This is a genomic window from Marinomonas rhizomae, from assembly GCF_003315485.1.
Classification (GTDB): Bacteria; Pseudomonadota; Gammaproteobacteria; order Pseudomonadales; family Marinomonadaceae; genus Marinomonas; species Marinomonas rhizomae.
Genome location: NZ_QNSE01000005.1, coordinates 230,402 through 288,072, shown reverse-complemented (window position 1 = coordinate 288,072; position 57,671 = coordinate 230,402). Strand labels below are relative to the sequence as shown.

The 57,671-nt window shown below is 41.3% G+C and carries 53 protein-coding genes and 1 pseudogene (2 of these 54 running past the window's edge); 21 read left to right on the top strand and 33 right to left on the bottom strand.

Annotated features, from left to right (window positions below; genetic code table 11):
* The 7 genes from DFP80_RS08120 to DFP80_RS08090 all read right to left on the bottom strand — a co-directional run.
* Positions 1–21 carry the start of a hypothetical protein gene (locus DFP80_RS08120; protein WP_113916298.1) on the bottom strand. 1,134 nt of this gene lie to the left of the window's left edge, so the window shows 21 of its 1,155 coding nt (coding positions 1–21); it begins with the start codon at positions 19–21; the stop codon falls past the left edge of the window.
* 1 nt (position 22) lies between these two features.
* Positions 23–1,336 (bottom strand): hypothetical protein, encoded by a 1,314-nt coding sequence (locus DFP80_RS08115; RefSeq protein ID WP_113916297.1) that lies wholly within the window; start codon positions 1,334–1,336, stop codon positions 23–25.
* A 7-nt stretch (positions 1,337–1,343) separates the two neighbouring features.
* A complete protein-coding gene (locus tag DFP80_RS08110) occupies positions 1,344–2,423 on the bottom strand; it encodes an OmpA family protein (protein WP_113916296.1) in 1,080 nt (359 codons plus the stop codon).
* Between the two features lie 89 nt (positions 2,424–2,512).
* Entirely contained in the window at positions 2,513–3,136 is a 624-nt protein-coding gene (locus DFP80_RS08105) for a hypothetical protein (protein ID WP_147243843.1), read from the bottom strand.
* 136 nt (positions 3,137–3,272) lie between these two features.
* Positions 3,273–3,860: a hypothetical protein gene (locus DFP80_RS08100; protein WP_113916294.1), complete on the bottom strand. Its 588-nt coding sequence runs from the start codon at positions 3,858–3,860 to the stop codon at positions 3,273–3,275.
* A 9-nt stretch (positions 3,861–3,869) separates the two neighbouring features.
* The gene (locus tag DFP80_RS08095; RefSeq protein ID WP_113916293.1) at positions 3,870–4,217 is read right to left on the bottom strand and encodes a zinc ribbon domain-containing protein; all 348 of its coding nucleotides are present in this window, start codon (positions 4,215–4,217) and stop codon (positions 3,870–3,872) included.
* 73 nt (positions 4,218–4,290) lie between these two features.
* Positions 4,291–5,064, bottom strand: coding sequence for a complement resistance protein TraT (locus DFP80_RS08090; protein WP_158601355.1), 774 nt, complete (start codon positions 5,062–5,064; stop codon positions 4,291–4,293).
* Positions 5,065–5,440: 376 nt separating this feature from the next.
* On the opposite strand from DFP80_RS08090, the gene DFP80_RS08085 reads away from it, so the two are divergent.
* Positions 5,441–6,184 carry an autoinducer binding domain-containing protein gene (locus DFP80_RS08085; RefSeq protein ID WP_113916291.1) on the top strand — a complete coding sequence of 248 codons (744 nt, stop codon included), beginning with the start codon at positions 5,441–5,443 and terminating at the stop codon, positions 6,182–6,184.
* Here DFP80_RS08085 and DFP80_RS08080 read toward each other — a convergent pair.
* Together DFP80_RS08080 and DFP80_RS08075 are read right to left on the bottom strand one after the other, a co-directional pair.
* Complete coding sequence (locus tag DFP80_RS08080; protein ID WP_113916290.1) at positions 6,179–7,450, bottom strand: class I SAM-dependent methyltransferase; 1,272 nt, start codon at positions 7,448–7,450, stop codon at positions 6,179–6,181. The two genes, DFP80_RS08085 and DFP80_RS08080, sit on opposite strands and share 6 nt — an antisense overlap.
* Before the next feature lie 516 nt (positions 7,451–7,966).
* Entirely contained in the window at positions 7,967–9,295 is a 1,329-nt protein-coding gene (locus tag DFP80_RS08075; protein WP_113916289.1) for a hypothetical protein, read from the bottom strand.
* 351 nt (positions 9,296–9,646) lie between these two features.
* On the opposite strand from DFP80_RS08075, the pseudogene DFP80_RS21110 reads away from it, so the two are divergent.
* From DFP80_RS21110 to DFP80_RS08050, 6 genes and pseudogenes are all read left to right on the top strand, one after another.
* Positions 9,647–10,545: pseudogene (locus tag DFP80_RS21110) on the top strand (EamA family transporter).
* Position 10,546: 1 nt separating this feature from the next.
* The gene (locus DFP80_RS20880) at positions 10,547–10,684 is read left to right on the top strand and encodes a hypothetical protein (protein WP_241560233.1); all 138 of its coding nucleotides are present in this window, start codon (positions 10,547–10,549) and stop codon (positions 10,682–10,684) included.
* A gap of 6 nt (positions 10,685–10,690) precedes the next feature.
* Positions 10,691–11,398, top strand: coding sequence for a GlxA family transcriptional regulator (locus tag DFP80_RS08065; RefSeq protein ID WP_241560234.1), 708 nt, complete (start codon positions 10,691–10,693; stop codon positions 11,396–11,398).
* Positions 11,399–11,676: 278 nt separating this feature from the next.
* Entirely contained in the window at positions 11,677–12,885 is a 1,209-nt protein-coding gene (locus tag DFP80_RS08060) for an MFS transporter (RefSeq protein WP_113916288.1), read from the top strand.
* Between the two features lie 190 nt (positions 12,886–13,075).
* Entirely contained in the window at positions 13,076–15,226 is a 2,151-nt protein-coding gene (locus DFP80_RS08055) for a dihydrolipoyl dehydrogenase family protein (protein WP_113916287.1), read from the top strand.
* Between the two features lie 4 nt (positions 15,227–15,230).
* Positions 15,231–16,049, top strand: a complete 819-nt coding sequence (locus DFP80_RS08050) for a DUF547 domain-containing protein (RefSeq protein ID WP_113916286.1) — start codon at positions 15,231–15,233, stop codon at positions 16,047–16,049.
* Here the strand turns inward: DFP80_RS08050 and DFP80_RS08045 are convergent.
* Positions 16,044–16,952 carry a LysR family transcriptional regulator gene (locus tag DFP80_RS08045; RefSeq protein ID WP_113916285.1) on the bottom strand — a complete coding sequence of 303 codons (909 nt, stop codon included), beginning with the start codon at positions 16,950–16,952 and terminating at the stop codon, positions 16,044–16,046. The genes DFP80_RS08050 and DFP80_RS08045 overlap by 6 nt on opposite strands.
* Before the next feature lie 129 nt (positions 16,953–17,081).
* On the opposite strand from DFP80_RS08045, the gene DFP80_RS08040 reads away from it, so the two are divergent.
* Positions 17,082–17,807, top strand: a complete 726-nt coding sequence (locus DFP80_RS08040; RefSeq protein WP_113916284.1) for a sulfite exporter TauE/SafE family protein — start codon at positions 17,082–17,084, stop codon at positions 17,805–17,807.
* A 17-nt stretch (positions 17,808–17,824) separates the two neighbouring features.
* Here DFP80_RS08040 and DFP80_RS08035 read toward each other — a convergent pair whose 3' ends face one another.
* The 4 genes from DFP80_RS08035 to DFP80_RS08020 form a co-directional block, all read right to left on the bottom strand.
* Positions 17,825–18,676 (bottom strand): ABC transporter permease, encoded by an 852-nt coding sequence (locus tag DFP80_RS08035; protein ID WP_113916283.1) that lies wholly within the window; start codon positions 18,674–18,676, stop codon positions 17,825–17,827.
* Complete coding sequence (locus DFP80_RS08030; protein WP_113916282.1) at positions 18,676–19,524, bottom strand: ABC transporter permease; 849 nt, start codon at positions 19,522–19,524, stop codon at positions 18,676–18,678. The genes DFP80_RS08035 and DFP80_RS08030 overlap by 1 nt, the downstream gene beginning before the upstream one ends.
* Positions 19,525–19,642: 118 nt before the next feature.
* Positions 19,643–20,791: an ABC transporter substrate-binding protein gene (locus DFP80_RS08025; RefSeq protein ID WP_113916281.1), complete on the bottom strand. Its 1,149-nt coding sequence runs from the start codon at positions 20,789–20,791 to the stop codon at positions 19,643–19,645.
* A gap of 16 nt (positions 20,792–20,807) precedes the next feature.
* Positions 20,808–21,878, bottom strand: a complete 1,071-nt coding sequence (locus DFP80_RS08020; protein WP_113916280.1) for an ABC transporter ATP-binding protein — start codon at positions 21,876–21,878, stop codon at positions 20,808–20,810.
* A 185-nt stretch (positions 21,879–22,063) separates the two neighbouring features.
* On the opposite strand from DFP80_RS08020, the gene DFP80_RS08015 reads away from it, so the two are divergent.
* The 5 genes from DFP80_RS08015 (at position 22,064) to DFP80_RS07995 (ending at position 26,841) form a co-directional block, all read left to right on the top strand.
* On the top strand, positions 22,064–22,861 hold the full coding sequence (locus tag DFP80_RS08015; RefSeq protein ID WP_113916279.1) for an MBL fold metallo-hydrolase: 798 nt from the start codon (positions 22,064–22,066) through the stop codon (positions 22,859–22,861).
* The gene (locus DFP80_RS08010) at positions 22,858–23,883 is read left to right on the top strand and encodes a LacI family DNA-binding transcriptional regulator (RefSeq protein ID WP_113916278.1); all 1,026 of its coding nucleotides are present in this window, start codon (positions 22,858–22,860) and stop codon (positions 23,881–23,883) included. The genes DFP80_RS08015 and DFP80_RS08010 overlap by 4 nt, the downstream gene beginning before the upstream one ends.
* Before the next feature lie 25 nt (positions 23,884–23,908).
* Positions 23,909–24,712: an inositol monophosphatase family protein gene (locus tag DFP80_RS08005; RefSeq protein WP_113916277.1), complete on the top strand. Its 804-nt coding sequence runs from the start codon at positions 23,909–23,911 to the stop codon at positions 24,710–24,712.
* 129 nt (positions 24,713–24,841) lie between these two features.
* On the top strand, positions 24,842–26,251 hold the full coding sequence (locus DFP80_RS08000) for a bifunctional diguanylate cyclase/phosphodiesterase (protein WP_113916276.1): 1,410 nt from the start codon (positions 24,842–24,844) through the stop codon (positions 26,249–26,251).
* Positions 26,252–26,316: 65 nt separating this feature from the next.
* Positions 26,317–26,841 (top strand): YgjP-like metallopeptidase domain-containing protein, encoded by a 525-nt coding sequence (locus tag DFP80_RS07995; RefSeq protein WP_206610585.1) that lies wholly within the window; start codon positions 26,317–26,319, stop codon positions 26,839–26,841.
* 83 nt (positions 26,842–26,924) lie between these two features.
* Here DFP80_RS07995 and DFP80_RS07990 read toward each other — a convergent pair whose 3' ends face one another.
* Positions 26,925–27,590 (bottom strand): 7-cyano-7-deazaguanine/7-aminomethyl-7-deazaguanine transporter, encoded by a 666-nt coding sequence (locus tag DFP80_RS07990; RefSeq protein WP_113916275.1) that lies wholly within the window; start codon positions 27,588–27,590, stop codon positions 26,925–26,927.
* Positions 27,591–27,788: 198 nt separating this feature from the next.
* A complete protein-coding gene (locus tag DFP80_RS07985) occupies positions 27,789–28,286 on the bottom strand; it encodes an HPP family protein (protein WP_113916274.1) in 498 nt (165 codons plus the stop codon).
* A gap of 121 nt (positions 28,287–28,407) precedes the next feature.
* Between DFP80_RS07985 and DFP80_RS07980 the strand changes: the two genes are divergently transcribed.
* The gene (locus tag DFP80_RS07980; protein WP_113916273.1) at positions 28,408–28,962 is read left to right on the top strand and encodes a TetR/AcrR family transcriptional regulator; all 555 of its coding nucleotides are present in this window, start codon (positions 28,408–28,410) and stop codon (positions 28,960–28,962) included.
* 29 nt (positions 28,963–28,991) lie between these two features.
* On the opposite strand, the gene DFP80_RS07975 is transcribed toward DFP80_RS07980, so the two are convergent.
* From DFP80_RS07975 to DFP80_RS07960, 4 genes are all read right to left on the bottom strand, one after another.
* Positions 28,992–29,849: a PA4780 family RIO1-like protein kinase gene (locus DFP80_RS07975; RefSeq protein WP_113916272.1), complete on the bottom strand. Its 858-nt coding sequence runs from the start codon at positions 29,847–29,849 to the stop codon at positions 28,992–28,994.
* 105 nt (positions 29,850–29,954) lie between these two features.
* Positions 29,955–30,857: a hypothetical protein gene (locus DFP80_RS07970; protein ID WP_113916271.1), complete on the bottom strand. Its 903-nt coding sequence runs from the start codon at positions 30,855–30,857 to the stop codon at positions 29,955–29,957.
* A 410-nt stretch (positions 30,858–31,267) separates the two neighbouring features.
* Positions 31,268–32,338, bottom strand: a complete 1,071-nt coding sequence (locus DFP80_RS07965; RefSeq protein WP_113916270.1) for a GGDEF domain-containing protein — start codon at positions 32,336–32,338, stop codon at positions 31,268–31,270.
* A 112-nt stretch (positions 32,339–32,450) separates the two neighbouring features.
* Positions 32,451–33,707, bottom strand: coding sequence for a DEAD/DEAH box helicase (locus tag DFP80_RS07960; RefSeq protein ID WP_113916269.1), 1,257 nt, complete (start codon positions 33,705–33,707; stop codon positions 32,451–32,453).
* A gap of 293 nt (positions 33,708–34,000) precedes the next feature.
* Between DFP80_RS07960 and DFP80_RS07955 the strand changes: the two genes are divergently transcribed.
* The 4 genes from DFP80_RS07955 to DFP80_RS07940 all read left to right on the top strand — a co-directional run bounded on the left by DFP80_RS07955 (position 34,001) and on the right by DFP80_RS07940 (position 41,245).
* Positions 34,001–35,659 carry a GGDEF domain-containing protein gene (locus DFP80_RS07955; protein ID WP_113916268.1) on the top strand — a complete coding sequence of 553 codons (1,659 nt, stop codon included), beginning with the start codon at positions 34,001–34,003 and terminating at the stop codon, positions 35,657–35,659.
* A 486-nt stretch (positions 35,660–36,145) separates the two neighbouring features.
* The gene (locus DFP80_RS07950; protein ID WP_113916267.1) at positions 36,146–37,222 is read left to right on the top strand and encodes an alkene reductase; all 1,077 of its coding nucleotides are present in this window, start codon (positions 36,146–36,148) and stop codon (positions 37,220–37,222) included.
* 175 nt (positions 37,223–37,397) lie between these two features.
* Positions 37,398–38,555, top strand: a complete 1,158-nt coding sequence (locus DFP80_RS07945) for a methionine aminotransferase (RefSeq protein WP_113916266.1) — start codon at positions 37,398–37,400, stop codon at positions 38,553–38,555.
* Positions 38,556–38,884: 329 nt separating this feature from the next.
* A complete protein-coding gene (locus tag DFP80_RS07940) occupies positions 38,885–41,245 on the top strand; it encodes an EAL domain-containing protein (RefSeq protein ID WP_113916265.1) in 2,361 nt (786 codons plus the stop codon).
* A 198-nt stretch (positions 41,246–41,443) separates the two neighbouring features.
* Here the strand turns inward: DFP80_RS07940 and DFP80_RS07935 are convergent, their stop codons facing one another.
* The 5 genes from DFP80_RS07935 to DFP80_RS20645 all read right to left on the bottom strand — a co-directional run bounded on the left by DFP80_RS07935 (position 41,444) and on the right by DFP80_RS20645 (position 44,513).
* Entirely contained in the window at positions 41,444–42,763 is a 1,320-nt protein-coding gene (locus tag DFP80_RS07935; protein WP_113916264.1) for a GGDEF domain-containing protein, read from the bottom strand.
* 1 nt (position 42,764) lies between these two features.
* A complete protein-coding gene (locus tag DFP80_RS07930; protein ID WP_113916263.1) occupies positions 42,765–43,400 on the bottom strand; it encodes a hypothetical protein in 636 nt (211 codons plus the stop codon).
* Entirely contained in the window at positions 43,400–43,753 is a 354-nt protein-coding gene (locus DFP80_RS07925; protein WP_113916262.1) for a response regulator, read from the bottom strand. The genes DFP80_RS07930 and DFP80_RS07925 overlap by 1 nt, the downstream gene beginning before the upstream one ends.
* 212 nt (positions 43,754–43,965) lie before the next feature.
* Positions 43,966–44,376 (bottom strand): GFA family protein, encoded by a 411-nt coding sequence (locus DFP80_RS07920; protein ID WP_113916261.1) that lies wholly within the window; start codon positions 44,374–44,376, stop codon positions 43,966–43,968.
* Positions 44,373–44,513, bottom strand: a complete 141-nt coding sequence (locus DFP80_RS20645; RefSeq protein ID WP_158601356.1) for a hypothetical protein — start codon at positions 44,511–44,513, stop codon at positions 44,373–44,375. Before DFP80_RS20645 ends, DFP80_RS07920 begins: the two co-directional genes overlap by 4 nt.
* A 299-nt stretch (positions 44,514–44,812) precedes the next feature.
* Between DFP80_RS20645 and DFP80_RS07915 the strand changes: the two genes are divergently transcribed.
* Both DFP80_RS07915 and DFP80_RS07910 read left to right on the top strand, forming a co-directional pair.
* A complete protein-coding gene (locus DFP80_RS07915; RefSeq protein ID WP_113916260.1) occupies positions 44,813–46,093 on the top strand; it encodes a sensor domain-containing phosphodiesterase in 1,281 nt (426 codons plus the stop codon).
* 218 nt (positions 46,094–46,311) lie between these two features.
* Positions 46,312–47,601, top strand: coding sequence for a dicarboxylate/amino acid:cation symporter (locus DFP80_RS07910; protein ID WP_113916259.1), 1,290 nt, complete (start codon positions 46,312–46,314; stop codon positions 47,599–47,601).
* A gap of 81 nt (positions 47,602–47,682) precedes the next feature.
* Here the strand turns inward: DFP80_RS07910 and DFP80_RS07905 are convergent, their stop codons facing one another.
* From DFP80_RS07905 to DFP80_RS07880, 6 genes are all read right to left on the bottom strand, one after another.
* Positions 47,683–48,456, bottom strand: coding sequence for a 3-hydroxybutyrate dehydrogenase (locus DFP80_RS07905; protein ID WP_113916258.1), 774 nt, complete (start codon positions 48,454–48,456; stop codon positions 47,683–47,685).
* A 30-nt stretch (positions 48,457–48,486) separates the two neighbouring features.
* On the bottom strand, positions 48,487–49,848 hold the full coding sequence (locus DFP80_RS07900; RefSeq protein ID WP_113916257.1) for a TRAP transporter large permease: 1,362 nt from the start codon (positions 49,846–49,848) through the stop codon (positions 48,487–48,489).
* A gap of 16 nt (positions 49,849–49,864) precedes the next feature.
* The gene (locus DFP80_RS07895) at positions 49,865–50,464 is read right to left on the bottom strand and encodes a TRAP transporter small permease subunit (protein WP_113916256.1); all 600 of its coding nucleotides are present in this window, start codon (positions 50,462–50,464) and stop codon (positions 49,865–49,867) included.
* Between the two features lie 91 nt (positions 50,465–50,555).
* Positions 50,556–51,614, bottom strand: coding sequence for a TRAP transporter substrate-binding protein (locus tag DFP80_RS07890; RefSeq protein WP_113916255.1), 1,059 nt, complete (start codon positions 51,612–51,614; stop codon positions 50,556–50,558).
* A 317-nt stretch (positions 51,615–51,931) separates the two neighbouring features.
* Positions 51,932–53,353 (bottom strand): sigma-54 interaction domain-containing protein, encoded by a 1,422-nt coding sequence (locus DFP80_RS07885; RefSeq protein ID WP_113916254.1) that lies wholly within the window; start codon positions 53,351–53,353, stop codon positions 51,932–51,934.
* A gap of 179 nt (positions 53,354–53,532) precedes the next feature.
* Positions 53,533–54,573, bottom strand: a complete 1,041-nt coding sequence (locus DFP80_RS07880; RefSeq protein ID WP_113916253.1) for a zinc-dependent alcohol dehydrogenase family protein — start codon at positions 54,571–54,573, stop codon at positions 53,533–53,535.
* Positions 54,574–54,713: 140 nt separating this feature from the next.
* Between DFP80_RS07880 and DFP80_RS07875 the strand changes: the two genes are divergently transcribed.
* On the top strand, positions 54,714–55,175 hold the full coding sequence (locus tag DFP80_RS07875; RefSeq protein ID WP_113916252.1) for an Lrp/AsnC family transcriptional regulator: 462 nt from the start codon (positions 54,714–54,716) through the stop codon (positions 55,173–55,175).
* 90 nt (positions 55,176–55,265) lie between these two features.
* Here the strand turns inward: DFP80_RS07875 and adhP are convergent, their stop codons facing one another.
* A complete protein-coding gene (adhP, locus tag DFP80_RS07870; protein ID WP_113916251.1) occupies positions 55,266–56,276 on the bottom strand; it encodes an alcohol dehydrogenase AdhP in 1,011 nt (336 codons plus the stop codon).
* A gap of 204 nt (positions 56,277–56,480) precedes the next feature.
* Positions 56,481–57,671 carry the 3' portion of an oleate hydratase gene (locus DFP80_RS07865; protein WP_113916250.1) on the bottom strand. 807 nt of this gene lie beyond the right edge of the window, so only the last 1,191 of its 1,998 coding nucleotides appear in the window; its start codon lies beyond the right edge, outside the window; it ends in the stop codon at positions 56,481–56,483.

Sequence of the window (57,671 nt, the reverse complement as noted above, 5' to 3'; positions counted from 1 at the left end):
AATTAATAATTTTTTGAACATATTAAATCACCTCCAAAGAGAGTGTATGACGAACAAAATTGCTATCTACAGAAATCGATTTAGTCTTAAATTCGTCAACGGATAATGCATCAGGACCGATTTTCACATCAAACATTGACTTAGTATTAAATTCAGTAATTAACATTGAGTGATGCTTTTCTAACATATTATTTATCGACGTTGAGGCTTGCTTTATAAGGCTTGCCTCTTTTGCTACTAATCGGTCAAGTAGGTTGGATATATCTTTTATATCTGTTTGATGACTAGCAAGAGAGTTTGTTATTTTTTTAAGCTGTTCTTCAAAACTTTCTCCTATCCTCTCAATTTCTTCTTGTAACCCTTTGTCTGCTTTATAAAATTTCACTTTTGCGTGTTCATAATGCTTAAAGGCCTCTTGATAGTCTGGTCGAGGATCATGAATAAAATATGAAATAGCAACACCAACAATCCATACTAGTATATTTAATAAAACAAACTGTATTAAAACACCTATAATTGATTCTGTTTTTTCATCTATTCCTGCTAAGCTGATGCCACCCGACTCAATAACGTTGGCAGCCAATATGTCATATCTATTATAGGTTACTACTATAAGAGAAATAATTAATAGCAAAGAAAAAAAAGATTGCTTTATTATGATTTGTCGTTTTTCTTCTTTCTTTCTATGTTTAGCAAAAAGAGATAATCTCTGTTTTAATAACCCACCATGAAAATGAGATGCTAAAGCAATTGAAAGTGCAATTAATACTGTGGCACCAAAAGCTATGCCTGGAGGATACTTTGTGCTGAAAGTAGAGTAGTTTACGAACCACTCAATAAAGCCAATAAGAGCTATTCCTATTATGTATAGCCAGATTCGGCTTGTAATAGGAGGCTTCCCACCTAGCTCTGCGCGCATATCCTCATAGCGTCTTTTAGTACCATCAAAATTTGCTTTTAAATCAGCGTAGTTATTGTTGCGCATATACGAGTCTTTCGCTTTTGACTTCGTATCTTCCATTTCTTCAGTTAGTTTACGCTTTTTTATATCTAGTTCTGAGTTCGACTGTTTAGCAATGATACCTTTAGCCTTAAGTACTATATCATTACGCTGATTTGCCCAGCGCCCGAGTTTATCTTTAATACTTCCAATGGCAGCCTCTTCAATCCTATGTGTACGATAATATTTATCTGTATGTAGCACTTTTGATGAATTGACTTCGCTTATGTCTTCATCTACAAGGTGTGAGATATGAGACTTGTCATGATGTCTCGTTGCTTCATCAACAGGAGACTCATTAATAAGTTTCTCTATTGATCGCTTTAATTCTTCCATAAAAACCTCAGTCTTTGATTATATATTTTTTAGGGATGTGAAAGCCCGCTCGTTTTTGTATTGCTAACCTAAGAACAGGTCTTATATCAATTTCAATTAGAAGGTTTTGTCGTAATTCACCCATCTCGATTAGATTTCGTTCATCATTTAAACTTAATGGTTTAGTATTTAAAAAATCAGGATTCTCTCTAAGTGATTCATCAAGTTGAATTAAGTTATTTAGTTCAGGAGAATGGATTGCAAGCGAATACGGGTTCTTGATGTTCATTTCTGTATTGGCACCCACTTTTCGGACATCAAAGATATTGAGTATTTTTCTTTGGCAGCGTTCATTAGGAGGACATTTTAGCTGTCGAAGGTAAGATTGAATGAGTGCTCGACTATCTGCAGAGATCACTTCCACTCTGCGATTCTGTTGCTTTCCTTCATTGGTACTATTCGATACTTTAGGTAAATATTCACCAGCCGGAACAATGCTTAATTTTGATCCATCAACGTCATTATCAATTAGAATAGAGGCGACAGAACGTGCGCGCCTTGCACTCAATCCATAGTTATACGATGCACTTCCATCACTATCTGTGTGGCCAATAATATAAAGATACTTTCCAAAAGCTGCAGAGCCATATAGTCTAGAAAAGTTACCCAATAAACTCTGATCTGAGTTTCTAACGCTGCTTTTTCTATAATCGAACATTAATGCATTTGAAAAATCAGCTACATAAATAGAGTTGTTTTTACCAAAACTGTATCTAATAAATTCAAGATTTTTGTCTATAAAAGATACTGTTTTATTAATAACTTCAGAGTCCAATTGATCTTTAGAAATAGCTGTACTTTCTGTGAATGCAAAATTTACAGCGGTGCTACCAGACTCTTTTTCGTAAAACCCTAATTTTTCTGCTGTAGACTCATCTTTTACTGAAAGGTGAGTTTCTGTTTTTTGGGGAGGTGCAACTTCTTCAATAGGTATTACAGAAGCAGGAGTTGTATGGTTTTTTGAGGCGCATGCAGACACTAAAATAGTTAATACGCTAAGATATATAATTTTTTTCAAGTGATTATCCATATCTTGACAACGCCACATTTAGGCGTTTCCTATCAAACTAGAAATGTAAAGATATCGTAAAAATAATATACTAACAAGAGTGTAAGGTCATGATTATAAAATTCAATTTACTTATTCAAAATAAGTATCCTAGAGCGACTCTTTGAAAATCCCCCTGCTTCTTCTTGGCTGGCTTGTTTAGAAATATCTGTAGCTTTAGGTAGGATCAAAAAATAGGTATAAGGTTTTTTGTTGATCTTGTCTCCACGAAAACCATTGGCATTAAGTTGGTAGGTTTGTAAGTCAATACTCAGAACAAGGCTTTGCCTACCCGCTAGTCTGCCAAAAAATGTACCTAACTCGTGTACGCTACCAAAAGCGGAGTCGAGGCTTCTCTCATTTGTGCTTTTTAGATAGGCATGGAAGTTGATATTGTTGCTTTGGTCGTCAATGAAGCTCTCTATTCGATTACTAGTAAATTGTCCTGATACAAAGGGCATGGCCTCTTTTTGATTCGAGGATCCATTTAGGCAGCCTGTTGATTCAGGTAAGTCGTGTCTAAACCGGTATTCTGCACAGCCAAACTGTTTTACCACATTGCCAAGAGCTTGAGTGAAGCCATCGGAAGCCAGTTTATTTTGCAAATAACTGTCACCATACACAGAGCTTGGAAATAGATACTGGCTTAGTTCTTTAAGCCTGTAGGTATCGCTTAGTGGGATTGCGTCAGCTCTTTCGATAGCTCTAGACACATTATTAGCTCGCGCGGAAACAGACTCCCCGGATGGCCATATAATGGCGTTGGAGAACCTGGGGTAATTTCCTGCGTGATAATTGCTAGAGTTTCCTACAGAAGAAAATAAAAAAATAGGAATGATAAAGATGATTTTATTCATGTTTTTTTAACTTGGATAGATAAAAGAATAGGAAGCCAATAAATATAATATCTATAGATGCCCATAGAACGCTATTAAATATATAACTATAATAATTTATATTGTTCCAATAAAAGTCAGGATTTTCTAATTTTGATTTCAATGCTATGCCGTTGATTGTTAATCTTATTAATAAAAATGAGGCCGATAATATGATGATTGTTTTTGTTTTAGTCACAAATCCAGGTCTAATTCTAGATAAAGATAAAATTATATAGAATGATGCTATTATCAATGGAGTGATTAGATAAATTGATTTCGCAACATTTTTTTTGGGGTTGTCTATTATTTGTTGAGATAAATTATTAGCTGCCATTAAGAGATCATTTATTTCAAATGAAAACATTAAAATACAAGAAAAAATAAATAAAGGAATGTTTTTTCTAAATTTAAGGAAGGAGAAGAAAAAAAATGATAGAGCGGCTGCTTTAATGTACAAAGAGCTCCAGTAGAGTTGATGATTTTCTTTAATATCGATTGTGAGTTCTATTGTGGCGATTAATAATAATAGAAAGATACATATTTTCAGATAAATTTTCATTTTCATTACCTATAAATCAATATCTGTAGATGAATCTATTTTTTTAGATAATTTATTTTCTTTGATTTTCATTTCATTTGTCACTGTATTATTTAAATCAGACTGACAGTGTTTACATATTTTTGCTTCTGATTTTACAAGTTCCGCACAGTTTGGGCATTTCCTCATGCCACCCGTTTCTATCGCTTTAGATTCAACTATCTCATTGTTTTTGGGAACGACCAGCGCAATGATTAGTCCAATTACAGGTGATAGGACTAATGCCAGTAAGAAAAACAAAAAACCAGATCGGCCTTTTGTACTTGCGAGAAGGCCGACTAAAATAGCAAATGCAATCCACAGAATAACTACAAACATAATAATTTCTCTAATTTTTAAGTTAAGTAGGCTTCAATATTAAAAACTCGAAACCTACTTTGAGATGGGACTATTAAAGTAGCATTTCAGACAAACTGTAAGCAGTTTTGTCTTGTACAGCTGGAATTGCTTCTTCAATTTTTAGATTCATTTGATTGGCAGTGGTGACGATACGAGTTTCGTATGTGATCCATTTATAGTTTTCACCACGTTCAACAGAGCTCTTGGCTACGGTTAAGTTAGCTGCGTTTTGACCGCTCATACCTTTTGCGCTGATACTCTTTTTCGAATTTTCGATGGAATCACCTTCCAGAGGTCTTTCTCGTAGCTCAACATCCATTATGAAGGTGTAATAAACGTCTTCAACAAAGGCATCAGCTAAAAAGCCTCCTACCGCTGTCAGTGCACCAGCTTTTAGAGCGTCAGAATTTGACCCGCCTGTAATAGCCGTAAGTCCTCCGCCAATAAGTGCGCCTTCGGCTGCACCTTTGTAGCCGCTTGAAAGTGATCTGCTTACTTCGTCCGCTGTCATTTTGCTGGCTGAAAGAATGGTTGCATTTAGCATTAGATTTGCTTTTGTAGGATCTTCGGTGACGGTGAAACCTTCGGTTTGAAGATGAGCCACAATTTTTTTCTGCATATCTTTACGCATTTGGTTGCCGCTAACGTCTCGAACTCTTGCATATACTATGCGTTTTGAAGGAGAGACTGGCTCTAAAACAATGGAATGGCTCAGACGAGTTTCAACGGATAAGTCTTGCTTTTTGGCCATGGTGTTTACGGCAGAACAACCGACTAATGTATACAACACCGCAGAAATTATGCCAATTTTAAGAGTGCTATTCATTTCTATATATTCCTTCTTATTTATGAATTTGATATAAAGCATATTCACATACAAAAAAACTCTCTTAACTGATTGGTAGCTATGAGTTATTCCTACAATATGCCTGTTGGCTAAGCAATGAGCATTTTCCAGATATTGAATATATTTTCTTATTCTGACAATGTAGGAAATTACTCTTTCTTTACATTTGGAGCGTATTTTTTGATGTGTAGATGGATACGGGATTGGTAAGAAAAGTTGTTTTATAGGTATATGTCACTCTATTTCCCAAAGATAAGCTAACTGCTGAAGTCTTTCAGATTGAAGATTGATCTATACCCGAAATTTATTTAGGTCAAGATAAAGCGAATTTTTAGATCATTTTGAGAAGATAAATATGGATGTGAGTAAGACAAGTTTTGCCAGTTGCTTTAGTGATAGTTTTGAGAATCTGACCGATGAAATTGAAAAAATCGGTTTTGATGCTGTCCTTTATTCGTTCTACCCAAGACCAATGTATTTGAATTCTGCAGTTCAACCTGTGTTGCACTTTTCTGAAGGCTTCTCTTCATTTGTTCAGTATTATATCAAGAATGATTACGGTAATAGAGATTTCGTCTTGAGGTTGGCTAGTCAAGGCAGAAGGACACCTATTGATTGGTGGGAAGAGATAAGTTTGGGGAACGTAACGAGAGAAGAAAAAAATGTAACGGTAGATGCGAAAGAAAAATTTGGTATTTCTAACGGTTTATCTGTACCCATATTTTATGGGAAGTTTGCGATAGCAGGAATTTCAGTAATTACAAAAAAAACTGAAAGTCAATATTTTAAAGACTTAAAAGTATCATCTATGGTTGATCTGGAGAGGTTATCTAGGTCTTATCACTATAAAGTGATGGAATCTAAAGAAGATCTTCGTTTTTTTATTGCTCCACTGTTAGAGACATTTACGGCAAAAAAAATAATGGTGCTCAAACACCTGTTAAACGGAGAAGCCTTAACAGAGATCGAGCACCATTATCCTATAAGCCGTCGCTACGCGGAAAAACTTTTACTTAACATTAGAGAAGAGTTCGGGGGCATATCAACAAATGAACTGATGTATATGCTTGGAACTATTAATATAGATGAATATCTATAGTGAGGTTTTTAACTCTAAACATGAAACACCTCCAAGAAAAAAGTTGCTATGTGCGGAAATTATAGAGAAGCCCGCCTTTCTTACTTGCTTAATTAACTCGTCTAGAGTTGGGTATTTCGCCTTTTCAGCAATATCAAAATTAAACGAGAGGAATTTATCTAAGTATGGGTGTCCGAAAGAATCCCTTATAACTAATCGAGTTAGCTTTTCTTTGTCAAATTCATTATTTGGAGTGACTAGAAAAAATATTCCATTTTCAGAAAGCATGCCTTTTATATGGTTTAAGCATAGTTCTTTGTTATGCCAGCAATAATAACTAAGAGTAGAAACGATAGTGTCGTACTTTCCTTCAATTTTTTCTATATTGGATATAATGAGATTGGCTTGCTTATAGGCTAATCTATCTTTAAGTTCTGTGGCTAGTTCAATCATTCCTTTACTAACATCAATCCCAGTATAGCTAAGCGAATGAGGGTTTTCTTGAATGAAACCCATTATTCGACCTGTTCCACAGCCTAGATCTAAGATATGACCCTTTACCTTAGATGCTATGTCACTATAAACTTCATGTTGCACGGACGTGCATACCCCTAAATGATAGGTGCTGTACTGATCCCACATTTTTTTACGAAACTTGTGATCTATGGATCGATTGGCAAGTTTGTAGAATTTATCCTGAGGGGCCTTAATATCCCACTCAACTAAACATAGTGTCGCTTTTTCTTTGTCCCAGCTAAGTCCCATTTCTTCTGATAATATTTTTACTTCCATAATTTTTTGATGGGATGAGTAGTTATTTTTCTTCATAACGATAAGAATAGCATCCACATTTAAAATATGAGCGACATCGTAGACTACCTTGTAGAGCAAAGGTAATTGTGTACTCTGATGTTCCAAAATGAGTAGTCGACCTAACTCTGCAAATACTTTCCCTGTTTTCCTCATCTGATGTACTGATTCTGGTAAAAATTCTTCTTCAGGGAAACCTCGTTGAGAATCTAACAATAAACGGACGGTCGCCGTTATACTGCCATTTGAATCCATGCTGTAAAACACATACCCCGATGTATCTAAACCATCATCATGGAAGGCTTTTACTTCATCTCTGTCATCCTGATAGAAATTTTTTCTAAGGTTAATAATAGCCTGAATTTCCTCTTGTGTTTGTGCTAAGTGAATACCGCTTGGTAATTGACTGAGTATTTTTTCTTCAACTGATTTAATGGTGTTCTCTTGGGCTTGTAGCATGTTTGTAACTTGAGTCATTTAATTCTCCGAGCTCTATGTAAAGGAGAATGTATCTTTTTTGATAGAAAGCAGTTTTGCAGTTGGTCAGAAGTGTGAGTGGAAGGTGAGAAGAGTGTAATTATTTAAATAATCACTTTAAAATCAATTGCTTATAAAGTTTTCGTCTTCTTGTTCTTTTGTACCAAAAAGCACAAAGTTGGAGAAAAATTTTTGATAGGTAAGCTTCCAGCATCATGGCTGTGGACCATTTTAGAGGTGGTATAAGAAGCTGAAAAGAAAGCCTTGTCGTTATTGATGGGCGGAGTTGATGGCACACGCCTTCCATCGCTGGGCCGTCCAACTGTGATAACTGCAACCCCATTATTTTAGAGTTGATCGACCAGCATCGTAAAACGGGCTTGCTGTCATTTGACTACGTGCCTAGTTGTTCTTGCCACTCTCTGTGGAAGGACATTATGTCCTATAAGCGTCCCTATTCACGTATTTTCTAGCGAATAGAGTCGAGATGGTTGAGAGGAAAATACTCTCAACCATCTAGTTTTTATCCGGATCATAAGAAAATAGATCGGGTGTGATTTTTAATATTCCATTGTCATCTGGTTGCTTTAGATACAGTGTGACTGATGTGTCTTTAAAAGCTTTGTAATCTTGTTTTGGCGAAAAACCTCTCAAATTATTGCAAGTAAACCAGAAGCTAAATGGGGCTGCTCCGTTAGAAAATATGCCAGTATTCTGCATACTATAGGATTGACCTTGGCCTACTTTGACTATGTTGTCAAAAAGGGGCGAGTTATTGACTTTTAATACAAGTCGACATTTTTTTAAGAGCTGATTTACAAAGTGGTAGCCAGATTTATAGTCAAGTTGAAAGATGAATTCACCATCGCCAGTTAAATTGATAAAACCTTGATAATATAACCCTACATCTCGATCAACCGTGGCCCTAGCTATGTTTTTGTCAACCATATGATCAATAAAGGTAAAGTAACCTCCCTTATTAAAGGGCAATGTTGCCACCTGCAAACCTTCTGGTGTTGATGGTAAGTGTTTGTATTTGTTTTTTCCAAGGGAGTAGACATCTAATGAAAGCCCTTTGGATAAAACTATAGGGTGAAAGCCATTATCAATATTTTTTTTCATAGGTTCTTGGACTGCATTATCCATACTTTTTTCTTCAGTAGTATCTTGTTTTAGATATACTGGCGTTGGAGTATCGATATGATTATTTGTAGAATGGACTATCGGCTCTTTTATAACCTCATCAAGATTACTTTTTTCTATTTTTTGATTCGCAATATAAGAATTATTATTTATATTAAGAGGTGTTGGGTTAGTAAAAGGACTAGCAATATTTTTTCTTTCATTATTTACCATAACTAATATAATAAAAACAAAAAATAATAATACGATGAGAGTCAAAATTAGTAATTTAGAGCTGAATTTGGGTTTATAATGATCAAATTTAGACGCTTCTTTATCGTTAAACTCTAGTTCTTGTGGTGCATGATTTATTTCTGGTTCATCTTGCTTATAATTCAGCTTATTTAAAGACTTTATATTTTCAATTTCAGAGAATGCATCTATCCATAACTGCTTAACAGACTCATCACAAGCTCTTTCGAAAAGTAGCTTGATAGTATTCCTCCCATAACTATTTGGAAATTTACCTTTGTAAACATAATCTTTAAAACTATCTTCTGATATTGCTCTAGATCTGGATACTCCTCTAGTAAGCTTTACAGTTAGAGCGGCATATTCACTGGAGGAAATACCTGCAAAAGTGATGAAGTGACGTAATAATATTCCTAGATCCTGAGTCTTTGGTGGCGGTTGTGTTACATCCGAAAAGTTTTCATAACTCAAAACAGGATTCCTTACACATAGTTTAAAATAGTTAATATGATTAATTAAAAAACGGGCACTTCAAATCGCACACTAGATAATAAATCTTATCCTCTTTGATTGTATTGGTCACCTCTGTATTTCTCATTTTTTGTTTCAACAGTCTAAGCAGTCAAGTGTTTTTGTTCTGCTGTAAGTCATATTGCGTTATGGGGGCCTAATTGTCGTGTACTTAGACTGGCGAAATTATTTAGCCTAAGCGGCCAGTGACTCTGAAATTTGATATGTCCTTTTTGACCCTAGGGTCTGTCCTCGTTTCTCGTTAATTGTCTTTTTATAATGCTTATATCAAATTTATTGGTGGTAGGCATTATGACGTTCAAAGACAGTATTTTGGCTCTGGTGATTATCCTCGCTTGGGGATTAAACTTTGTGGTGATTTCTTTTGGCCTTGGCGAAGTGCCGCCTTTGCTATTGGGTGGACTGCGATTTCTAGCAGTGGCGGCGATCGGGTGTTTGTTGGTGAAACGGCCTAACATTCCGCTGAAGTGGTGGTGTGTATATGCACTACCAATGGGTTTTATGCAGTTCGCCTTTTTGTTTATGGCGATGGCGAATGGTATGCCCGCTGGCTTGGCTTCTTTGGTATTGCAGTCTCAGGCGTTGTTTACCATGGTATTTGCGTTGGTGTTTTTGAAAGAAGGTGTGCGTTTGCATCAAGTGTTGGCGATTGCTTTAGCGGGCAGTGGTTTGCTGATGATTACCGTGGTGTCTGGTGTCAGCGATATGACGCTGTTTGGGTTTATTCTAACCTTGTTCGCCGCAGCGAGCTGGGCGCTGGGGAATATTAGTACTCGCACCATGAGTCAGACTACTCGGTGAATGTGAACTTGGTTATTTGGAGCGCTTGGGTGCCACCATTGCCTTTCTTTGTATGCTCTTGGTTGATGGAAGGGACTGAGTTGATGCAATCGGCGTTACTTGGTATGAGCTGGGTTTCTATTGACGCTTTGGTTTATCTTGCCTTGGTGGCGACGATTGTAGGCTATTCTCTGTGGGGATATTTGATGGGCCGTTATCCTGCGAGTCAGGTTACGCCGTTGACCTTAGGGGTTCCTGTCGTGGGTTTGACCTTTGCGGCAATAATATTGGATGAGAGCTTATGACCATTACAATGGATTGGTGTGTGTTTTGTATTGATCGGTTTGTTGGTTAATACCTTTGGCGCTCGGCTTTTTTCTCAGTTAAAAATAATCTTCAAAGAGGCATAGTGTGTCCGCGATTGCTAAAATTCATGTCTATTTTATCATGCTGCCAAACAGTGTTTTGCTGGATACGATTGGCCCTGCTGAGGCTTTTCAATATAGCAATCGTTTTGTATCAGGCGCTGAGTTTGAGGGGCAAAGGTAATTTGAATTGCATTTTGTTGGTCCTGAAACAATGGTTGAAAATACGTTAGGTTTGAATATTCAAGTCGAGTCTTTACCTGATGTTATGGTGGCTAACAGCTGGGTCGTTAGTACCGGACTGTCGGGGAATCGTATTGATTTAGAAACACCTGCTATGGAAGCTGCGATAGGCTGGTTAGGCCGAAAAGCCAGCTGTATTGGACGTTATATTAGTATTTTTGCTGGGACTTTATTATTTGTAAAAGCAGGACTGCTGGCGGGTCGAGCCTGTACCACTCATCATATGCATCTCGACGAACTTCAAGAAATAGAGCCTACTGCCAAGGTGCTCGCTAATCGGTTGTTTGCCGTAGATGGTGACTTTTATAGCAGTGCTGGTGTGACGGCTGGTATTGATTTAGTTCTGTATTTGATACAGCAGGAATGTGGAGCGAATTGTGCGAGTCAAGAGGCACTTCATATGGTGCTGTTTTCTCGTCGAGGCCCAAATGATCCGAGCCAGTCTCCTTGGTTAGAAAACCGCAATCATTTCCATCAAAGCGTACACCGTGTGCAAGATGCGATTCAGGTAGACCCTGCACGCAATTGGTCATTAGAGAGCTTGGCAGCTGTTGCCCAGTGCAGTCCGCGACATCTCGTGCGTTTGTTTAAAGAAAGCGCCGGAGTGACGACACGAGAATATATCCATAAACTGCGCCTTGCTTTAGCAATGTAACTTTTACAAAGCTCTGCTCTGCCTATAGAAGAGGTCGCAGAGCGTTGTAGCTTCGACGATCCAAGGCAGTTTCGTCGACTTTGGGCCAGACAGCACTCATTTCCTCCTTCTCATTATCGAACTAAGTACTAAGTTTTTTTCTTTTTCTATTAGAAATACCTGCCCATCTGTGGTGCTTTTTGCTTTAGAATATCGCCCATATTTTGTCCGTAAGGTCAGTTTTAAGTTCATCTCTTTATGCAGTGAATGGCTGATTTTTACTCTAATAGGGAAGCAAGATGTCCAATACGTCTATTCATTCATCAATCACTGAGCCGAGAACTCAATGGTTGGAAGTTATTTTGCTTTGGATCGCGGGTATTTCAGCGGCGATGCAGTTTGCGAAGTTTTCGGTATCGTTTGATGGTTTGCTTGAGCATTATCAGATGGGCGCGACGTCAACCGGAGCAGCGCTTTCTGCGGTTGGTATCGCAGGCTTGGTGTTTGGTGTGTCGGCGGGCATGATTGCAAGTCGGGTTGGTTATTTGAAGGTGTTGGTCGGCGCTTTATTGCTGGGTGGCAGTTTGTCTTTGATTCAGTCTACTTTGCCACCTTTTAACCTGTTATTCGTGACTCGCATGTTGGAAGGTTTTTCTCAATTGGGTGTGGTTGTTGCTGCGCCAACCTTGATTGCTAAATTAAGTGCACCTCAGCATAAGTCTTTGACTATGGGAATTTGGGGTACCTTCTTTGGGGTCGCGTTTGCTGTATGTGGCTGGGCGGGAAAGAGCATTTTAGATCAATACGGTTTGCAGGCTTTATTTTTAAGCCATGGCGTTTTTATTACCACAATGGGTGTAGTGTTGTTCTTTAAATTAAGAAAGAATCCAGTGTTGGACTTGGTTCCTATCACAGAAATGCAAGATGGTTTCTTTAAGCAAATGATGCAGATCTATCGTAATCCGCGAGCGCTGCTACCAAGCTGTGTGTTCTTGTTTTATACCTGCACTTTGGTGTCTGTCTTGACCTATATTCCAGGGCTGATTGGTGATTCGACATTACAGAAGTTGATGATGGTGGTGTTGCCTTTGATCAGTACTGGTGGGACTTTTTTGGCGGGTGCGATTGCACAATACTTGATGCGACCACAGCGTGTTGCATTAATGGCGTATTGCGGCGTTGCTAGTTGTGCCGTGGTGTTGTCTTTCATTAGTGGCTCTGCGGAAATATTTTGCGCTGTGGTTGGCGTGATGGTGTTGTTCCTTGGTATGGTGCCGGGCTCTGCATTGGCGATGATTCCAACTCTTGCCCGTAGTCCAAGTGAACAAGCACAAGGTTATGGCTTGCTTGCTCAATTTGGTAACCTTGGTGCGACCGTTGGACCACCAACTTTTGCTACGTCAATTGCGGTTTATGGTCTTCCTGGTTTGGTGGTATTGGTTTTGTGCGTGTGCAGCTTTGGTGTGTTATTTAGTTTATGGGCTGGGCGTATTAAAACCGTTTTATAAGACATTCTTCTTTTCTTATTACAGTGTTTGGTTTGGCCAGACACTGTCTCTCTTTCTGCTCTTTTGTCGGTTATTTAAAAAATAATCCATATTGCTGTAATAATTCCAGCCTGTATTGTGTCTAACTATCATTAAAGAAATTATCGATTGTATTTTTCCTGAGTCGCAAGGCTCTTTTGGAGTTTGACGAATGAAAAAAATTGGATTGCTGGTATTCATTGCAGCATTGGCAGCGGGCTTCTTCTATTTTGATCTGCACCAGCTATTAACTTTAGATGGTTTGAAATCGGGTCTTGTGCGGTTTGAGGAATGGCGAGCAGCCAGCCCCTTCTTGGTGAGTGGTGCATTTTTATTTTTGTATGTCATCGTGACCGCTTTGTCATTGCCTGGCGCGGTGATCATGACGCTAGCGGCTGGTGCCTTGTTTGGCTTGGTTTGGGGTACGGTGATTGTGTCTTTTGCTAGTTCAATTGGTGCGACATTGGCTTTTCTAGTTTCTCGGTATCTGCTTCAAGCGACGGTGCAAAAACGCTTTGGTGATCGTCTAAAAGCGTTTAATGAAGGGATCGAAAGAGAAGGCGCATTTTATTTATTTACGCTCCGCCTTGTTCCGATTTTCCCTTTTTTCTTAATTAATTTGCTGATGGGCCTTACTACAATTCGAGCCTTGACCTTTTATTGGGTAAGCCAAGCCGGCATGTTGGTTGGAACCGTGGTATATGTGAATGCGGGGACTCAATTAGGTCAGCTAGAGAGTCTATCCGGTATTCTATCGCCTTCACTATTGTTGTCTTTCGTGTTGTTGGGCGTATTTCCAATTATCGCGAAAAAAATAGTTGATGTGGTCAAAGCTCGCCGTGTTTATGCTGGATTTACCAAGCCAAAAACGTTTGATCGTAATTTAATTGTCATTGGTGGTGGTGCTGGTGGATTGGTAAGTGCTTACATTGCGGCAACGGTTAAAGCGAAAGTGACTTTGATTGAAGCGCATAAAATGGGCGGTGATTGCTTAAATTATGGCTGTATTCCTAGTAAAGCGTTAATTAAAAGTGCGAAAGTCGCACAGCAAATGCGCCACGCAGAGAACTATGGCTTGAATAGCAGCGAACCGACGTTTTCATTTAAGAAAGTTATGGCGCGTGTTCATGACGTAGTGAGTAAAGTGGAGCCACATGACAGTATTGAGCGCTACACAAATCTGGGTGTTGATGTTGTACAAGGTTACGCAAAATTAATTGATCCTTGGACGGTTGAGATCCAATTAAACGAAGGCGGCACTAAGCGTATGACAGCACGCAGTATTGTGTTGGCAACGGGCGCACGTCCATTCGTACCACCATTGCCTGGTTTGAACGATGTGGGTTATTACACCAGTGATACACTTTGGGAAGAGTTTGCAAAATTTGATGCGCCACCAAAACGTCTTGTTGTATTAGGTGGTGGTCCGATTGGTTCTGAGTTAGCGCAAAGCTTTGCTCGTCTAGGCTCTAACGTGACGCAGGTAGAACGTGCTGAGCGAATTATGATTCGTGAAGACCAAGAAGTGTCTGAATTAGTTCAAGCAAGTATGAGAGCCGATGGGGTAAATATTCTAACCTCTCATAATGCGGTACGTTGTGAGAAAGAGGGTGACGTGAAACGTCTGATCGTTGAAAAAGACGGAGTAGAAAGTGTCATAGAGTTTGATGCATTACTTTGTGCTGTCGGCCGTCAGGCCCGTCTTGAAGGTTATGGCTTAGAGAATATTGGGGTGGAAACTGATCGTAACATCATAACTAATGATTACCTCGAAACACTTTTTCCGAATATTTATGCTGCTGGCGACGTCGCGGGTCCTTATCAATTTACTCATGTGGCCGCACATCAAGCATGGTATGCCGCCGTGAATGCGTTGTTTGGTACGTTTAAAAAATTCCGTGCGGACTATCGCGTGATTCCATGGGCGACGTTTGTGGACCCTGAAGTGGCGCGAGTTGGATTAAGTGAGCAAGATGCCAAAGAGCAGGGTATTGCTTATGAAATGGTTCGTTATGAATTTGATGAATTGGATCGTGCAATTGCCGACAGTGCGACAAAAGGCTTTGTAAAAGTGCTGACTGTTCCTGGCAAGGATAAGATTCTCGGTGTCACTATTGTTGGTGAACATTCTGGTGACTTATTAGCTGAATTTGTTCTAGCGATGAAACATGGCCTAGGTTTGAATAAAATTCTTGGCACTATCCACACTTATCCGACGTGGGCGGAATCTAACAAATACGCCGCCGGTGAGTGGAAGCGTGCTCACGCACCGCAGCGTATTTTGAATTGGCTGGAAAAATACCACACTTGGCGCCGAGGTTAATTCGATGAATAAATCTCGATTATTGATTTTTACTCTACTCAGTTTTGTTTTGACTGGCTTGTTCAGCTCCCCGCTAAGCGCGGCAAATGAATTTGATCATAGTCAGTGGAATACATTGCTAAAACAGCATGTACTTCCGCTCAATGGCGGTCAGGCAAGCCAAGTAGATTATCAAGGTTTCGTTGATGATAAAGCGTCTTTGGATGCTTATTTAAAAACATTAGAGAACGTTAGCCAGTCTGAATTTGATGACTGGTCGAAAGATAATCAACTGGCATTTTTGATCAATGCTTATAACGCCTGGACGGTGGATTTGATTCTTACTGAGTGGCCGGATTTGGATTCGATTAAAGATCTGGGCCGCTTTTTTAGTTCGCCGTGGAGCAAGTCTTTTATTCCATTATTGGGCAAAACACGTTCTTTGGATGATATCGAACACAACTTGATTCGTGGTTCAGATCGCTATCAAGATCCACGCATTCATTTTGCGGTGAATTGCGCGAGTATCGGTTGTCCTGCGCTTCGCAACGAAGCTTACAAGGGGCAAAGCTTGGATACTCAGCTTAATGAACAAACACAGCTTTTCTTGCAAGATCGCAGCCGGAATCGAATCAATGACAACCAGTTAGAGCTTTCATCGATCTTTAAATGGTATCGAGAAGATTTTGAAAAAGGCTGGCAAGGGTATTCGTCATTGGAGCAGTTTCTGGCCGATCATGCGACCGACTTGTCCTTAAGTCCTGAAGCGCTTCAGATACTTAAAGACAAGGATATGACCATCCGTTTCCTAGACTACGATTGGGCATTGAACCGTACTTTATAGATCATTTTTTGTATTATTAGAAAAGTTTTTCATCATTTCCCAGAATATATTCGCCTGCGAACTCATGGTTTGATGACGTAGACGAATCATAAAAATGGGCAGCTGGTTTTGTGAAGTGAAGTTTTCCACTTCAATCGGCACTAGCTGCCCATTCTTCAGCTCCGACTGAATGCAATGTCTTGGCATTCGAGCCCACCCAAGTCCATGAATCAATAAGGTTTTCTTCGCTTGGAAATCGTTCACATACCAACGTTTTCCTGTTGGTAAAACATATCTATGGCCATTTTCTGATGCGTTAGCCGTGGTATCGTTCACCAAAATTTGAGGGATCGAATAGAGAGATTGTTGCTTGATTTTGGTATCGCCTGCGTTAAGCGTGACAAGTAATTCTGGATTAATCACAGCGATCATGGTGATTTTATTTAACTCGATAAAAGCGTGTCTGTCATCGAGCCCGTATCTTGGGCCAATAGCGATTTCACATTTGTTCTTAGTGAGCTTGTCTTGCACGCCATAAAGGTGATCTGTGGTGATATCCAGAGCAATGCCTGTATGTCGCTGTTGGAAAGCTTTAATACGTGACATGCAGTCATCATCTAGTGCCATTTGGCTTAAACAGAGTTGCAGTGGTGCTTCTGTGCCTTGGGCAAGATCATGGCCTAGGTTTTCCAATTGCAGAACCTGTGACATGAGTTTTTTGCTTTGCTGAAAAAAAGCATGACCTTCTGTCGTTAGCGTTGGACGATAACTGTTTCGATCAAACAGTAAAATTCCGTACTGTTCTTCTAAGGCTTTTACGGCCGCGCTGATTCCTGGCTGGGTTTTATGAATAGAATCAGCAGCGGAACGAAAGCTGCCCGTTTCGACTACTGCGATAAAAGCTCTGAGTTGATCCAGTTTCATAATGCTCACTTAATGATTGGTAATTTTTATCGTTTTAATAATAAAACGAGATTATTTATTGTTCATTAATTGCCGTATCATTGCACGCATAAAACGAGTTATTTCGTGAGATATTTGAAGGAGGAAAATGTGGATTCTGTTATGGTTGTGTTGTTTTTAGCGGGTTTAATTACCGGCTTTTCTAAATTTTCTGTGGGGGGCATGGGATTATTAGTCTTGCCCATTGTGATGATTGCGGTTCCTGGACCTGAGGCATTAGCTATTTTACTGCCTCTGTACATTATTACCGATATTATGGCGGTGTTTAGTTATAGGTCGAAAATTGCTTGGTCTGTGTTAGCGCGCTTTTTACCTTTGGCTTTTTTAGGGGTATTTGTCGCCAGTCATTTTTTAGCGAACATTGATGGCGAGCAATTTGTGAGCTTTCTCGGGGTGATGATTATTACCATGATCGCATTAGGGCTTTATCTAGATTATCGTCCAACCTCCTTTATGCAAAAGCCGCTTGCGGCTTATTCAATGGGTTTTCTTGGCGGTATTGTCACCATGATGGCCAACGCTGCAGGACCGATATTTAGCCTGTTCTTATTAGAGCAAAAGCTGGATAAGAAAACCTATGTCAGCACCCGAGCGTGGGCGTTTTTCATTATTAATGTAGTGAAATTACCCTTTTATATTAGTCTTGGTTTGCTCTCCGTCGAGAGTACAAAAACCAGCTTATATGCAGTGCCTGGATTGGTGATAGGGTCTTTCATCGGCTACCACGTGTTAAAGAAAGTGAACCCTATCCAATTCAAATGGCTAATTCGCATTATGTCGACTGCTGCTGCCTTGAAGCTGTTTTTGTTTTCATAGCATTACTTTTTCATCATTTACTTTCCGAGTTTAGACAGCATTTCTGGTTTCATAAATTTATGGATAATGACCATAAATAAGATAGAAGGCACGAGAAGAATTAAGGCAGTAATCGAGGCAATTTGATAGTTCCCTTCCATGCTAGCGGTATAAAGTAAAAGCGGCAATGTGCTGATATTCGGCGAACCTACAAAAAAAGTGCCAGTAAATTCGTCTAGCGACTCTAAAAAAACAAAAATACAGCTGGCAATAAGCCCAGGAGCGGCTTGTGGTAATACGATATGAAAGAAGGTGTAGAAAGGACCTGCACCTAAATTCCGGGACGCACGCTCTAGCATAGGGTCCGTCGATGAAAATGCCGCGACACTGATCCAGATAGAAAACATCAAACCATGAACACTATGGACTATGACCACACCTAGCAAGGTTCCGTTTAAGCCAAAGTCATAAAACAGCCGAGCGATGTTCATGTACACGGTTAAGTTTGGAAATGCTTGAGGGATTAAAAACAGTAACATCCAAAAAACACGCAACGGCATACTGCGTTTGGATAGAGCATACCCCGCCGGTATTGAGACGATCATACAAACCACCACGGTTAATACCGCAATCAGTAAGCTGGTAAATAATGAACCAGACACATCGCTATAAGGGTTAAATACTTGCTGCCAATATTTGAACCCCCATTGGCTTGGTAGCGCATGAGGGAAGTACCAACTCTCCGTAACTGTCCAAATCAGTAGATTCATGATTGGCCCAAATATCACCAACGCGAGCAACAAAATAAACAAACATTGTAGCCAGAAGTTGGGGCGGAAAGAGCGGACGTTGAACTTTTCTAGTAAGGTTTTGCTGTGTGGATAAATCATCAGTTAGCCCCTTTTTCTTTGAGGTTTTGGCGAAGGTAAAACCACGCCAAGCCAGCGCAAATACAGTAAGACACCAAACCTAGCGCGTTCGCCACGTGATAATCGCCATAAGAATTAATTCGAAATGCCATGTCTGCTGTCATCATTGTAGGAGAGCCTGTACCTATCATTAATGGAACGGACAATACCGACATCATGGTGACAATAGATAAGACCATGGCGACACCAAGAGTAGGAATAATTTGTGGCAAGATAATCTGAAACAGAATACGCAAACGTGATGCGCCTAAATTACGGGCAGCACGAATTTGAGAGTCGTCCAAGGCGGCCATGGCGCCAGAGATTAACAAGGTCGAAAAGGCCAATTGCTTCCAGACAAAGGTAATAATAATGCCGCTCCAACCAAGGAAAGACACAGTGTCCATGGGAGTTAACAAGCCAGAAGCGACAAAGGCATTATTCATTAAGCCATTTTTCGCTAAAAAGGTACGCATCATTTGCGCGGTGACAATAAAGGGAATAAACAGAGGCAAGCGATAAAGAAAGCCGAGTGTTTTCGTCAAAGAGCGAAAAGGCGATAAGGTAATTAACGCCGCGATGGTGACGGATAATACCGCCAAAATGACAACAGAACTTAACACAATGACAATAGTGAAAAGTATGTCATTTGAATAAAGCTCAAAGGCTTTGTGTAAATGACTAAGAGTGAATGCACCGTTGTCTAATGTAATAGCCGAATAGAGGGAAAAGCACAAAGGGTATAAGAAGAAAATACCGACCATAAGCGCTGCAGGGGCGATTAACCAAAGGTGATTTTTTAGCAGATTGCGTGATGTTGTTTGACGCATGTTTACTTCCAATAACCAACACGAGATAAAAAGGCCCTGAGCCGTTTAATTTAAGGGATCATTGCTCAGGGCTTATGTTGAGCGAGCTCTTCACTCAATGCTTTAGTTCTGCACGGATCTAGTTAGAAACGTTACGCTCGTAGCCTTCTTTAATGTCATCAAAGTAGGGCCCAATCGGAAAGCTTTTGCCATATTTGGATAGATCGTCCGGTGTAATTTCTGCGAACAATTTTTCCCATGTGGCTTTATCAAGCTTGGCTTCGACATAATTCGCATCAATGCCTGGATACCAGTTGAACTGTTTCACAATGCCGTTGGCTTGAACTTCTGGGCTGGTCGCTAGTTCAATAAATTCACGTGCCAACTGAGGGTGTTCTGCTTTGGCTGGCGTTACGTAGTACATTGGCTGTCCAGGCATGCCTGGTGCAATCAAAGAGAGTTTAAGTGATGGTGGAATCTTGCCTTGTTCTTTCCAGCTATAGAACATGTCGACCCAAACTGGCCCCATAAAAATCTCACCACGGTTTAGCATGTCTAATGTGCCTGCGTTGCCCGGTGTGAAAGTAATGTTCTTGTTGAACTCTTTTAGTTCGGTAAAGGCTTTGCCCCAAGAAGACTCAACACTTTTGTCATATGGCATAGAGGACAACTTTTCAGCATCGGTACCATAAGCATAAATCCAGCCCGTCACAAAGCTCACACCAGACATACCGTTTTTAATACCGTTATAGCCAAAGGATTTAGGGTGTTTTTGGGTCCATTGAACTAATTCGTCGTAAGATTTTGGCGGGTTTGTGATAAAGTCGCTGTTATAAGCGATGGCGGTTTGGCTATGGAACATAGGCATAACGTAACCATCAACATCGATGCCTAGGGCATTTTTCGCACTGTCTCGGGAGACCATTTTGCCCGTATTAATCTCGCTACGGTATTGTGACAGCAGGCCATTTTCTACCATTTCTCCACCGATTTTTTGGTGTACAACAGCGACATCAATGTCCCATTTATTAAGGCCACTGTTTTGCTGAGCCGATAGTTTCTCCATTATTTTGTGGGAACCTGCATCACCTGGCCCTGTGCCGACAACCTTTACCTTAACGCCTGGGTGCGTTGCTTCAAATTTTGGCGCTAGGTAAGTTTTTACGTAATCCACCATATTTTGACTGCCCGCAGAGGCCACGTTAAGAGTGGTTTCTGCATGAGCAAAAGTTGAAAATTGAGTAAGGCCGACAGCGGCAATTACGGCGATGTTAGTTTTAGCAAACATGATTCATCCTCATTGATTAAACAGAAACAGCATGGTTTTTTTGATGCTCTGAATGCTTTTCGTTTTTAGTGAAAGCATACAGTGCATCGATAGGAACGCGTAAGGTCACGGGAGTGTGCTCAGGCAGATTCTGATCGTGATCGGCTTGAATAGTGTGCTTCCCGCAGCGCACACTAATTTGATAATTGTTGCCAAAGAAAACACTTTGCGCGACATGGCCGTTGATCACCAAGCCCGTATGGAAGTCATCTTTGATTGCAGAGGGCTGAGTCGATAACACTGCATTTTCACTACGAAAATAAATATCTAATGGAGCGGCATGGTTATTCAGGCTTAGGTGGAAAGCGTCGTCGTTAGTTGGCCACTCGATATGGTTCTCGGCACCCATGAAGTCGGCGACAAAAGGCGTACTTGGGTGATGATAAATTTCTTCTGGTGTACCGATTTGTTCGATTTTGCCTTGGTTTAATACGGCGATTCGGTCCGCCATTACCAAGGCTTCTTCTTGATCATGGGTGACTATGAGTGAGGTGAAGCCGAGTTGCTTTTGCAGGGCTTTGATTTCATGACGAACGCTTAGTCTAACCTTTGCATCAAGATTTGAAAGAGGCTCATCGAGAACCAGTACATCGGGTCTGATCGCCAACGCACGAGCCAGAGCCACTCGTTGACGCTGCCCTCCTGAAAGAGCGGTGACTTTTTCATCCTCTAAACCTTCTAACTTAACGATGTTCAGTAGCTCGGTAACTCGGTTTTCTATTTCTACTCGTTTGGCTTTTTGAACTTTCAGTCCATAACCGATGTTTTGCGCAACGGTCATGTGAGGCCAAAGAGCGTAACTTTGAAAGACCATGGTAATGTTGCGTTTTTCGGCGGGAAGCTGAGAAACGGCTCGGTCACCGGCAAAAATTTCGCCATTACTGACAGGAACAAAGCCGCATAAGGCATTGAGTAGCGTGGTTTTTCCACAGCCAGATGGACCGAGTAAGGCAATCATCTCGCCTTGCTCAACGGTTAAATTGATATTGTCTAATATCATTTTTTTACCGTAGCCTGCCTGTAAGTTTTTTATGTGTAAGTGCGCCATGCCTTGTTTTTTCTCCAAACCGATAAAACGAGTGTTGGTAGGATTTTTTAAGTTTTTTTAACAAATGAACACGTGTTCAGCGTTTTGTAAAAAAAATGCAATCTCTAACCGACATTATGGTGGTCTACTTTGTCGGATCTTTATGACAATTTAATTAAGCTAAAAAGACATCTTAGTGAGGCAGTATGAAAATTGACGTAATTGGCAGTGGCAGTGCGTTCTCTAAACGCAACAATACCTCCTCGATTAGAATTATAGATTGTCAGCAAAACCAATGGCTTATCGATTGTGGGCCAACGGTGCCACGTGCGATTTGGCAGAGAAATATTGGTGTGAATGATATTCAGGTAATTTATTTTACGCACATTCATCCTGACCATAGCTCAGGTTTGGCTGCGCTGATTAATCAATGGAAAAGCTTCAAGCGAACGGAGCCTTTGACTATTTTTTGCCAAGCAGAACAGCAGCAACCTCTAAAAGCGCTGGTGGAGTTGGCTGTGTGGCCGGAAACTCAGGTGTGCTTTGAGATTCATTGGCAGGATATTGCGAACGAATTTGAATGGAAGCACTGGCAAATCCGCACAGCGAACACTCAGCATGAAATGGCGAACAAAGCGATTCGAATTTCGGCCGATGAAAAAACCTTGTTTTACAGTGGAGATGGGCGTCCTACGACCGCCAGCCAGTCGTTGATGAAAGATGTGGACATGGCTTTTCAGGAGTGCGCGTCTTTTGAGGCTTTATCCAATGATTCCTCCCATGGGGATTTGCCCGGTTGTGAGCGCTTGCTAGTGGACACTGGTGCTAAGGCATTGGGAATTTATCATTGTTTTGATGAGGCGATACCGAGTTTATTGCAAGCCGTGAGGGATATTCCTGACATGTTTTTGAGTCGAGATGGTTTGCAATTGGATTTAGAGGATATTGAGCTTAGTCGACATGTTTTTGATTCTCTTTCGGCAGGACAAGGAGGCAAATTGTGACCAATTCTCGACGCAGTCGCTCTGCGTCTGCTGAAGATGTGGCGAAACTCGCTGGCGTGTCTCGTGCGTCGGTGTCTCGAGTGTTTAGTGATCAAGGCAATGTCGCGAGAGAAACCCGTGAAAAAATATTACAGGCGGCAAATGAGCTTGGTTACCAAGTCAATTTTTTGGCTCAGGGTTTAAATCGTAAACGTAGTCAACTAATCGGCGTGGTTGTAGCGCGTCTGAGTGACCCATTTCGTAGTAGCTTGCTTGAAGGTTTGTTAAGTGAAATCCAAAGAAAAGGTTATCAAGCACTTGTCACAGAAGTGCGTGATGCCAATGAGCTGGAAGTGACGATTCGGCGTTTTACACAATTTCGAGTTTCTGGCGTTGTGGTTACGTCTGGTCAGCCGCCAGCGGATTTAGTCAAAGAATGCGTTCAACATAATATCCCTGTTGTAGGCATTAATCGTCATATGGACATCCCTTATGTGGATTTTGTCTGTTCTGATAATAAGATGGCGGCCTTGCTTGTTGCTGAGCAGTTTGTGCGCAGTGGTTGTTCGTCTATTGCGTGGCTCAATTACAGAGAGTCCACATGGTCTGGTATCAATCGTGGTGAAATGTTTCGTCAGGTAATGGTTGAACAAGGCGTATGCGATGAGGGCGATTTACTTCATGTTACCGCTGATATAGATGGTTACGAAGGCGGAAGGCTAGCGGCTCACCGGTTTTGTGCGCAAGGAAAAACCGTCGATGGTGTGTTTTGCGCTAATGCTCAATTGGCCTGCGGCTTTTTAGATGGTATGCGAGAAAATGGCTTCGATGCACCAACTGATTTTCACATTATTGGCTTTGATAATACGCCGCAAACCGCGCAATACAGTTATCGCTTAACGACGATTCATCAAGACGTCGAGGAAACTGCGAAGCGTGTTTTATCTTGCTTGGAAGCCAGGGGGCAAGATCCGCATATTGATCAATGTATTGAAGAAATTCCGGTTAAGTTGGTGATCAGAAATACGTCGCCAAGTTTTTAGCCTGACATGATGAGGAAAAAATAGCATGCAAGATGACTATCACGTTTTAGAAGTCGCGATCAGAAAAGCAGGTAAGCGCGCTCAAACCCTTCGTCAATCGGGGTTGTCAGTTACAACGAAAGGTCGACAAGATTTTGTTTCACAAGCTGATATAGCGGTTGAAGATGAGTTAAGGCAAGTGATTCGCTCCTTGTTTCCAGAAGATGGCTTTTTAGGCGAAGAGAGTGGTTTGACTCAAGTAATAAACGCAAAAAACAGCGGAGTGTGGGTAATTGACCCTATTGATGGCACCACCAATTATGTTCAAGGTATGGATTATTGGTGTGTTTCGGTCGCTTATGTAAAAAATAATGAGATTCAAATGGGCTTTGTCTATGCGCCAGATCGAGATGAATTTTTCAGTGCCAAGAAAGGCCAAGGAGCGTATCTGAATGGCATTCGGTTACAGATTAATGATCCCGAAAAAGGTCAGGAGCTGCTTGGTTTAGGGCGTTCAAATCGTCGGCCTGTGCAAGAATACTGTGATCTTATCTTGATGTTAGATGAACAGAATATCGAGTATCGACGCTTTGGTGCCGGTGCTCTTATGCTCGCGCATGTATCATCAGGGCTGGTTCATGGCTATTTCGAATCTCATCTTAATAGTTGGGACGCGTTAGCTGGCTTACTGTTAATCGAAGAAGCTGGTGGCCGGATTACAGGCTTCCTTAATAATGATGGATTGCTAAATGGTAACCTTGTTTGGGCAGCGAGTCCGCTGTTGTGGGGGGAATTACATAACTGGCTATGTAAGAAAGAGAGAAAGTCAGATCAAGCATCTGTTGACTAGGGTCGTACAAAAAATACACAAAAAGGTCGGGTCATCCGCTTGTTATTTGTTAGGTTGTTCCGTATTACTAGCTGGTAGGCAGCAAGTTCATGAACTTCTGCATTAAACACGCTATTCCACGGATATTGTATGAAAGACAGCCAGAACAATGATGTTCGATTAGAGGATATTCTGAATACCACACCAATTGCTGTTAGTTGGTCGAGTTTGTCCTCTGGTCGTATTGAATATATCAATAAAGCATTTAATGAGCTTTTTGGTTTTGCTTTGGATGACATTCTTGATGTCGAAACTTGGCTTTTACGTATTTCCCCTCATCGCGAATATTATCAAAACATTATTGCTCCTTGGATTGAAGAATACCGTAGTGATGTCTCTGCTCCTGATTTAAAAGCGACGCTCTTTTGTAAAGATAACTCTGTGAGACATATTAAGATGTGTTTTTCCACAATTGGGGATAAACAGCTTTGGTATTTTAACGATGTAACAGATCATTGGGTGGCGGAAGAGCGATTGCGTGCTCGAAGTAATATGTTGGAGATGGTCGCAAAAAGTTCTGCACTAAAAGATATTCTTAAGGTGATTGTTAAGCAGATCCAACAAGAAAGCCCACTTTCTTTATGCAGTGTGTTGTTGTTTGATAAAGACGAGCAATGTCTAAGGTTAGGTGCGGCTCCTGACTTCCCCGATATTTATAATCAGGCCATTGATGGTGTGAAAGTGGGCTTAAATGTTGGGTCGTGTGGTACGGCTGCGTATTTAGGACAGCGAGTCATTGTTGAAGATATTTATGTACATCCTTATTGGAAAGATTATACGCAACTTGCTCGTCAAGCCGAGGTTGCAGCGTGTTGGTCTGACCCTATTATGTCGTCTAAAGGGGACTTATTAGGTACTTTTGCTATTTATAAACGCTCAGTTTCAGCGCCTTCTGAAAAAGATTTTGAGTTGATTAATTTTGCGAGTCATTTGGCAAGCATCGCGATCGAAAGTTTTCGAGCACAAGAAGCTCTTCAAAAAAAAGCGGATTTTGATCATTTAACTGAGTTAGCAAATAGGGGGTACTTTTTTCAGCAATGCGAAGTGCTTATTAATAAGTCGATAGACGATCACTCACCATTTGCTATTTTAATGATGGACGTAGACCATTTCAAAAAAATAAACGATCAATTTGGTCATAAAACTGGGGATTTAGTGCTGCAAAAACTGGCAAGCATGAGCCTGTCTATCCTCAGGCGAGATGACCTTATTGCTCGAATCGGTGGCGAAGAATTTGCTATTTTACTGCCGTTTACTGAAAAAAATGAGGCTTTATTAATAGCCGAACGGCTAAGGGCGTCGATAGAGTCAAGTATGGTATTGAGTCTTGATCATCAAAACGTGTTTTTTACAGTATCATTGGGCGTGGCTTGTCGACAAGATGGCAGCGGAACAGTTGATGATATATTGAACAAAGCGGATAAGGCCTTGTATCAATCTAAAGCGGCTGGACGCAATTGTGTCTTTTCGGTAGAGGGTTCTATTAACTTTCGGTTTTAAACTCGTTTTTCTTTGTTAAGTCTGCCAAAATTATCGACCTTGTAAGTCACCTAGCGACAGAATATATGAGCCAGAATGGTCAAGTTAATGACGTGAAAAACTATCTTGGTGCTTATAGTGCTCAGGTTCAGCGACAGGCTAAAGATCTGCTGGAGTCTCAGAAATCCGGCACTTGGCTGCTGCAAAAATACCCTAATGTTCATGACCTTAACGGAACTCGTGCTTTGTATGAGTATGTAATGGACCTCAAAAATGAGTTTATGCGTAGTTCCCCACCAATCAGCAAAGTCATTTATGACGATAAAATACATATCATCAATAATGCTCTGGGGTTACATACTTTTGTGTCTAGAATGCAGGGCCGCAAATTAAAAGCGAAAAACGAGATTCGTATTTCGTCTCTGTTCCGACGGATTCCTGAGCCTCTATTAAAGATGATTTTGGTGCATGAGCTGGCACATCTTAAAGAAAAGGAGCATAACAAAGCCTTTTATAAGCTGTGCTGTTATATGGAGCCCGCTTACCATCAGTTAGAATTCGATCTGCGTTTATATTTAAGTCATCGAGAGCGGTTTGGTGACTTATGGTAAGTAGTGCGATTCAGAAACTGATTTAAATGAAGAGTCTATTTTTTAAAATAGACTCTTCATAAGTTGCAACGAGCTAGAAAAGTTTATGCGTTCGCTGCGGTAAAGTCTGGTTTGACTGAGGTAATCCTCTTTATTAGATAATTCAATAGTACGCCATACATTGGAATAAATAATCCAAGACTTATAATTAGCTTAAAGCCAAAATCAGCCAGTGCAATGGCTTGCCAATGTTCTGCCATAAATGCATCTGGGCTTTGGTAGAAAGCGATCCCAAAGAATGCCAAGGTATCTAGTCCATTACCAAATACAGTTGAAGCGGCGGGCGCGATCCACCATGCTTTTAGTTGTCTAAGTCGGTTAAATACCTGAATATCAAGAATTTGACCCAACAAGTAAGCCATTAAACTTGCTATGGCAATACGTCCGACAAACTCGTTGAATGATGCGAGTGCCCCGAATCCTTGAAACTGTCCTTGCGCAAATACTACCGACAGCACATAAGACACGATTAAAGAGGGAATCATCACTAGGAAGATGATTTTTCGTGCTAAAGCGGCGCCAAAGATTCTTACGGTTAGATCTGTTGCCAAAAAGATAAAAGGAAAGGTAAATGCGCCCCATGTAGTGTGAAAACCAGCAAGGGTGAAGGGTATTTGTACTAGATAATTGCTTGAAGCAATGATTAGTAGGTGAAACATGGCAAGGTAGCAGAGTGCCTTGCCTTTTTGCTCAGGTGTGAACGTACTCATATTGTGACCTTTTTCGTTTGCTTGGGGTGAGGGAACCCAAATTAAAAAGTTCGTTTTTGATTGACGAACTTTCAGCGTTTTCTATTTAGACGTCTGACCATAAGGTCAAATGCGGAGCGGAATTATACATGAAACGTTTGGTTAAAAAAGAGCCAGCTGCAAAAAATCCTATAAACCTCTGGCCATCCTGTATTTCATTTACTTAGAGGGTTTTATTGGGTAGCCAATGCGTGAGACCCAGTTATGATAAAACCAACCAAATAGAATAATAAGCAAGCATCCAGATAGAACCGGTGAGAGTAAAAAACCCCATGACGCATTGATGGATATCACTAGAAGTGGGTTAGCGCCTGCTGGCGGGTGTAGCGTGTTGGTTAGCATCATCAAGGCAACACCGAGGCCAACACTTACCGCCATTGAGACTGGTGTCACCTCCCAAAATTGTAAGCTGATCAGTCCTATGGTTGTTGTCAGTAGATGACCGACGAGAATATTCTTTGGCTGTGCTAAAGGGCTTTGTGGTAAGGCAAAGAGAATAACCATGGTTGCACCAAAAGGTGCCATGATACCCAGGTACTCTGGTGCAAGCTGAGCACCTTGAGCAATCATAAAAATACACAGTGTTGCTCCAGCTCCTGCTAGGCAAATGGGGAAAAACCTTGATTGATAAAATGACGTAAAAAAGTTGGATAGCATGAGTGAATTCCTCTAGGTGCAGTTTTATGCTGAAAAACAATGGTAGACCGATCTGTCTTTTTTCATGGTAGACAAATCGGTTTACTCATGTCAATATTCTTTTTCAATGAGGGAGAGAGAAGTGACGAAACCTGACTTATTAATTCATGCCGCGTTTAGGCTTTTTTATCAGCATGGTATTCATGCGGTGGGAATAAACCGAATTTTGTCTGAAACGGGTGTGGCTAAAAAAACGCTTTACCACCACTTTAGCAGTAAAGATGCCTTGCTTGAGGCTGTATTGATTTACCGCGACCAGATATTTATGGATTGGCTGACAGCAAGAATGATGACTGCAGGAGATGGAAAAACAGCTGTTTTGGCTTTGTTTGATGCACTTGATGATTGGTTTCATGACAGAGTGGAATTGCTATCACCATTTAAAGGCTGCTTTTTTGTGAAAGCGAATGGTGAATTTTCTGATCATGTTGTTAATGATTTATGTCAGCGTCATAAGCAGAATATCACGTCTTTTATTCAGGCAAATCTTGTGAGTTGTTCGTCTGAATTGGCTGCGGCTGATTTAGCGCAAAGTATCAGCGTGCTAAAAGAAGGGGCTATTGCACAGGCGTATGTAGCAGGTGACTTGGATGCCGCTAAGAGAGCAAAAACGATGGCTGTTGCTCTCTTAGGTTAATTTAGAAAAACTGTATCCACTATGGCGTATTAATCTTCGTCATTTGAACTATTGATACGAGCTAGGCGATCTTGTTCTTCTTCGAAGGCATCTTGGATTTCTTGTAATACGGAATCAACATCGGCTTCTTCTATTGGTTCGTCAAATAAGCCTGTTAGTTCTGTGTGAGGCGTTAATTTTCCGGCTTCAAATAGCGCCCATATTTCTTTGGCGTATTTTGTTTCAAGAAGTTCTGGAGCGAACATACCATAATAATTACGCATGTTATTTATGTCGCGTTCTAACATCCATTCGGCATTATTGTTTGCTGCAGCATCAACAGCTTGAGGCAAATCTATAATGACAGGACCATGAGAATCGACTAATACGTTAAATTCGGATAAATCACCATGGATCAAACCCGCGCATAACATGCGGACAATATCTTTGATAATGATATCGTGGTCGTGCTTGGCTTGTTCCTCTGTCAGTACTACATCGTTAAGACGAGGTGCGACTTCACCGCTATCATCTGTAACTAACTCCATCAGTAAGACACCATCAAAGCAGCCATAAGGTGTTGGTGCACGAACGCCAGCAGCGGCTAATCGATACAAGGCATCCACTTCAGCATTTTGCCAAAGGTTTTCTTGTTCATCTCGGCCAAACTTAGAGCCTTTTTCCATTGCTCTAGAGCGACGGCTATTGCGGACTTTTCTGCCTTCACGATATTGCACGGCTTGTTTAAAGCTGCGTTTACCTGCTTCTTTATATACTTTTGCGCAACGGATCTCTGATCCACAGCGTACCACGTAGACAGTCGCTTCTTTTCCGCTCATTAATTGTCGAAGAACTTCGTCTACTAAGCCATCTTCGATGAGTGGTTGTATTCTTTTAGGGATTTTCATGCGGCTCGTTATACAGTGATTAGGTGACAAATGAAACTACCAGAAATAGAAAATAGACTTGATCGCTGATGTAGCGGAATCATTTCTACCTTGCAATTAACAAGGTTATTCGTTGGAGTCACGCTTTTTATATTCATTCCTTACTAAATGCTCAACCATCTCGTTGATTTTCATATTTTTTTCTTCAGCCAGTGCATTTAGCTTTTGCTTAGTATTGAGCGTCATGCTGATGCTGTAGGGTTTTCTACCGCTCGATTTTTCACGAAACTTTTTCTGGCTCCAAGCTTTTTTCATTTTATCAATGATTAATGCCTTGCGGTCTACGTTATCAGATAAATCAATAGTAGCAATAACTGCGGCTTTTTTTTCTGCTTCTGTACTCGGAATCCAAGCCTGTTTAAGGGGTCTTTGAGTGATGTTCTGCAGATAAGACCAAGCCCAGACCCATTGTGCTGGATTATTTTCTTCCAGCCAATTTACGATGGTCTCGTTAAAACGAATTTCCTGCCATTTTATTTTCAATTCTTCGAGTAGGTTTTGCTGTTGTTGAGTATCGGCTTCGCCCTTATAAAAAGCGTCCAAAATATCTAAATATCTATCTGCAGAGTTAGTTCTTTCTGTATTGAATGGCTTTTCTGAGAGTAAGGAGAACGGATTTTCTTTTGTTGGGTGTGTTTCTAGTTCTGAGCTTTTTGTAAGGGTTTTTAAATAACTCCATGCCCAATTACATAGTCTTTCGTCTTTTTTATCTATCCAGCGGAAATAATTGGAAGGAAGCTGGCTTGCTTTAAAGGCAGTACGTATTTGAGTGGCAAAGTTCTGCGGAGCTCGCTTTTTAATGATTAAGTTTTCTAGTTCTTCATTTAGCTTTTTAACGCGTTCTTCTTGCGAGTTTCCACGTAGATTTTTTAAAGATGCACTTCGGATGTTTTTTAACAAATAGTCAGAATAAAAAGCAAGTTCTCTCTCGGATGTGGGATCAAGAAGGTCTCTAGTATCTCTAATCATGCTTTTTATTCCTTTTTTGGTATTTTTATTTTGTCATTCCAAGATTATTACTGTGTAGTATTTATCGTAAATCTTACGTGTATTTTTGTAACCTTACAATAATTTTACAGTGAATTAATAGATTTTTTCATCCTATTATTTTGACTATTTAATGGTTTAATTTCGTTAAGGAAGTATTTTCTGGCGGCTGAGGAAAGGTTAATCATAGAGAGTGGGGCGCTTTCTGTGCTTAATTGCGAATAAGCAATTGGTATGGAATTTAGAGCAATAAAAAATATAAATAACCTTATATATCAATAAGGTTTCCGTGTTTTACTTTCTTTATGGTGACTTGGAAGTTGGCGTCTTATGTAGGGTGAATATATTCGTCGTTTCGTTGATAGCGAAAGCGTTAGTGCAGAAGGTTAGCGCTAAAAGTGATTTGCATGAATGGTATTTCGGCCGGATTGTTTGGCAATATAAAGGTGTTCATCTGCGATTTTGAACACGGCTTCTTTTGAAGAGGCTTCATGGGAGTACCCTATACCAATACTCACAGTAATATTGGAGATAGTATCTATGACAAGATTGCTGACCGCCGCTCTTAGGTTTTCGGCTAGAGCCATTACTTGCTGTGGCGTTCGATTCAAAGTAAGTACGATAAATTCTTCGCCACCCCAGCGTCCAAGAACGTCATTTGGATGAATTGTTCTGCTGAGTTTGCCTGAGATGCGGGTAAGTACTTCATCTCCCACAAGGTGGCCGTTGATATCATTGAACTGCTTGAAATGGTCAATATCGATGATGAGTATTGCGTAATTTTTCTTTTGTTCTACTGAATCTAGATCAAGCTCGTTAAATACCTTTTCAATTCCTCGTCGGTTTAATGCTCGGGTGAGTAAGTCAACATAAGCATAATTCTCGAGTGTATCAGCATGCTCTATGACTTGGTCGGTTTTGACTCTTAACTTAATAATAGTCCATAACAAAAATATATAGATCATGTGTGCGATGGCAATGTTAAGTACAACTCCCATAGTATCGGCCATATTATGATTTTGTATGACGGCGGAGAAATGCCCAATGACGGTGACAACAAAGACAAGGATAGTGGTAGGCGCTGCTTTTTTGACCTCCAGAAAGAGGTAGGCAATGACGTAATTCAGTCCTAGCCATTGTGCTGCATTTGAAAATAAGCCGTTGGCATCCATGTGATGCCAAATACTTGTGCTAATTAGATAACCAGCAATAATAAAATAGGCGAAGAAGTGTAGGCTTTGATTATTGATTTTAGTGATGACGCTAAGGAGGTAAATAAGAGCAAAAGCACTGATGCAAATTGGGTAAGCTGCAGCATCAAAGGAAGCTATGATGCCACTCGACAAGTCGATCCCCCAAATTGCACTGAAACCTAAAATAGCGACAACAAGCATTTTACGAAACAGTGTGGGAGGCATTGATGCTGAGTTAAGTTGTTTCTTAGGCGAGTGTTGGAGCTTCATTGTTCGATTAACCTCAGCCTAGGCCGCCCTTAATTTAGTTTCTGTGTGAAGAATTCCACTTCATATTATTGGCAGCTCCGGTATTAAGCAACAAATCTATTAAATGCATTTTTTAATTAAAACGACGCTTTTTCTTTGTTTTTTTGTCTTTTGAAGAAATAAGACCAAGAGCTTTTGCTCGCAGCTCTTTTTTAGATGGCTCTCGTTTTTTGGGAGTATTAAGTGCTTTATTCAGGTCTGGCTCAAACCCTGGCATCCATTGTGGTATAAAGTGCTCGCCGATAAGTGTTTCAATGTCGGTTAGTAAATAACGTTCTTTTTCTGATATTAAGGTTATGGCTAGGCCTGTTGTACCCGCGCGGCCAGTACGGCCTATGCGGTGAATATAGTCTTCAGCATTATAAGGCAGCTCATGATTTACCACATATTGTAATTGCTCAATGTCGATGCCCCTTGCGGCAACGTCAGTAGCAACAAGGGCTCGTACTTTTCCTGCTTTAAAATCAGCTAATACACGATCTCGTGCGCCTTGAGATTTGTCCCCATGAATAGCTTGAGTGGCAATACCATCTTTTTGCATTTCTTTGGCTAATTCGTCAGCACCTTGCTTGGTTCGGGTGAAGATAAGTACTTGCTGCCAGTTTTTTGACCCTATTAGAAATGATAGCAGAGCGCTTTTTCGGTCCTGATCTACCGCGTAAATGGTTTGTTCGACTTGAGTTGCTGTGGTGTTGCGGCTGTCTACTTCAATTAATTGGGGATCTTTTAATAGTGTTTTACTTAACGCAAAAATATCATCATTGAAGGTTGCTGAGAAAAATAAAGTTTGACGTGAAACCGGTAGTTTTTTCAAAACTCTTTGAATATCAATGATAAACCCCATGTCGAGCATTCGATCAGCTTCATCTAGTACTAGGGTTTGTAGGTAGCTTAAGTCAATGAGGTTTTTCATGATCAGCTCAAGCAACCGACCAGGAGTAGCAACCAATACATCACAGCCTTGTTTAAGTGCGTCAAGCTGTACGTTTATGCTTGCTCCACCATAAGCGACAACTGATTTTATGGGTAAACCTGTGCTGTATTTAATAAAACTGGTGTGAACTTGCTGCGCTAATTCACGAGTTGGAGTGAGTACGAGTACCTGAATGCCTTCGGTATTATGAGAGCCTTGCTTATTTAGGATGTGTTGTAAAAGCGGCAAGGCAAAAGCGGCTGTTTTTCCTGTTCCTGTTTGAGCTCCAGCCATGAGGTCCTTTCCAGATAAGACAACTGGAATCGCAGCAAGTTGAATCGGTGTTGGGGCCGAGTAGCCCAGCTTTGTAACCTGCTGAATGATGTCGTGATGAAGTTTTAAAGACGCAAAGCTCATGGAGGTCTCGCTTATTTTATGTCTGCAAATTTAGGGCGCTAGTGTAGCACTTTGGGGGCTTATTTTAAGATTCTTATTTTAAGGCTGTTAGCGAAATTTTTTGAAAGAATAAAAAAGTAAATTATTATTGTTTTTGAGATAAATCAAATACGTTATCTTGTGATGTTTTTTGCAAGCTAAGTCTCTTTTGATGGGGAATAGGTGTTTAATTGATAGAGATGCGAGAGAGTATGTTGCTATTATGGTAAGTTTTATTATCAGCCTTTGCTTTAATTATATGGAATGTTCTGGACATGGCTATTAAGTCGCGATTTCTAATATCAACTGCTCTAATTTTATTACTTACAGGGCTATTTTCTTGGCTTTCGATGAGAGTATTAGCAGAAGGTATTATTGTAAACTGGGTTGAGCGCTATGCAGAGAAACAGATTCAATATGATAAAGTGCGAACGCTATTACCATTAATTCAAGAGGTAAATCGCTCTAAAGAATTTGCAGAGCTTGAGTCTTTAAAAGCGTGGGCTAAACAACCATTTAATGAAGCTTTGAAGCAGCAGGCTCTTGAAGAAACTGAAGCATTTCGACATCGATTTGCAGATAAATCCTATTTCATCGCCTTGAAAGGAAATGAACACTATTATTACAGTGAGGGTAAGGAAGCTCCGCCACCAAACCTATATCGCTATACGCTCCACCACACTAACCCTGATGACGCATGGTTTTATCAAATTATGGCGAAAAAACTCAATCTGCATTTGAATGTGAATCCGGATGTAGAGTTAGGGGTGATCAAGCTCTGGAGTGATGTTTTAATCCGCGATGGCGATGACGTTTTGGGAGTGGTGGGGACAGGTTTAGACCTTTCAGGGTTCTTACAGCAAATGGTTGCAAAACAAGATATTTATTCGGCCATTGTATTTACTAACAATGAAGGTTCTATTCAGCTTTATCAGCGAGAAGAATTAATTGATTACTCTTCTTTAACAAAGCTGTCTCAAGATAAAAGCCGAGTGTTTCAACTGCTGGATGATGAAGTGTCGCGGACTCAGTTAACACAAGCTTTAGCCTTAGCGAAAGAAACGCCTAATCATGTTAAAACCTCCTTTGTGTATAAGGATGACGTTCGTCAACTGGCGAGTATTGTTTATATTCCTGAAATTGATTGGTTTCAAATAAACTTTATTGATATCAAAGGTTTCCTTCCACTAACAGAGTTTTCTAGTTTGTTGGTTGTTTTTTTCATTAGTCTAGTTTGCGCTTTAATTGTGTTCTATCTATTGCTGACGCTAATTGTGACAAAGCCGTTAGCTGAGTTAGATCTTTCTATTGGATCATTGGATAAAAAACAATACCGAGCACCAAAATTGACGCGATTTGCCGGTTTAGAAATCAAAAAGCTGGTTTCCCATTATCAAAAGATGTCGACTTCTCTTTTGGAACATCAGCAAGAACTGGAAGAAAAAGTGGCTGAGCGAACAAAGGAATTGAATCGTATTGCTAGGCTTGATCCGTTAACGGAACTATACAACCGCAGAGGTTTTGAAGCGCATATGACGGAATATATGCAGCGTTGGCAGCAAAGTCGCCATTCGTTTGGTCTTATTAATGTGGATGTGAACCATTTTAAATCAGTGAATGATCTGTATGGGCACGCTGCTGGGGACTTAGTCTTGCAAAAAATTGCGACCTATTTAAAAAATACTGTAGGCGATAAGGGAGAAGTGGCTCGTTGGGGTGGAGATGAGTTTTTAATACTGGTTAAGCAGGATCTGGCCGCGATATCGGAACAACTGCAAGATGATCATGAATCACTTGTTATCAACATTAATGAGCAAGATATTACGATTCAATTTAGTGTGGGTAGTGCCTTGGTAGAAGACAGTGATACGTTAGAAAGTCTATTACATAGGGCGGATGGCGTAATGTACGCCGCTAAGTTTAGTCATCGTTAATAGTGACAGGTTTGATTGTTTTTATAGAGCATAATTACTTCGTTCTTTTTACTGTTTATCAACGGAATGTCTTAACCTAATAAAGAGCGAAAGTTAGTGTCGTTGAAGTCGCGACAAAGTAACCCGATAAATCGGAATTTGCCTGCTGGGCTGTGACATCAGTTTCTAACGCTATAGTAACAGTGTTACGGCTATTTTTAACAGAAGCTCCACTCTTTAACGAGAATCTCGTCAATAGTTAATTGCCAAAAAAGCCTGTGCTTTGTCATGTGCGGTAAAAACCTTGGTAGGAGCGTAAGTGTATTCTTGGATTGGCAGAAGTTGTTGTATTCGCTGTAGCAAGCACGTTGGTTGCGATTTTTTTTGACTATTTAGTGAGCTTGGGACTATTCAGGAAAGAAAGTGCACTAGATTGTTTTTTAAAATAACTGCCATATGTAGTGTTTATCCTTTATTTAAAGACTGAAACTTATTCTGGAGTTCATAATGACAAGCACAGACACAAACCTGTTCAGCCCAGTGATCTTGGGTAACCTAGAGCTGCCAAATCGTTTTATCATGGCGCCTTTGACACGTACCCGAGCACCTGGGCATCAACCCAATGCTTTGATGGCCGAGTACTATGCTCAACGTGCTAGTACTGGCTTATTGATTACTGAATGCACCATGGTGACGGAAGGAACGTCGGCTTTTGGTGATGACCCAGGGATTTATTCTGCTGAGCAGATCGAAGGCTGGAAGCTAACGACCGATGCTGTGCATAAAGCTGGTGGTCGTATTTTTATGCAGATCTGGCATGCTGGTCGCGCCGCTCATCCATTATTGAATGATGGAAAAGAAGCGGTCTCTTCCAGTGCGATTGCGATTGATGGCGAAACACACACACCAGAAGGTAAAAAAGCGTATACCGTGCCTCGTGAATTGACGGTCGACGAGATAAAAAGCATCGTTAATGATTTCCGCCAAGGCGCGATCAATGCCAAAGAAGCAGGTTTTGACGGTGTGGAAATTCATGGCGCGAATGGTTACTTAATTGACCAATTTCTTCGTGAAAGTGCTAACCAGCGTACAGACGAATACGGCGGCTCATTGGAAAATCGTTCTCGCTTCTTAACGGAAGTGATTGAAGCCGTAACGGACGTAATGGGGAGCGACCGAGTGGGGTTGCGGCTTTCACCGCTTAACAGTTTCCAAAGTATGAAAGAAAACGATCCTATCGCTTGGACTCGCTTCTTGAGCGAACACCTTAATCGTTTTGACCTAGCGTATGTGCATTTGATGCGAGCGGACTTCTTTGGTTTACAACAAGCGGATGTCGTCAGCGTGGCACGCGAAGCTTACAAGGGACATTTAATGGTGAACATGGGCTACAGTGCCGAAGAAGCACATCAAGTGATTGCCGATGGCCAAGCAGACAGTGTGGCATTTGGAACCGGTATTCTTGCGAATCCAGACTTCGTTGAACGTGTAAAAAATGGTGCTGAGTTGAATCAACCTAACCCAGATACTTTTTATACTTCTGGTGCTGAAGGTTATACGGACTATCCGTTTATGACCGCGTAACACAAAGAAGAAATACTACTTGATTAAAAACGCCAAGGCTGCAGTAACTGAGAATGCCTTGGCGTTTTTTTGAGCATCGGATTTGCTTTTTAATTTAGCCGTGTCAGAGCATTGACCTTCAAAGTGGAAGCCTTGTAACGTAGCAATAACTATAATCTTTTAAGGCAATATTATCGTGACCATCTCTTCTACTCTTACTTCCAAATTGCCGGCCATCGGCACCACTATTTTTACCAAAATGTCAGCATTAGCGGCTGAGAAAGGTGCGATTAACCTGTCGCAAGGTTTCCCCGACTTTACAGCAGATGCTCGATTGTTAGAGCGTGCCTCCCAGGCGATTTTAACGGGTAATAATCAATATTCGCCTATGGCGGGGTTACCAATACTAAGAGAGGCGATTGCGGGTTTGGTTGAGCGTCATTACGACCGAACAGTGAGCGCATTGGATGAAATTACAGTGACTAGCGGTGCGTCAGAAGCCATTTTTGATGCGATTGCAGCGTTAGTGCATCACGGCGATGAAGTGATCTTGTTCGACCCAGCTTATGACTTATACGAACCTGCGGTGGCCTTAGCGGGTGGTATCTGTCGTCGAGTAACGTTATTGGCTCCTGAATTTCGCCCTGATTGGCAGGCATTTGCTGAGTTACTTACCGATAAAACGCGTTTAGTTTTAATCAATACGCCTCATAATCCAACAGGAAGCTGTTGGTTGGCAGAAGACTTAGAGTCCCTATGGCAAGCGATTGCGAGCCGTGATATTTATGTATTGTCCGATGAAGTGTACGAGTTTATTCATTTTGGTGAGTCTGTAGTTAGTGTTCACAAACATGCGGAGTTAGCAAAACGTAGCTTAGTTGTTTCTTCTTTTGGTAAAAGCTTTCATCTAACAGGTTGGAAGGTGGGCTACATTGTGGCGCCAAAAGAGCTGACTGTGGAACTTCGTAAGGTACATCAATTTGTTTCTTTCTGTACGGTCACGCCTCTACAGCAAGCTTTGGGAGAACATTTAACGGCTTTTCCTGAAGCAAGTGCAGGTTTGGCTGGTTTTTATCAACAAAAGCGCGATGTATTGAGGAAGGCATTGGCAGGTAGCCGCTTTACGTTACTGCCTTGCGAAGGAACGTATTTTCAACTGCTGGACTACAGCGCGATTAGTGATCTAGACGACGTGGCGTTTTGTGAATGGCTGGTCGATCATGTAGGTGTCGCGGCTATCCCGGTGAGTGTGTTTTATCAACAAGCGCCTGAAGGTCAGCGTATTATTCGCCTGTGCTTTGCAAAAGAAGAAAGTACTTTAATAGAGGCGGCGCAAAGGCTCAGTTTTTTATAGTTATTAAGAGCCAAGGTGAACTATCAATCATTTGCCTTGGTTTTGTTACCTACTTGCCTTTATTTTCTCTCTTCTTCATCTGGTTTAATGCAGAAAATCACTTCTGAAAGCGATCAAAGTACGAGCTTCTAGCAAATTTCTAATTGTTACAAAAATGAACGAACGTGCATGAAATATGTGTGCTAACGTTAATTGGTTAAAAGATAAAAATATTTTGATCAATAAAAATGATTGGATATGACGCCATTTAGCTTGGAGCTTATTGGGTTAATGTGCCCCAAAAGGGCTAACTTTAAGAGCCAGTCCATTAATTGGAATAAGAGTTTTAGATGTTAAATACACTCAAAGGACGATTGTACTTTTTATCCATTTTGATCGTCTTGCCATTATACTTCTTTATTTACTGGAGCTTTGACTACAGCCGCTCCATGGTGCAAGAAGAGCTGTCGCATACGGCACAGTTTGCGTCCAATCAAGCCGCCGAAAATCAAGAGCATCTAGTGGATTCCACTCAGGAATTCCTAAAATCTTTAGTGTCTATTTCTCATCTGCAAAACCCTAACTCGGATGACTGTCAGCGTTTTATTCAAGAGATAACTCCGCTATTTGATCATTACGTCAACATTGGAGTACCAAATGATAAGGGAATTTTAACCTGTAACGGAACTCAACTTACCAAGGCTGTGGACGTGAGCGATCGCGCTTATATTAATGAAGCGTTGGCACATAAGCACTTCACCTCTAGTGGGGTACAGGTAGATCGAGCCATGGGGCGTCCAACCATTAATTTTGCTTATCCCATATTAAGTTCTGAAGAGGGGCAGGCTCTTGGCGCTGCGGTTGTAGTGATTTCCCTTGATTGGTGGAATGAATTGTTGAGTACAAATCATTTACCAGAAAATAGTGTGGCTTATGTATTGGATGGGAACGGGCAAGCCGTAGCAAGTTTCCCTAAAGATATAAAATTCACAGCCCCGGATCGCTTTAATTCTATTTGGCTTGGAAGTGATGGAGTTAATCGAATTTTTGATAAGCGCGAAGTGCTGAATGCTGATGGAGACGTCCAATTAGTTTTTCTAACTGGGGTAGCGGTTGATCAATCTCTTAAAAGAGTGAATGAACGCTTTACTTTAATGGCAGTTATTTTCTCCGTATTGCTAGCGGTTATCTACGTTTTATTCAGAGTGTTTTTTATTAATACAATATCAAAACCTCTGAGTTTACTCTCAGATCTTGCTGTTCGGTTAGGCCGTAATGAAAAGGTTTTTCATACTCAGCCGACAGGAGTAAGGGAAATGGATGACCTTCAACGTTGTTTTGTTGAGATGGCTGAGTTGAAATTACATGCAGAAGGCGAAACTATTCGACAAGCTCAGACAGACAGCTTAACAGGGTTGCCTAATCGAGACGCGTTCACGCGAAAGCTTTCTAATAGCCTGATTCTCGCTAGTGAAAAGGGTCATAATCTGAGCCTTGTTCTGATTGATCTAGATAATTTTAAAGAAGTGAATGACACGCGCGGCCATGAAATTGGCGATGAAGTATTAAAACAAATCGCTGAGCGCTTGCTCTATAACAATCCTGCTGCGCATTATATTGGGCGTATCGGCGGTGACGAGTTCGTCTTTCTTGTTGAGGGCGATTATTCAACTCCAGCCCACTTACAATCCTTGTGTCAAGATATCATGACGCTGATAAAGCAGCCGTTTTCTGTTTCTTACGGGGGAATTGTTATGTCCGCCAGTATTGGTGTCGCACTTTACCCTGAAGATGGAAAAAATATTAGGGAGTTGATGGGCGCCGCCGATCAAGCCATGTATTACGCGAAACAATGTGGTCGTGATACGGTGCGTCGATTTAGTAAAGAGCTAAACGTGGCGCTTTTACAGAAGATTGAGTTGATTAAAGACCTACGTCAAGCCATTACCAATAAAGAATTTTATTTGGTATATCAACCTATAGTTAATAGAAAGGGGGTTGTGACAAAGTTCGAGGCTTTGATTCGTTGGCAGCACCCAGAAAAAGGCTTAATAGCTCCTGACCAGTTCATTCGTTTTGCCGAAGAAAGTGGTCAAATTGTACAAATTGGTGCATGGGTTATTGAGGAAGCCAAATATGCTTTACAGAAGATTCGTCAAGCTTATGGTAGAGATATACAAATTAGCGTGAATGTATCACCGATTCAGTTATCGAACCATCAAGGCAATACTTGCGATTTTTTAAGCAGTTTACTGACTACCTTTTGTGAGCCAGAACAAGGGAAAAATGGTTTAGTGGTTGAAATCACGGAGCACCTTCTTATGAACCTTGATGAAAGTACTCGAAGTGCTTTGCTGGGTTTCCGTGAAAAAGGTATTCAAGTCGCTTTGGATGATTTTGGGACAGGTTATTCTTCACTTGCCTATATCATGAACTATGACATTGATTATTTGAAAATTGACAAAACGTTTGTGCAAAAACTGGATGATGAGTCTTCCTCTATTTCATTGTGTGAAGCGATTATTTCTATGGCTCATAAGCTTAACATGTCGGTTATAGCGGAAGGTGTTGAAACAGAGGAGCAACTGGATTTATTAATAGAGTATGGCTGTGACTATTTGCAAGGATATTATTTTTCCAAGCCTATTTTATTGGGTGAAGCGTTGACTTACTGTCAAGATAAGCAGTTAAAAGATATGAACGCTTTCTAATTTGCTATCCCTGTACTTTTCTTAAAATGAGTCATTGAACTCTGTATAAAACTGCTGACCTTATTAGGCCATGGTAGATGTATCATTTTCCTTAGTTATGCTTTAGAAGCCTCTTTTTGAGACTTCTAATTCTTGATCGCATTTTAATTAATTATATATTAAAGCTTACCTGACTGTTTGACATAAAATATTAAGAATTTACTTCTCGGTATACATCTTCTCATCTGCGACATGCATCAGATCATCGAGGTTAGTGCCGTCACTAGGAAAAGAGGCACTTCCTATAGACGCAGTAATAGACACAACATTCGATTCGCACAAAAAAGCAGATGAAATTCTCGTTTTAAGGTTATCCACATAATTCTGGGAGTTATCTTCTTCTTTCATAACAACAAATTCATCTCCACCGATTCTGAAAACTGCACCGTTTTGAGAATCGACTGAGTTTTTAATTCTCTGGGCTATCTTAATTAGTACCTTGTCGCCGTATCTATGCCCGAATTCATCATTTAGATTTTTGAACTTATTGAGATCAACAAAGAACAAAGTGAAATTTTTTATTATTCCATTAGAATGTTTTTGTTTGAAAGAATTAAATTTTTCATTTAAATAAGAACGGTTGTAAAGATCCGTCAAATTATCATGAGTCGCTATATGGTTTAGTTTTTCATAGTTTATTTTAGATTCAATTAAGCCCTGAATAAGGCTTTTTATTTTAGATAACGTTTTTTCAAACACAGTGTCAATGATGGATTCATCTTTTTTAGAAAATTCTAACACGCCTTTTATTGATTTATCTGAAAAATAAAGAACGCATATTTTTTTATTCGAGTTGCTACTTAAAGTATCAATTTCTTTTTCTAGTATATCATTATCAAATGCTTTGTTTCGAATAAGCTTTTCACACTCAATTAATATTTTATTTTTCTTCTCTTTAGTGTATTTTATTGTCATATCATTTTTTATTAATAAAAAATCAATGTTAATAAAGCCGATGCTTTTTATTGCTCTATCGAGAAAGTTTTCAATGAAATCTTCCATTTCAATGTTTTCATCTGAAGATTTTATAAAATAATCTTTCTCGATTCTAAGCAGTGTTTCATTTATTTTTATTTGTTTTTCTTTTTTAACAAGTGATGAGTAATCAACAATTCTAATTAAAATCCCTACTTTTTCTTTTAGAGGGGATATAAAAGCAGAAACATTTAATGGCTGCCCATTTTTTAGAGAATCAAAGCTTCGTAATGGTAAGATATCTTTATGTATTTTATGAGAAATAACTCGACTTAGTGAACTATTAATCGCATCATCAATAGCATTTAGAAGTTGAATGTTAACATTGTTTTCAAATATTTCATTTAGGGTTTTGTTTTCATATTTTTTTATATCTATAATGCTTTTTTTTAATATCCATTCATTAACATATAAAACATAACCTTTTGGGTTTAGAATTATTATTCCACCCTCGATCCCACCAAAAGAAGAAAGTAAAACATCCATAGATATAAGGTCTTTCATATTAACTCTCTTCTAAACTCTTAAGATAATTATCTAAAGTTGATTTAAATGAACCGTTTTCAGAAAAGTCAATAACAAAAACCAAGTGTCCAGATAGATCTCTACTTTTCAAACTGAAATCAATTTTCAAAAGCATAATAATGGTATCTTTTTTCTTTTGAAAGATAAGGTGGTCAGTTAACTGTTCCGGGTTAGTATGAAAGGTATTTGGCAACAGTGTGTTTAGAGGCTTATTGAGTATATTTGAGATGGTAGATAAACAATTATTAAGGAGAATATTACCTAATTCCGACAAGGCTTCTTCTTCTAGTTCTGCGTCTACTTCAATTTCGAGAGCCTCACCATCGCCCAACATCACATGAACAAGATCGAGACTACGGGATTCAGGAAATAACAGGGCTGCTTTCCCGGAGAAAAAACCTAAAAACTCCTGACTGACACCGGTCAACGAATTTGGGAGTCGTTCCTGAAAAGCAGTTGTCGCATCATCTAAGCTTAAAAACTCTAAAGCTGGCACGCACAAAACCACTTCTTCTTGAGCAATTTGTGATAAGGATGCTGCGGACTTACCAACTCCAATGTTGACAAGTTCGACCATTAAGTCAAACTCGTCTTCAGTTAAAAAGTTATTCATCATTAAGAACCCATTATCTCAGCAAGCTCTTCTATTTTTGCAGGCTTTGCAATGAAACCTACACCTAACGATTGAACCTTGTCTTTAATAGTATCCTGAATATTTGCAGTCACTAAGGTTAACTTGATGCTTGGGTATGACACAGACACAACTTTCACCAAATCATAACCGTTGCGATCTGGCATGTTGTAATCAACTAACATTTGATCTACTGATTCGGTTTTGAGAAGTTCTTCGGCGGCATCGGCCCCGTTGGCCTCAAAAATAATAAGTGAGTCATCAATTTTTTTTAAGCTTTTCGACAAGGCAAGGCGACTCACTTTGCTGTCATCCACTAACAAAATTTTCAACGGCATTTTACTTCCTTAGATACGATTTAAATTTTCACTTACATAGTATCTAAAGCGTTTTCTAAAGTAGGTAAGATCTTTGATGATTTTTGTTAAGGTTTGTTTTATAGAGCAGAGAGGGGCTTCCTAGTCGAGTAATCGATAAGGCCATAGAGCATCTGGCTCGTGTTATAGCCTTATATAATTGTGTGATTTAGGGGGACTTTTTGACGCTGCGTTTAACTGGTTGGCATGGCGGCAAACGTAGGAAGACTGTTGGAATTAGTATCCCAGTTACCCTTGCTGTCCATAAATATGTGTGCCTGCGGAGTTAAATCGACATCTGTGTCTAAGCAGCCAGCAGGAACGACGACCAAACCTCGTGATTTAGCGTCGGTAGGCATATTGGATCCGCATACGGAACAGAAAGTACGAGCAAAGTTCGTATTTTCCAATCGATAAAAGCTTAACTTATCTTCTCCGCTTAACCAGTTTAGCCTCGCACCCGGTGCAAATAAGTTAGCGCAGTGAGCTGTACCTGAGGTTTTTCGGCAACGGCTACAATGGCATAAAAAGAACTTTTTGAACTCACCGTCTAATTCAAATTTCACTGCGCCGCATAGGCAAGATCCAGTGTGAAGGTGACTCATAATCGAATACTCCAAATAATAATGAAAGGTTTAACGCCAGCAGAAAACATGTCTTCTACATCTGAATATACCTTAAATACCAACATAATTTCTGTTTTCAGAATGCCATCAAGTTGTGCAAGAAGTATGCAGATCATGCCGCGTCGTCAGTTGTATATGTTGAGGTCGTTTATTAATAGTTCTCTACAGCTAAACATAATTTAGCAAAAAACATTGGGCGTGATGTTTTTGTGTTTGTCTTGTTTACTTAAATATTCATTTTTTTACGTAATGACGTTAGGAAAAACGCTAGACTTGTCTGATTGCGTAATGGCATCGAAAAATTACGGAAATAGGCTTATTGCCTTTGGTATGTTTTATCTACGTCTTGGGGTGAGTGCCATCATTCCTAATATATTAATGAGCTCTTTAGAGTTCGAGATTACACGAGACAATAATGCTAAAAGCAAATAATAGTGTCGATTTAATGGCGGCTATTTGGGGTGTTCAAAATCAAAGTAAGATAGAGAAAGAGACTTCAGCAGGCTCGCTTCATTATGACTTAGGGTACCTGGTGCAAACTATTCGACAGCATCTAGGGGTAGATATTGCCTTTTTGTCTCGTTTCCAAGACGGTCATCGTGAGATGTTACACGTCGACAAAAGTGAAAGCTGTAGAGTCTTTCTTAATACAGGTCATAAAGATATAAATGAGGTCACTTACTGTCACTTAATTGCCGAAGAAAAGTTACCTAATATTATTCCTGACACATCAAAAAATGATATTACGAAAGCGTTAGCGATAACAAAAGCGTTAAACATAGGCAGCTATATCGGTGTTCCTATTTACCTTTCGGACGATTCTATTTATGGCACGCTGTGTTGTTTCAGTGAACACGCAGATGAGTCTCTATCGAATAAAGATCTGTCTATTTTAATGCTCTTCGCAAAATTTGCCGCGCGTAATATAGAAAAAGAACTAACCGTGTCTAGGTTGCATGAGGCAGCACGCGACAACATTTTTGACATTATTCATAACCGGCAGCTTTCTATCGTACTGCAGCCTATCTATGATTTTAGAACAAGGTCTATTAAAGGCTTTGAGTGCTTGTCTCGTTTTCAAACAGAGCCATATCGCTCGCCTGATTATTGGTTCAATAAAGCCAATGCGTCAGGCTTTGGGGAAGTGTTGGAGTTGTTTGCTATTGAAGAGGCTTTAAATCAGTTGCCAGCTATCCCTGAGCAATATTACATCGCGTTAAATGTCTCTCCGAAACATCTGGCGTCGCCTCATCTGCAAGCTATGTTAGATAAAGTCCCTTTGCATCGTATCGTTCTAGAAGTAACCGAGCGAGAATCGATTCCAGACTACAAGGCATTTAGAAGCGATATTCAACGCTTTCGCGATAAAGGTATGCGCCTTGCTGTTGATGATGCCGGAGCTGGCTTTGCAAGCTTTCAACATATCTTGGAACTACAAGCGGATATTATAAAATTGGATAGAAGTTTAATTGCTGATATCAATACAGATCATCGAAAACGAGCGCTTGTGGCCGCACTAATTGGTTTTGCAAAAGAAACTAAAAGTAAGGTGCTGGGTGAAGGTGTAGAAACCTTGGCAGAATTAGAAGTGCTGCAAGAGTTAGGCGCTCAAAAAATACAAGGGTATTTTTTCTGCCATCCATTACCACTTAAAGATGCGTTAGCTTTTTGTGAGATCCGAAATTCAAATACTTGATCAGTTTTCCTTATGCTTTTATCAAGCGGTAAAAGCATAGGGTTGACAGTTTTCGTTACCTCTTCCCTTCATTGAAAATGGCACAGTCTTTTCTTCCATAGCGAAGCAAGTGGCTTTTTATGCTCTATAATAGCCTGTAATATGTGTGACTTTTATTTTAGAGTCGTAACCACTTTGCGATCCAAATCAATAGAACAAATGGAATTAGAGGGATTGTTATGAATACAACATTTAAAGTATTACTTGGGATGGTGTTTGGTATCCTTGTGGGGTTGGTCCTCAACTTAACAGGGCTAAATGCAGATGGAACATGGGCAAACAGCTACTTAACCGATGGTGCGTTTAAAGTCGTAGGTAGCATGTTTGTAAATGCGCTGAAAATGCTTGTCGTGCCTTTGGTTTTCTTTTCTTTGGTATGTGGTGTGTGCGGTATCGGTGATATTAAGCTGTTGGGACGAATCGGATCTAAGTCTTTCCTTTTATACCTAGTGACCACAGCAATCGCCATTGCCGCAGCGCTGACTATCGCAACAGGGTTTGGTATTGGCGAAGGGATGAACGCAGAGTCTTCCGCGAACTTTTCGGGTAAAGCATCACCACCACTTTCAACTGTTTTGATCAATATTATTCCATCCAACCCAATTAGTGCGATGGCCCAAGGTGATATGTTGCCAGTAATCTTTTTCTCGATTATGTTTGGCGTGAGTATTTTAATGGTCGGAAAAAAAGCCACCGTTGTGAGCGATTTTATTGAAGCGCTGAATGAAATCATGATGAAGATGGTTAACATCATCATGGCGGTTGCACCTTATGCTGTATTCTGTTTGATCGCCAGAGCCATTGCTGACTTGGGTATGGATTTACTTGCCCAATTACTTGGTTATGTATTGGTCTTAATTGGTGTGTTGTTATTCCACCTCTTTGTGACGTTACAATTGATTCTGAAAGTCTTGTCTGGTTTGAACCCAGTGACTTTTATGAAGAAAATGCGTAACACACAGGTGTTTGCTTTTAGTACTTCAAGCTCCAATGCGACCATTCCAGTAACCTTACGCACTGTGACGCAACGTATGGGAGTGAAAAACTCGGTGGCGTCATTTACGGTGCCTTTTGGAGCGACCATTAACATGGATGGTACGGCTATCATGCAAGGTGTGGCGACAGTCTTTATCGCCAATATCTATAATGTAGAACTTGGCATGATGGGCTATTTAACCGTTATCTTTATGTCTGTGTTGGCGTCAATCGGTACCGCAGGTGTTCCAGGTGTCGGCTTGATTATGTTGTCGATGGTGTTTTCTCAAGTGGGGTTACCGATAGAAGGCATTGGTTTGATTCTGGGTGTTGATCGTTTGTTAGATATGGTTCGTACTGCGGTCAATGTGTCTGGTGATGCGATGGTATCTACGGTGGTGGCCAAGAGTGAAGGTCAGTTAGATGAGCGCATTTACAACGATCCAGACGCAGGTAACTTGTCTGATTTACATTTAGAGCAAAACCAAGCTTAACTGCTGTTTTGACTCAAATAAGTCTAAAAAAGCGCTTACCTTAGCGGCAAGCGCTTTTTTATTGCGATGATCAACTCACACTTACTGCGCGGTATAGCCCCCATCAATCACTATGGCTTGTCCTGTTACCCCTTTTGCCGATGGACTGGTGAGAAACAAACAATAGTCTGAAATCTCTTCTACGTTAAGCAAACGTTTTTGTGGCACCAGCGGCCAAATGACTTCGTCTAAGACGTTGTCGAGAGAGGTGTTTCGCGTTCTGGCGAGGTCTTCTAACTGGTTTCGTACCAGCGGCGTATCCACGTAACCTGGGCAAAGCGCATTCACTGTCACACCAAATGGTGCCGCTTCCAACGCGGCGACCTTGGTTAAACCGATCACCCCATGCTTGGCCGAGTTATAGCCAGCTTTACCAGCAAAGCCTATTAAACCATTGATCGATGCCATGTTGATAATGCGCCCTTCACCAGCATTTTTCATTAGCGGCAACACTTTCTTTATCGCCAAAAAAGGGGCAATCAGCATGATGTCGAGCAAGCGTCGATAAGTGTCCGATGGAAACTCTTCTATTGGTGCAATGTATTGCACGCCCGCATTGTTGATCAAAATATCGATACCGCCGAACTGTGCAACGACGTCATCAATGGCACCCATAAACTGCGCCTCGTTAGTTACATCACAAGCAAAGAACGCACAATGTTGGTGGAACGCGGCGAGTTGTATTTTGGCCGCGTCTATGGCTTGTGGGCTGAAGTCCAAAATGGCGACTTTCATGTCTGCTTTTAGAAACGCATGGGCAATTTCCAAGCCGATACCGCTGGCCGCGCCTGTAATCAATACCGTTTTATCTGTCATGATCATTCTCCAAACGGGTAATCAAAAGAGTTAGCCGTAAATAGCTTTTGGCAACCAAAGTACAAGATCTGGAAAAATGAAAACCAGACATACCGCCAGTAACTGCAACAAAACGAAAGGTATGATGCCTTTGTAAATGTGCAGTGTGGTGACGCTTGGCGGCGCGACACCTTTTAAATAAAAGAGTGAGAAGCCGACAGGAGGCGTCAAAAAAGAGGTTTGTAGCGCCAAAGCAAAAAGCACTACAAACCACACCAAATTGAAATCCAACGCAACCACAACCGGTCCAACCAAAGGAAGCAAAATCAAACTGATTTCCAGCCAATCCAAAAAGAAACCTGCGACAAAGGCGATTAACAAAATCACCACAATGATGCCCGTAGGCGACAGAGGAATACTTTGCAATAAGTCACTAATGAACTCATCACCGCCCAGGGTTCTGAGCACCACAGCAAAGGCTGTTGCACCTAAAAAGATGCCGAACACAAACGACGTGGTGATGGTGGTTTTTCGGCACACTTCAGCGAGCATTTTCATGTTGAAGCGTTTGTTAATGATGGCCAACAAGGTCGCACCAAATGCCCCTACACCCGCAGCTTCAGTTGGCGATACAATACCCATGAAAATAGAGCCCAAAACCGACAAAATTAACGCCAGCGGCGGGAAGATCGCTTTCAGCGTGTCCCAAATTAACGCCATGGTAACGGGGGGTAAATTCTGTGGTGGTTGGCAGACTTTCGGATTAAAAATAGCCGACAGAATGACGTAGGTAATATAAAGACCGCCAAGCAACAAGCCGGGAATCAGCGCGCCCATGAACAAGTTACCGACAGATAAAGACAGCTGATCGGCCATGATAATCAGCATGATGCTGGGTGGAATCAAAATCCCTAAGGTGCCTGAAGAGGCGACAATGCCGCTGGCAAATGAAGGCGAGTACTTTTGTTCTAGCATCACAGGCATAGACAACATGGCCAACAACACGACAGACGCACCGACAATGCCAGTTGAAGCGGCAAATAAAATACCGATCAAGATCACTGCCACACCGAGTCCACCACGGAAACGGCCGAACAGGTTTACAAAATTGACCATCAGACGTTCGGCCACGCCAGAACGTTCCAGCATTAATCCCATGAAAATAAACATCGGCAAGGCCACGAGCACCCAGTTGCTCATTTGAGCAAAAATGCGTTGGATGATGGTGCCGTAAATGCGCCAATCATTCATATAATAGGTGTCCCAGTCCAAATACTGTGATGTCGTTACACCAATGACACTGAAAATAATCGCCAATCCCGCCAATATCCACGCGACGGGAAAGCCAGAAAAAATCAATAAAATGAAACTGCCAAGCATGGCAATAACTAATAACTCGTATGTTTCGAACACAAACTTCCCCTAATGACTAGTCGTTTGAAGGGCGACTGGTTAACGCGCCGTTTAGAAAGGCAACACAGCGGAGCCAGCGAGAAACGGCTGCCATGATTAATAACGCCAGTGCAATTAAAATGAATGACTTAAGCACCCAGCGCATGGGTAAGCCATCAAAAGACGGCGAAACTTCATTAAGGCGATAGGAGCGTTCAACGAAGGGAAGGGCATAGTTAAACATCACAAAACAAAAAGGTAACAGTAATAGACTAATGCCGAAGACTTCGATCCAAACACGTCGTTTCATGGACCAATGTTCGGCCAACGCATCCACTCGGACGTGGCCATCGTGGATAAAACAATAAGACAGCCCCAGCATGAAGCCCACGGCGTACAGGTGCCATTGCAATTCTTCCAGCGCAACAAATGTGGTGTTGAAAAAATAGCGCATTAACGCATTACCAACGATTAAGAGCATGAGAAGTAGCCAAATCCAAGACACGAACTGCCCCATTTTCTCAATGCAAGACTCCAAAAATAGCGACACCTTGGTGTGTGGTAATGCGGCGATATTGGAATGCGATAACCTCGCCTCGATTTCAGCCAAATTCAATTCAGTTGATTGATCGGACATTTGCCTCTCCTTTGATTCCGGATGGTGTACATCCAGTGAAAAACGTCGGCATCGTATGATGCCGACTCACTCTAATAGGGTTCAAATAGAGTTATTTTGTGCCCCAATCACGTGGCAAATACCCGAACTTTTTCCAAGTGCTGTGTTCTTTTTGGAAGGCCTTCATTGAAGAATAAATCTTCGCGAACTCTGGATTTTCAGCTGAATGACGAGCCATAACCTTGTCAGTGGCTTTTTCAAACGCGCTTAGAATCTCGGGAGAATACTGGTGAAGCTGAACACCTTTTTCCTTGAACTTCTCTAATACTCCGCCTTGTAACGCTTCGGATTTCGCCAAAGACATGGTATTGGCGGCCACACAGGTATTTTCGATTAAGGATTGAGTTTGCTTGTTTAGCTTGTTCCAATCATTCAAGTTGATGTAGAGGAATTGGTTCGTGGACGGTTGGTGCCAGCCCGGTAAGTAATAATGTTTAGCGACTTGATAGAAGCCAAGTTGCTCATCCACGGTTGGGATCGAAAACTCGGTGCCATCGAGCACGCCAGTTTCGAGAGCTTGGTAGAGTTCGCCACCCGGGAAGACGTTAATCGACATGCCGAATTCAGACATAATTTCACCGCCAAGGCCCGCTGCGCGGAACTTAAGACCGTTTAAATCTTCAACGGAGTTGATTTCTTTGCGGAACCAGCCTGCGGCTTCTGGGCTGATTGTGCCACACAAAATAGGGTAGACGTCGTAAGGCTTGAACAGCTCTTTGAGCATTTTGTCGCCGTCGTGATAATACATCCATGCGGTAAATTCGTTGGATTCAAGACCGAATGGCGTCGCGCCAAACAGCGCCGCAGCAGGGATTTGTCCCCATTCGTAGCCCATCCATGAATACCCTGCAGACACGTTGCCAGCACTGACATTGTCAAAAATACTCAGTGGTGGAATCAGGGTACCTGGTTCAAACACTTGTAGGTTTACTTTTTTGCCACTGGATTCGCTCAACATTTTGGATACTTCTGGCATGGCATCACCCAATGCTGTTAAGGACGAAGAGAATGCCATAGGGACTTGCCAACGGACTTTATCGAAGTCGGCGTAAGACGGCATCGCGAAGCTCAATGTAGTTAAACAAGTTGCTGTTATCAAAGCATTTTTCATTGTTTTTAATCCTATTATTTTTATTGTGTGTGCGGTTACAAGCCATAGCGCTGTGTGTTCCTGACAAAGCATGGCGTGCTGTGGTGCTGGGACTAGCTAAATCAAGAAAGGTGCCATAAATTAAAAAACCTTTATTTTCAATTGCTTAGATATTTCATGACACAGTCTTTCAAAATTACGACAACCATATTCCGAAAAATCGGACGAATAATTCGCCAGAATGCTCTTTTAAACGCAAGAAACCGTCCGATAAATAAGACTTAGTCCGAATAATCGGATAGTTTTGATTGTTTTTTATGAGCTTTAGGCAGCAGCGATCAACTGATGCCATGTTTATCGAGCTTTTCGTACAGAGTGGATTTGCTAATGCCAAGTTGTTTGGCGACTTTTGTCCTGTTGTCTCCACACTCGATGAGTACGGTTTTTATGATGTTGCGTTCAACCTGATTTAGCTGTTCTTTTAAGCTACTGGCGTTCGGTTGAGCCAAGTTTGGCTGTATGGCGTTTTCTTGAATGGATGTCCCATTTTGTGCGAGTTGAGGTGGCAAAAGAGACAATGGGATCTTACGATCGTGGCTGGTATAAAACGCGGCTTCCATGACGTTTTCTAATTCGCGAATATTGCCCGGCCAGTTGTACGCCAGCATGGCGGTTAAGGCTTGCACGGTCAGTTTTGGGGCGCGGCGTCCTGTTCTTCGGGATAGCTTCTGCAGGAAGAAATCCGCCAGTTTGGCGATGTCGTCACGACGTTCTCTTAGCGGCGGTAAATCGATGGCAACGACGTTGATTCGGTAATATAGGTCTTCTCGGAAGTCGCCGCTTTCAATTAAGCTTTCTAATGGTCTATGTGTGGCAGTAATGAGTCGGATATTGAGTGGTGTAGAGCGCGTGCCGCCAACAGATTCGACCTCGCGGTCTTGTAATACGCGTAATAATTTGGCTTGCATTAATAGCGGTAAATCACCGATTTCATCGAGAAATAAAGTGCCGCCGTTGGCGAGTTGAAATTTACCGGCTTTGCCACCTTTTTTTGCACCAGTAAATGCGCCTTCTTCGTAGCCAAACAATTCACTTTCGAGCAAGTTTTCGGGAATGGCCGCGCAATTGACTTTGATAAAAGGAAACTCAGCGCGATCCGAGAGCTGGTGAATGGCGTGCGCGTACAATTCTTTACCGGTGCCGGATTCGCCGCGAATTAACACCGTCACGTCGCCAGATGCCACTTGGGTGACTTTAGAGCTGAGGGACTTCATCACCTGACTGTCACCGATGATGTCGTTAAGGTGGAAGTTGGCTCCGGTTTCGACCTTGTCGGCAGTGAGACTTTTTTGACGGTGGAAATCGTGTTCGGCTAAGAGGGCTTTGATGTGACTGTTGATCTGTTTCCATTCGTGCGTGTCGTGGAAGATAACGGTGCCAACTGCGCCAATGACTTCACCTTGCTCAATGATGGGAAAGCGGTTGGCAATCATATTGCTGCCTAAAATTTTTTGGAAGGATAAACGCTCTGCCTGACCGGTTTGTACTGTGATGTGCATGCGCGTATTTTCAATCACATCGGTAACTTTTTTCCCCATGACATCTTCGGCTTTTACACCAAGAAAACGCGCGTAAGGTCGATTAATAAAAAAGATTTTCGCCTGATGATCAACAATGACCACCCACTCTTCCATCGCATTTAAAATGGTTTTGTAGGTATTGGCCGCCTGTGTCAGCTTTTCTAGTTTTTTTAATGGCATTCCGACTCCGCTCGGTGAAAGTTCAACCTGCTTTTTTTGTTGTAGAGTTGTGCGTCTGAATGCCTATTCTAATCTAATTGACGGGGTTTACACCTTTAGCGCCATGAAACTCTATTCGATTAAATGGGAGCGCTCACTTTTCGAGGCAAGCACTCTTTCTTTATCGCATGAAATAGAGCTTAGAAATGAGTGACGATAGTCACACCTGGAGGGTTAATCTTGTCCATATTAGTTAGTGTCGCAATGGATTCTTCTAAGCTAATGGTCTGGCCAAGCAGTTTCTCTGGACTGAGTTTGCCTGATTTGATCATCGCTAGCATAGCGTCGTAACGAAACGCTTGCATGCCATGGCTGCCGATTATTTCGAGTTCATGCGCGATGACTAAATTCATCGGAATCGGCGGTGTTGCTTGTTCTGCTAACAACAAACCAACTTGCACGTGCTTGCCAAGCTTTTTCAAGCTCTTAATAGAGTTGATGCAGGTTGTTGGATGGCCAAGAGCATCGATTGACACATGGGCTCCGCCGCGAGTGATCTCTTTAATCGCTTCTGCAACGTCTGCTACATTGGTGGCGTTAATTGTAGCGTAGGCGCCTAAGGCTTTTGCGAGCTCAAGTTTATCGTCTGTTACGTCTACGGCAATGACGTTGGCGCCAATGCTGTTAGCAATCATGATGGCAGACAGTCCTACTCCGCCACAGCCATGCACAGCAACCCATTGACCAGCGCTGACTTTACCTTGATCAACGACGGCTCTAAACGAGGTGACAAAGCGGCAGCCAAGGCTAGCTGCTGTGGTGAAGTCGATGGTCTCTGGCAAAGTGACTAGGTTCACATCCGCATGGTGGATGGATACGTATTCAGCGAAAGAGCCCCAATGGGTAAAGCCTGGCTGAGTTTGATTGCCGCAAACTTGGTGATTCCCACCGTGACATTCCGGACAAGAACCACAGCCGCTAACAAAAGGCACTGTGACTCGGTCACCGACCTTAAAGCCTTGTACGTTTTTACCAACGGCTTCAATAATACCGGCAAATTCGTGACCGGGAACGTGTGGCAGCACAATGTCTGGATCGTGCCTCATCCAACCGTGCCAATCACTTCGGCAAACACCAGTGGCTTCAACTTTGATCACCACACCATGATTTTCTGGTGTTGGATCTTCGACATTCATAATTTTGGGTGTGGCCGAAAAGCTTTCGTAGACAACTGCTTTCATGGTTTTCTCCTTTGGGGCTCAATACGTCAGCTTAATAGACTACTTAATACACTAGAAATTACCTTGCTCTTTTCCTTGTGTATTAGAGAACTTAAGAAATACTATTTCAGATATAAGGTTAATTAGAGGGGAATCTTTCAATGGCGGCTTTGGATAAGGTAGACACTGATATTGTTCGGCGTATGCAGCAAGATGGTAAATTAACTAACGCGAAATTAGCCAGTGAGCTTTCGTTGAGTGAAACACCATGTTGGCGTCGATTAAAACGCCTAGAAGAAGAGGGCATTATAACCGACTATCAAGCAAATCTTGATCGTCGTAAATTAGGTTTTGGGGTGATGGCGTTTGTGCAATTGACTTGTAATCAACACGATGCAGAAACAACGCAAACTTTCGAAGAAATGATCCAACGTTGCGACAATGTGCTGTCTTGCCATAATACCACAGGAGCGGCGGATTTTTTGTTGCAAGTGGTCGCCAAAGACTTAGATGATTACAGTCGTTTTGTAGACCAAGTGCTTAGAAAATTGCCCGGTGTGTCTGCGATTGCTTCGAATATTTCTTTGCGTGAATTGAAAGCCTCGACGCGGCTGCCAGTTTAACTATTGTATTTCAAGAAAGGTGCAGTTAATAAAAAGCCAACCCTTGGTGGTTGGCTTCATTGTTTTTAAAAACAATTAAAAGGTGAGAAGTTACAAAGACATCACAATGCGGCCAGTAATCTCGCCTTTTTCCATATCGGCGAATATTTCATTGATATCGTCTAGGGACTTTTCAGCAATAATCGCTTTTACCTTGCCGCGTGCGGCAAATTCTAAGCACTCTTCCAGATCTTTACGAGTACCAACGATGGAGCCAATGACGCTGACACCGTTTAGTACTGTATTGAAAATAGGAAGAGGCATGTCTTCTGGTGGTAAACCAACTAAGACACATTTACCGCCACGGCGAATCACGTCATAGCTCTGTCTGAAGCCTGCTTTGCTAACGGCAGTACACACGGTGGCATGAACACCTGATGTTGTGTCTAGAATTTCTTTAACGACATCGTCGGTCTTGAAATCAAAGAAGTATTCGGCACCGAGTGACATCGACAACTCACGTTTCGCTGCGCCTGTATCGACAGTGACGACTCGAAATCCCATAGCAACGGCGTATTGAACAGCCAAATGACCTAGACCGCCAACACCAAATAGAGCCACCCAATCACCAGGTTTTGCCCCAGAAACCTTGAGTGCTTTATAAGTGGTGACACCAGCACAAAATAAGGGGGCCGCTTCAACGTAACCTAAACCTTCTGGAACTTTAACGACATATTCTGCGTGAGCGGCGCAATACTCAGCGTAACCACCATCGACAGAGTACCCTGCGTTTTGCTGTGTAAGACATAAGTTTTCGTTACCGGTTAAACAATATTCGCAATGTCCGCAGGCACTGTACAGCCAAGGAATACCGACTCGGTCACCTAGGGCTAAATGCTTAACTGCGCTGCCGACTTCAACTATTTCGCCAACGCCTTCGTGACCTGGGATAAAGGGAAGTGACGGTTTAACGGGCCAATCTCCATGGCAAGCATGTAAATCCGTATGGCACACACCGCAAGCATGAATTTTAACGAGCACTTGATGTGGTTCAATCTTGGGTTTAACAACATCCTCAATGTTTAGAATGGCACCAAACTTACTGGCTACAGCTGCTTTCATAACAAACTCCCTCTTTTATTTTTTTGTGCTGTTTAGTACAGCGTTATATTGAAGAACACTTTTGTTTGCTTCTTTACTTTAAAAGTAACCAAATAAAAAACTTATCTATCAGTCCAATATGTTTGCATCACAGTACAATTTACATATTAAGCGAGATTATCCTCCCCAGTTTTTTATTTAATAACCATTTGATTTGAATAAGTTTTATTTTTTATCGGATAGACTTTCACGAAGCGAGTTAAGCCAGACGCCAAACTTATGCATCACTGTGCTGCCTTTACCGAGTAGGTCATGCATCTCTTCTTCAAATCGATATTGCTTGCTTTCCTCTGGCTCCGGTAGTGGCGGTAAAATGTGTGCGAAATAGGTTTTGTCGAGCAATCGATGCAGCAGGCGTTCCCCCATAAATGGCTTGCCGCTGTTGAGTGCTCTGGCACCTTTAATCAGGTTACGAATATCGTACTGAGTCGGGCTAATATCGGGTACTTGTTTGGGTATGTTTAGCAACTTATAAACACCAATGCGAGCTGTGCGGATGGATGCTTCCATAGTGAAAATAATATCGTTGCGAGTTTCGACGAACTGCCCAATTAAGCCTAGGTTTGTACAGCCTTCTGGCACGGCATGAGGGCGATCTCCAGCAGCACGTGTCATGAACTGAGCTGTAATGTAGGGCATTAACGCGAGACGCACTTTGGTGTTGGCAACAATGTCATCCAATTGATCTTCAATGTTTAGGTGATAACAAAGCTCGGTGAGGATTTCTTTGCCGGTGCATTGCGCCATGGTTTTAGGGATACGATTACCTGCTTTATCCATCAATAAACCATATACCCAAAGAACCAGTGTGTCGTCCGGTTGATCTGGAAAATGAGGTTGGCGATTACAGGTGATACTTAATAGCCAGTTGGAATCGGTAATTGTAATGATGCCGCCAGTGACAGAGCGGCCCGAGTATGGGTCATTTACTGACAAGGTTTTCAGTTTGTCGATCAGGGGTGAAGGTTTGCAAGTGAGCGTGGCCGATTCCCAAATGGATTTATCTACATTGCCGTAGAATTTTTCTGGTTTGCCGAATACGGGTGATTTCTTCGCAAGGTTTTTCCATAAGGTCCAACCGCTATTATCCCCCGGGTCATGCTTGTCACAAGTGAGCTCTGGCACGTTCTCCATATCGCCATAAGCCGTATGTTCTGTCATCGACCCTGTTAGCGTGAAGACTAAATCGCCAAGTCCAACATTAATGTGTTTGGCTTCTTCCTCACCATCTTTTGTGACAACAGCACGAATACCTGTGACGGTTTTTCTCTCTCCAGAAAAGGAAATATCAAGGTCTTCTACTCGAGTGCCAAACTGAAAGATCACCCCTTTGTCGCGTAACATATCTGCCAGTGG

Bases quoted from the DNA above. Each gene is read 5' to 3' on its own strand.
- DFP80_RS08115 (WP_113916297.1), bottom strand. From the start codon at position 1,336: ATGGAAGAATTAAAGCGATCAATAGAGAAACTTATTAATGAGTCTCCT.
- DFP80_RS08110 (WP_113916296.1), bottom strand. From the start codon at position 2,423: ATGTGGCGTTGTCAAGATATGGATAATCACTTGAAAAAAATTATATAT.
- DFP80_RS08100 (WP_113916294.1), bottom strand. From the start codon at position 3,860: ATGAAAATTTATCTGAAAATATGTATCTTTCTATTATTATTAATCGCC.
- DFP80_RS08095 (WP_113916293.1), bottom strand. From the start codon at position 4,217: ATGTTTGTAGTTATTCTGTGGATTGCATTTGCTATTTTAGTCGGCCTT.
- DFP80_RS08090 (WP_158601355.1), bottom strand. From the start codon at position 5,064: ATGAATAGCACTCTTAAAATTGGCATAATTTCTGCGGTGTTGTATACA.
- DFP80_RS08085 (WP_113916291.1), top strand. From the start codon at position 5,441: ATGGATGTGAGTAAGACAAGTTTTGCCAGTTGCTTTAGTGATAGTTTT.
- DFP80_RS08080 (WP_113916290.1), bottom strand. From the start codon at position 7,450: ATGACTCAAGTTACAAACATGCTACAAGCCCAAGAGAACACCATTAAA.
- DFP80_RS08060 (WP_113916288.1), top strand. From the start codon at position 11,677: ATGTCCAATACGTCTATTCATTCATCAATCACTGAGCCGAGAACTCAA.
- DFP80_RS08055 (WP_113916287.1), top strand. From the start codon at position 13,076: ATGAAAAAAATTGGATTGCTGGTATTCATTGCAGCATTGGCAGCGGGC.
- DFP80_RS08050 (WP_113916286.1), top strand. From the start codon at position 15,231: ATGAATAAATCTCGATTATTGATTTTTACTCTACTCAGTTTTGTTTTG.
- DFP80_RS08045 (WP_113916285.1), bottom strand. From the start codon at position 16,952: ATGAAACTGGATCAACTCAGAGCTTTTATCGCAGTAGTCGAAACGGGC.
- DFP80_RS08035 (WP_113916283.1), bottom strand. From the start codon at position 18,676: ATGATTTATCCACACAGCAAAACCTTACTAGAAAAGTTCAACGTCCGC.
- DFP80_RS08030 (WP_113916282.1), bottom strand. From the start codon at position 19,524: ATGCGTCAAACAACATCACGCAATCTGCTAAAAAATCACCTTTGGTTA.
- DFP80_RS08025 (WP_113916281.1), bottom strand. From the start codon at position 20,791: ATGTTTGCTAAAACTAACATCGCCGTAATTGCCGCTGTCGGCCTTACT.
- DFP80_RS08020 (WP_113916280.1), bottom strand. From the start codon at position 21,878: ATGGCGCACTTACACATAAAAAACTTACAGGCAGGCTACGGTAAAAAA.
- DFP80_RS08015 (WP_113916279.1), top strand. From the start codon at position 22,064: ATGAAAATTGACGTAATTGGCAGTGGCAGTGCGTTCTCTAAACGCAAC.
- DFP80_RS08005 (WP_113916277.1), top strand. From the start codon at position 23,909: ATGCAAGATGACTATCACGTTTTAGAAGTCGCGATCAGAAAAGCAGGT.
- DFP80_RS08000 (WP_113916276.1), top strand. From the start codon at position 24,842: ATGAAAGACAGCCAGAACAATGATGTTCGATTAGAGGATATTCTGAAT.
- DFP80_RS07995 (WP_206610585.1), top strand. From the start codon at position 26,317: ATGAGCCAGAATGGTCAAGTTAATGACGTGAAAAACTATCTTGGTGCT.
- DFP80_RS07990 (WP_113916275.1), bottom strand. From the start codon at position 27,590: ATGAGTACGTTCACACCTGAGCAAAAAGGCAAGGCACTCTGCTACCTT.
- DFP80_RS07985 (WP_113916274.1), bottom strand. From the start codon at position 28,286: ATGCTATCCAACTTTTTTACGTCATTTTATCAATCAAGGTTTTTCCCC.
- DFP80_RS07975 (WP_113916272.1), bottom strand. From the start codon at position 29,849: ATGAAAATCCCTAAAAGAATACAACCACTCATCGAAGATGGCTTAGTA.
- DFP80_RS07970 (WP_113916271.1), bottom strand. From the start codon at position 30,857: ATGATTAGAGATACTAGAGACCTTCTTGATCCCACATCCGAGAGAGAA.
- DFP80_RS07965 (WP_113916270.1), bottom strand. From the start codon at position 32,338: ATGAAGCTCCAACACTCGCCTAAGAAACAACTTAACTCAGCATCAATG.
- DFP80_RS07960 (WP_113916269.1), bottom strand. From the start codon at position 33,707: ATGAGCTTTGCGTCTTTAAAACTTCATCACGACATCATTCAGCAGGTT.
- DFP80_RS07955 (WP_113916268.1), top strand. From the start codon at position 34,001: ATGGCTATTAAGTCGCGATTTCTAATATCAACTGCTCTAATTTTATTA.
- DFP80_RS07950 (WP_113916267.1), top strand. From the start codon at position 36,146: ATGACAAGCACAGACACAAACCTGTTCAGCCCAGTGATCTTGGGTAAC.
- DFP80_RS07940 (WP_113916265.1), top strand. From the start codon at position 38,885: ATGTTAAATACACTCAAAGGACGATTGTACTTTTTATCCATTTTGATC.
- DFP80_RS07935 (WP_113916264.1), bottom strand. From the start codon at position 42,763: ATGAAAGACCTTATATCTATGGATGTTTTACTTTCTTCTTTTGGTGGG.
- DFP80_RS07930 (WP_113916263.1), bottom strand. From the start codon at position 43,400: ATGATGAATAACTTTTTAACTGAAGACGAGTTTGACTTAATGGTCGAA.
- DFP80_RS07925 (WP_113916262.1), bottom strand. From the start codon at position 43,753: ATGCCGTTGAAAATTTTGTTAGTGGATGACAGCAAAGTGAGTCGCCTT.
- DFP80_RS07920 (WP_113916261.1), bottom strand. From the start codon at position 44,376: ATGAGTCACCTTCACACTGGATCTTGCCTATGCGGCGCAGTGAAATTT.
- DFP80_RS20645 (WP_158601356.1), bottom strand. From the start codon at position 44,513: ATGATCTGCATACTTCTTGCACAACTTGATGGCATTCTGAAAACAGAA.
- DFP80_RS07915 (WP_113916260.1), top strand. From the start codon at position 44,813: ATGCTAAAAGCAAATAATAGTGTCGATTTAATGGCGGCTATTTGGGGT.
- DFP80_RS07910 (WP_113916259.1), top strand. From the start codon at position 46,312: ATGAATACAACATTTAAAGTATTACTTGGGATGGTGTTTGGTATCCTT.
- DFP80_RS07905 (WP_113916258.1), bottom strand. From the start codon at position 48,456: ATGACAGATAAAACGGTATTGATTACAGGCGCGGCCAGCGGTATCGGC.
- DFP80_RS07895 (WP_113916256.1), bottom strand. From the start codon at position 50,464: ATGTCCGATCAATCAACTGAATTGAATTTGGCTGAAATCGAGGCGAGG.
- DFP80_RS07890 (WP_113916255.1), bottom strand. From the start codon at position 51,614: ATGAAAAATGCTTTGATAACAGCAACTTGTTTAACTACATTGAGCTTC.
- DFP80_RS07885 (WP_113916254.1), bottom strand. From the start codon at position 53,353: ATGCCATTAAAAAAACTAGAAAAGCTGACACAGGCGGCCAATACCTAC.
- DFP80_RS07880 (WP_113916253.1), bottom strand. From the start codon at position 54,573: ATGAAAGCAGTTGTCTACGAAAGCTTTTCGGCCACACCCAAAATTATG.
- DFP80_RS07875 (WP_113916252.1), top strand. From the start codon at position 54,714: ATGGCGGCTTTGGATAAGGTAGACACTGATATTGTTCGGCGTATGCAG.
- adhP (WP_113916251.1), bottom strand. From the start codon at position 56,276: ATGAAAGCAGCTGTAGCCAGTAAGTTTGGTGCCATTCTAAACATTGAG.